The organism is Streptomyces sp. NPDC048636 (assembly GCF_040650655.1).
GTDB lineage: Bacteria > Actinomycetota > Actinomycetes > Streptomycetales > Streptomycetaceae > Streptomyces.
Window position 1 is genome coordinate 57672 of record NZ_JBEZHR010000013.1, and the last position, 57671, is coordinate 115342.

The 57671-nt window shown below is 72.6% G+C and carries 42 protein-coding genes and 2 pseudogenes (2 of these 44 cut by a window edge); 25 read left to right on the top strand and 19 right to left on the bottom strand.

The window, feature by feature from the left end; genetic code table 11:
• From AB0C66_RS28360 to AB0C66_RS28370, 3 genes are all read left to right on the top strand, one after another.
• Positions 1-4846 carry the 3' portion of a type I polyketide synthase gene (locus AB0C66_RS28360; RefSeq protein ID WP_362444549.1) on the top strand. The gene continues 1583 nt to the left of window position 1, outside the view, so only the last 4846 of its 6429 coding nucleotides appear in the window; the start codon falls outside the window, past its left edge; the stop codon is at positions 4844-4846.
• 105 nt (positions 4847-4951) lie between these two features.
• Positions 4952-6055: a Dyp-type peroxidase gene (locus AB0C66_RS28365; RefSeq protein WP_362444552.1), complete on the top strand. Its 1104-nt coding sequence runs from the start codon at positions 4952-4954 to the stop codon at positions 6053-6055.
• Positions 6036-6854: a family 1 encapsulin nanocompartment shell protein gene (locus AB0C66_RS28370; protein ID WP_362444555.1), complete on the top strand. Its 819-nt coding sequence runs from the start codon at positions 6036-6038 to the stop codon at positions 6852-6854. The genes AB0C66_RS28365 and AB0C66_RS28370 overlap by 20 nt, the downstream gene beginning before the upstream one ends.
• Before the next feature lie 6 nt (positions 6855-6860).
• Here the strand turns inward: AB0C66_RS28370 and AB0C66_RS28375 are convergent, their stop codons facing one another.
• Positions 6861-7358: a MarR family transcriptional regulator gene (locus AB0C66_RS28375; RefSeq protein ID WP_362444558.1), complete on the bottom strand. Its 498-nt coding sequence runs from the start codon at positions 7356-7358 to the stop codon at positions 6861-6863.
• A 140-nt stretch (positions 7359-7498) separates the two neighbouring features.
• Here AB0C66_RS28375 and AB0C66_RS28380 point away from each other — a divergent pair, with 140 nt between their 5' ends.
• Together AB0C66_RS28380 and AB0C66_RS28385 are read left to right on the top strand one after the other, a co-directional pair.
• Entirely contained in the window at positions 7499-8380 is an 882-nt protein-coding gene (locus AB0C66_RS28380) for an EamA family transporter (protein ID WP_362444911.1), read from the top strand.
• 214 nt (positions 8381-8594) lie between these two features.
• Positions 8595-8969 (top strand): hypothetical protein, encoded by a 375-nt coding sequence (locus AB0C66_RS28385; protein ID WP_362444560.1) that lies wholly within the window; start codon positions 8595-8597, stop codon positions 8967-8969.
• Between the two features lie 66 nt (positions 8970-9035).
• Here the strand turns inward: AB0C66_RS28385 and AB0C66_RS28390 are convergent, their stop codons facing one another.
• The 3 genes from AB0C66_RS28390 to AB0C66_RS28400 form a co-directional block, all read right to left on the bottom strand.
• A complete protein-coding gene (locus AB0C66_RS28390; protein WP_362444563.1) occupies positions 9036-10154 on the bottom strand; it encodes a PP2C family protein-serine/threonine phosphatase in 1119 nt (372 codons plus the stop codon).
• 193 nt (positions 10155-10347) lie between these two features.
• Positions 10348-11496, bottom strand: a complete 1149-nt coding sequence (locus AB0C66_RS28395) for a Glu/Leu/Phe/Val dehydrogenase dimerization domain-containing protein (RefSeq protein ID WP_362444566.1) — start codon at positions 11494-11496, stop codon at positions 10348-10350.
• Positions 11489-14455 (bottom strand): FAD-binding and (Fe-S)-binding domain-containing protein, encoded by a 2967-nt coding sequence (locus tag AB0C66_RS28400; protein WP_362444569.1) that lies wholly within the window; start codon positions 14453-14455, stop codon positions 11489-11491. The genes AB0C66_RS28395 and AB0C66_RS28400 overlap by 8 nt, the downstream gene beginning before the upstream one ends.
• A 231-nt stretch (positions 14456-14686) precedes the next feature.
• Between AB0C66_RS28400 and AB0C66_RS28405 the strand changes: the two genes are divergently transcribed.
• Positions 14687-15601: a LysR substrate-binding domain-containing protein gene (locus tag AB0C66_RS28405; protein WP_362444572.1), complete on the top strand. Its 915-nt coding sequence runs from the start codon at positions 14687-14689 to the stop codon at positions 15599-15601.
• Between the two features lie 58 nt (positions 15602-15659).
• Here AB0C66_RS28405 and AB0C66_RS28410 read toward each other — a convergent pair whose 3' ends face one another.
• Both AB0C66_RS28410 and AB0C66_RS28415 read right to left on the bottom strand, forming a co-directional pair.
• Positions 15660-17090: an amino acid permease gene (locus AB0C66_RS28410; RefSeq protein WP_362444914.1), complete on the bottom strand. Its 1431-nt coding sequence runs from the start codon at positions 17088-17090 to the stop codon at positions 15660-15662.
• A gap of 315 nt (positions 17091-17405) precedes the next feature.
• Positions 17406-18320, bottom strand: a complete 915-nt coding sequence (locus AB0C66_RS28415) for a LysR family transcriptional regulator (RefSeq protein ID WP_362444575.1) — start codon at positions 18318-18320, stop codon at positions 17406-17408.
• Positions 18321-18498: 178 nt separating this feature from the next.
• Between AB0C66_RS28415 and AB0C66_RS28420 the strand changes: the two genes are divergently transcribed.
• The 4 genes from AB0C66_RS28420 to AB0C66_RS28435 all read left to right on the top strand — a co-directional run bounded on the left by AB0C66_RS28420 (position 18499) and on the right by AB0C66_RS28435 (position 25682).
• Positions 18499-19668, top strand: coding sequence for an FAD-binding oxidoreductase (locus AB0C66_RS28420; RefSeq protein WP_362444578.1), 1170 nt, complete (start codon positions 18499-18501; stop codon positions 19666-19668).
• 71 nt (positions 19669-19739) lie between these two features.
• A complete protein-coding gene (locus tag AB0C66_RS28425) occupies positions 19740-21125 on the top strand; it encodes a VOC family protein (protein WP_362444581.1) in 1386 nt (461 codons plus the stop codon).
• Between the two features lie 76 nt (positions 21126-21201).
• Complete coding sequence (locus tag AB0C66_RS28430) at positions 21202-22731, top strand: aldehyde dehydrogenase family protein (protein ID WP_362444584.1); 1530 nt, start codon at positions 21202-21204, stop codon at positions 22729-22731.
• A 281-nt stretch (positions 22732-23012) separates the two neighbouring features.
• A complete protein-coding gene (locus AB0C66_RS28435) occupies positions 23013-25682 on the top strand; it encodes a SpoIIE family protein phosphatase (RefSeq protein WP_362444587.1) in 2670 nt (889 codons plus the stop codon).
• Positions 25683-25756: 74 nt separating this feature from the next.
• On the opposite strand, the gene AB0C66_RS28440 is transcribed toward AB0C66_RS28435, so the two are convergent.
• The gene (locus AB0C66_RS28440) at positions 25757-26272 is read right to left on the bottom strand and encodes a GNAT family protein (RefSeq protein ID WP_362444917.1); all 516 of its coding nucleotides are present in this window, start codon (positions 26270-26272) and stop codon (positions 25757-25759) included.
• A gap of 33 nt (positions 26273-26305) precedes the next feature.
• Positions 26306-26857: pseudogene (locus AB0C66_RS28445) on the bottom strand (cysteine hydrolase family protein); the annotation flags it as partial.
• A gap of 266 nt (positions 26858-27123) precedes the next feature.
• Between AB0C66_RS28445 and AB0C66_RS28450 the strand changes: the two are divergent.
• Both AB0C66_RS28450 and AB0C66_RS28455 read left to right on the top strand, forming a co-directional pair.
• Entirely contained in the window at positions 27124-27816 is a 693-nt protein-coding gene (locus AB0C66_RS28450; RefSeq protein WP_362444590.1) for a hypothetical protein, read from the top strand.
• Between the two features lie 280 nt (positions 27817-28096).
• The gene (locus AB0C66_RS28455) at positions 28097-29023 is read left to right on the top strand and encodes an aminoglycoside phosphotransferase family protein (protein WP_362444592.1); all 927 of its coding nucleotides are present in this window, start codon (positions 28097-28099) and stop codon (positions 29021-29023) included.
• A 39-nt stretch (positions 29024-29062) separates the two neighbouring features.
• Here AB0C66_RS28455 and AB0C66_RS28460 read toward each other — a convergent pair whose 3' ends face one another.
• Both AB0C66_RS28460 and AB0C66_RS28465 read right to left on the bottom strand, forming a co-directional pair.
• A complete protein-coding gene (locus AB0C66_RS28460) occupies positions 29063-29866 on the bottom strand; it encodes an SGNH/GDSL hydrolase family protein (RefSeq protein ID WP_362444595.1) in 804 nt (267 codons plus the stop codon).
• Entirely contained in the window at positions 29853-30422 is a 570-nt protein-coding gene (locus AB0C66_RS28465) for a PadR family transcriptional regulator (protein ID WP_362444598.1), read from the bottom strand. The genes AB0C66_RS28460 and AB0C66_RS28465 overlap by 14 nt, the downstream gene beginning before the upstream one ends.
• 142 nt (positions 30423-30564) lie before the next feature.
• On the opposite strand from AB0C66_RS28465, the gene AB0C66_RS28470 reads away from it, so the two are divergent.
• A complete protein-coding gene (locus AB0C66_RS28470; RefSeq protein ID WP_362444601.1) occupies positions 30565-31017 on the top strand; it encodes a nuclear transport factor 2 family protein in 453 nt (150 codons plus the stop codon).
• Between the two features lie 92 nt (positions 31018-31109).
• Here the strand turns inward: AB0C66_RS28470 and AB0C66_RS28475 are convergent, their stop codons facing one another.
• Entirely contained in the window at positions 31110-32216 is a 1107-nt protein-coding gene (locus AB0C66_RS28475) for an ABC transporter permease (protein WP_362444604.1), read from the bottom strand.
• Between the two features lie 92 nt (positions 32217-32308).
• Between AB0C66_RS28475 and AB0C66_RS28480 the strand changes: the two genes are divergently transcribed.
• The 3 genes from AB0C66_RS28480 (at position 32309) to AB0C66_RS28490 (ending at position 34582) form a co-directional block, all read left to right on the top strand.
• Positions 32309-32974: a TetR/AcrR family transcriptional regulator gene (locus tag AB0C66_RS28480; RefSeq protein WP_362444607.1), complete on the top strand. Its 666-nt coding sequence runs from the start codon at positions 32309-32311 to the stop codon at positions 32972-32974.
• A gap of 159 nt (positions 32975-33133) precedes the next feature.
• A complete protein-coding gene (locus tag AB0C66_RS28485; RefSeq protein WP_362444610.1) occupies positions 33134-33805 on the top strand; it encodes an enoyl-CoA hydratase-related protein in 672 nt (223 codons plus the stop codon).
• Between the two features lie 135 nt (positions 33806-33940).
• Positions 33941-34582, top strand: coding sequence for a LysE family translocator (locus AB0C66_RS28490; RefSeq protein WP_362444613.1), 642 nt, complete (start codon positions 33941-33943; stop codon positions 34580-34582).
• Positions 34583-34613: 31 nt separating this feature from the next.
• On the opposite strand, the gene AB0C66_RS28495 is transcribed toward AB0C66_RS28490, so the two are convergent.
• Complete coding sequence (locus AB0C66_RS28495) at positions 34614-35054, bottom strand: Lrp/AsnC family transcriptional regulator (protein WP_362444616.1); 441 nt, start codon at positions 35052-35054, stop codon at positions 34614-34616.
• A gap of 166 nt (positions 35055-35220) precedes the next feature.
• On the opposite strand from AB0C66_RS28495, the gene AB0C66_RS28500 reads away from it, so the two are divergent.
• The 3 genes from AB0C66_RS28500 (at position 35221) to AB0C66_RS28510 (ending at position 41063) form a co-directional block, all read left to right on the top strand.
• Positions 35221-38724: an indolepyruvate ferredoxin oxidoreductase family protein gene (locus AB0C66_RS28500; protein ID WP_362444619.1), complete on the top strand. Its 3504-nt coding sequence runs from the start codon at positions 35221-35223 to the stop codon at positions 38722-38724.
• A 28-nt stretch (positions 38725-38752) separates the two neighbouring features.
• On the top strand, positions 38753-39892 hold the full coding sequence (locus AB0C66_RS28505; protein ID WP_362444622.1) for an acyl-CoA dehydrogenase family protein: 1140 nt from the start codon (positions 38753-38755) through the stop codon (positions 39890-39892).
• Positions 39893-39959: 67 nt separating this feature from the next.
• Complete coding sequence (locus tag AB0C66_RS28510; protein ID WP_362444624.1) at positions 39960-41063, top strand: branched-chain amino acid aminotransferase; 1104 nt, start codon at positions 39960-39962, stop codon at positions 41061-41063.
• Positions 41064-41079: 16 nt separating this feature from the next.
• Here the strand turns inward: AB0C66_RS28510 and AB0C66_RS28515 are convergent, their stop codons facing one another.
• Together AB0C66_RS28515 and AB0C66_RS28520 are read right to left on the bottom strand one after the other, a co-directional pair.
• A complete protein-coding gene (locus AB0C66_RS28515; protein WP_362444920.1) occupies positions 41080-41322 on the bottom strand; it encodes a ferredoxin in 243 nt (80 codons plus the stop codon).
• A 5-nt stretch (positions 41323-41327) separates the two neighbouring features.
• On the bottom strand, positions 41328-42560 hold the full coding sequence (locus tag AB0C66_RS28520; RefSeq protein WP_362444627.1) for a cytochrome P450: 1233 nt from the start codon (positions 42558-42560) through the stop codon (positions 41328-41330).
• Positions 42561-43017: 457 nt separating this feature from the next.
• Here AB0C66_RS28520 and AB0C66_RS28525 point away from each other — a divergent pair, with 457 nt between their 5' ends.
• Positions 43018-44931: a beta-N-acetylglucosaminidase domain-containing protein gene (locus AB0C66_RS28525; RefSeq protein WP_362444923.1), complete on the top strand. Its 1914-nt coding sequence runs from the start codon at positions 43018-43020 to the stop codon at positions 44929-44931.
• 53 nt (positions 44932-44984) lie between these two features.
• Here AB0C66_RS28525 and AB0C66_RS28530 read toward each other — a convergent pair whose 3' ends face one another.
• Entirely contained in the window at positions 44985-46544 is a 1560-nt protein-coding gene (locus AB0C66_RS28530; RefSeq protein WP_362444630.1) for an alkaline phosphatase family protein, read from the bottom strand.
• A 161-nt stretch (positions 46545-46705) separates the two neighbouring features.
• On the opposite strand from AB0C66_RS28530, the gene AB0C66_RS28535 reads away from it, so the two are divergent.
• A complete protein-coding gene (locus AB0C66_RS28535; protein ID WP_362444633.1) occupies positions 46706-47155 on the top strand; it encodes a DUF5959 family protein in 450 nt (149 codons plus the stop codon).
• Positions 47156-47257: 102 nt separating this feature from the next.
• Here AB0C66_RS28535 and AB0C66_RS28540 read toward each other — a convergent pair whose 3' ends face one another.
• Positions 47258-47722 carry a lamin tail domain-containing protein gene (locus tag AB0C66_RS28540; RefSeq protein ID WP_362444636.1) on the bottom strand — a complete coding sequence of 155 codons (465 nt, stop codon included), beginning with the start codon at positions 47720-47722 and terminating at the stop codon, positions 47258-47260.
• Positions 47723-48032: 310 nt separating this feature from the next.
• Here AB0C66_RS28540 and AB0C66_RS28545 point away from each other — a divergent pair, with 310 nt between their 5' ends.
• A complete protein-coding gene (locus AB0C66_RS28545; RefSeq protein WP_362444639.1) occupies positions 48033-48917 on the top strand; it encodes an AAC(3) family N-acetyltransferase in 885 nt (294 codons plus the stop codon).
• Positions 48918-48927: 10 nt separating this feature from the next.
• Positions 48928-49686 carry a class I SAM-dependent methyltransferase gene (locus AB0C66_RS28550; RefSeq protein ID WP_362444642.1) on the top strand — a complete coding sequence of 253 codons (759 nt, stop codon included), beginning with the start codon at positions 48928-48930 and terminating at the stop codon, positions 49684-49686.
• A gap of 10 nt (positions 49687-49696) precedes the next feature.
• Here the strand turns inward: AB0C66_RS28550 and AB0C66_RS28555 are convergent.
• Positions 49697-51669: pseudogene (locus AB0C66_RS28555) on the bottom strand (BTAD domain-containing putative transcriptional regulator).
• Positions 51670-51817: 148 nt separating this feature from the next.
• On the opposite strand from AB0C66_RS28555, the gene AB0C66_RS28560 reads away from it, so the two are divergent.
• A complete protein-coding gene (locus AB0C66_RS28560; protein ID WP_362444645.1) occupies positions 51818-52702 on the top strand; it encodes an alpha/beta fold hydrolase in 885 nt (294 codons plus the stop codon).
• A gap of 12 nt (positions 52703-52714) precedes the next feature.
• Here the strand turns inward: AB0C66_RS28560 and AB0C66_RS28565 are convergent, their stop codons facing one another.
• Together AB0C66_RS28565 and AB0C66_RS28570 are read right to left on the bottom strand one after the other, a co-directional pair.
• A complete protein-coding gene (locus AB0C66_RS28565; protein WP_362444648.1) occupies positions 52715-52906 on the bottom strand; it encodes a hypothetical protein in 192 nt (63 codons plus the stop codon).
• A 117-nt stretch (positions 52907-53023) separates the two neighbouring features.
• Entirely contained in the window at positions 53024-55990 is a 2967-nt protein-coding gene (locus AB0C66_RS28570; protein WP_362444651.1) for an AAA family ATPase, read from the bottom strand.
• A gap of 308 nt (positions 55991-56298) precedes the next feature.
• Between AB0C66_RS28570 and AB0C66_RS28575 the strand changes: the two genes are divergently transcribed.
• Positions 56299-57671: the 5' portion of a LuxR C-terminal-related transcriptional regulator gene (locus AB0C66_RS28575; RefSeq protein WP_362444653.1), read on the top strand. Its footprint extends 1366 nt past the window's final position; 1373 of the gene's 2739 nt are visible here — the first part of the coding sequence; it begins with the start codon at positions 56299-56301; its stop codon lies off the right edge, out of view.

Here is a 57671-nt window from a genome sequence, read left to right on the forward strand (position 1 = left end):
GGTGACCGGATCCGTCGGCGCCGCCGTCGTCCGGCGGCCGGTGTGGGTGTTCTCCGGCCAGGGCTCGCAGTGGCCCGGAATGGGACGCGAACTGCTCGAGCGGGACCCGGCCTTCGCCGCCGCCCTCACCGAGGCCGATGAACTCATCGCCGCCGAGGCCGGGTTCTCGGTGCTCGACATCGTCCGCGCGGGCGAACCGGTCACCGGCTGCGCCCGGGTGCAGCCCGTACTGTTCGCCCTCCAGACCGCGCTGGCCGCCACCTGGCGCGCCCACGGTGTCGAACCAGCCGGTGTCATCGGCCACTCCATGGGCGAGGTCGCCGCGGCCGTGGTGGCCGGAGCGCTCTCCCTCGCCGACGGCGCCGCCGTGATCTGCCGCCGCTCCGCGCTGCTCGCCCGGGTGGCCGGACAGGGCGCCATGGCAACCGTGGGCCTGGCCGCCGCCGAGGCGCAGGCCGAACTCGAGGCCGCCGGAGCCGCCGCCACGGTCACCGTGGCGGTGATGGCCGCGCCCGGCTCCACCGTCGTCGCCGGGGACACCGCCGCCGTCGAGCGGCTCGTCGCCGACTGGGAGAGCCGCGGTGTGCCCGCCGCGCTCATCGCCGTCGACGTCGCCTCGCACTCCCCGCAGGTGGACCCGCTCCTGGCCGATCTGCGCACCGCGCTGGCCGATCTCACCCCCCACCGGCCACGGCTGCCCTTCTACACCACCGTCCTCGACGACCCGCACACCGTCCCCGCCTTCGACGCCGACTACTGGTGCGCCAACCTGCGGCGCCCCGTGCGGTTCTCCGCCGCCGTGGCCGCCGCCGCGGCCGACCGCCACCTGGTCTACACCGAGATCTCCCCGCACCCCGTGGTCACCCACCCCGTCACCCGCGCCCTGGCCGGACTCGTCGACGACCCCGTGGTCCTGCCCACCCTGCGCCGTGATACGGACGAGACCGCCACCTTCCGCACCCAGCTCGCCGCCCTGCACTGCGCCGGTGTCCCCGTGGACTGGGCCCGGCTCTACGACGGCGCCGCCCTCGCCGACGTACCCCCCATCACCTTCGACCGCGCCCACCACTGGGCCGACACCACCCTCCCCGACACCCCCGGCGGAGCCGCGGAACTCCGCCCGGCCGGTGCGCTCCCCGGCGTCCACACCGAAGTGCCCGGCCGTCCGCCTCGCCACTCCTGGCGCGCCACCACCGGCACCGCTCCACTGCCCTGGCTCGACGACCACCGGGTGCACGGCACGCCCGTCCTGCCCGGCGCCGCCTACTACGCCATCGCCCTCACCACCGCCTGCGAGGTGTTCGACACCGCGCCCACCGAGGTCGAGGTCAGCGATCTGCGCTTCCATGAACTGCTGCGGCTCGCCGACCGCACCGACCTCGGCACCACCGTGACCATGGCCGCCACCGACCGCGCCGACTGCGAGATCTTCGGACGCGGCGATGACGGCACCTGGGTGTGCCAGGCCACCGCCGTCCTCCGAAGACTCACCGCACCGCCTCGCTCCCGCCCCGCCTCCGTCCAGACCCTGGCGCTGCGCCACCCGGTGGCCGTCGAACCCGACGCCCTCTACCGCAATATGCGCGCCCGCGGTCTGGAACACGGTGCGGCGTTCCGTGGCATCACCGAGGTGCACGCCTCCCGCTACGGCAACAGTTTCTGGGCCCGGGCGGAGCTCCCCGAAGCCTCCCGCACCCCCGGACACGGACTCCGCCTGCACCCCGTCCTGGCCGACCTGTGCGCCCAACTGCTCGTCGCCGGAATGCTCGAGGACGGCGACGAACCCGGCCTGGTGCTGCCCGTACGGATCCAGGGCGCACGGGTCCTCGGCGACCCCGGCACCGCCGTCTACTGCCACGCCCGGATGGCCGAGGCCACCCCGGAGAGCGTCGTCGGACACATCCGGCTGCTCGACGCGGACGGCAGACCCGTGCTCGCCCTCGACGGACTGCGGCTGACCCGCCGCGTCGCCCCCCGGGCCGCCACCGAGGTCGACAAGTGGTTCCTCGAGGTCGGCTGGCGGCGCGCGGACCGGGCCACCGCACCCATCCCGCTGAGGCCCGGACGCTGGCTGGTGGTCGGCGAGGCCGACGGCGGCGCCCGCACCCTCGCCTTCGCCCTGCGCTCCGCCGGAGCCGAGGCCCGGGTCTGGGACCCGCCGCTGAGCGACGAAAGCCTCGACGCCTTCCGCGACGCCCTCACCGGGCGGCTCGTGGGCGACGGGGAGGAGCTGCGGGGCGTGGTGCTGCTGTGCGCCGCGCCACCCCTCGCGAGCGACACCCCCGGCCGCGCCACCGACGGCGCGGTGCCCGGTGCGGACGCCCTGTCCCGCACCCGGCGGCTGCTCGCCGCCGCCCAGACCCTCACCGCCCGTTTCCCCGAACCGCCCCGGCTGTACGCCGTCACCCGGGTCGCCCGCGCCCTGGCCCCGGGCGAACCCGCGGACCCCGCACAGGGCGCCCTGCGCGGACTGGTGCGGGTGCTCGCCTACGAGCACCCCGAGCTGCGCGCCACGCTCATCGACACCGGCCCGGACGGCACCGGTGACCTCGTCGCCGAACTCCTCGCGGACTCCGCCGAGGACGAGATCGCCCTGCGCGACGGCGAACGGCACCTCGCCCGGCTCGGCTACGCCCCGCTCGGCGACGCGGAGCGTACCGAGGCGGCCGCGCGCACCGTACGCTGCGGCACCGACGGCTTCCGGCTGCGGGCCGGACGCCTCGGCGACCTGGACACCCTTGAACTGACCGCCGCCCGGCGCCGCCCGCCGGGCCCGGGAGAGGTCGAACTGCGGGTGCTCGCCGCGGGGCTGAACTTCCGTGACGTCCTCACCGTCATGGGGCTGCTCCCCGGCGACACCGACGACATCCGCTACCGGATCGGCTTCGAATGCGCGGGTGAGATCACCGCCGTCGGCCCCGGAGTGGACCATCTGCGCACCGGCGATCGGGTGGTCGCGGTCGACGTCCGCGGCGGCGCCTTCGGCTCGTTCGCCGTCGTCCCCGCCGACTGCGCGGGACCCATCCCCGAGGGGCTGGACCCGGCCACCGCGGCCGGGCTGCCCATCGCGTTCCTCACCGCCTGGTACGCGCTGCGCCACCTCGGCCGCCTCAGCGCGGGCGAGCGGGTGCTGATCCACTCGGCCACCGGTGGCACCGGACTCGCCGCCATCGCGGTCGCCCGGCTGCTCGGCGCCGAGGTGCTGGCCACCGCGGGCAGTGAGGAGAAGCGGCGCTATCTGCGCGGGATGGGCATCGCCCATGTCATGGACTCCCGGTCGCTGGACTTCCGGGACGAGGTCAAGGAGGCCACCGGCGGTGAGGGTGTGGACCTCGTCCTCAACTCGCTGTCCGGCGCGGCCATCCGGGCCGGACTGGAATGTCTGCGCCCTTTCGGCCGCTTCCTCGAACTGGGCGTCCGCGACATCCTCTCCGACGCCCCGCTCGGACTCGCCCCCCTCCAGCACAACATCACCTTCAGCACGGTGGACCTCAGGGAGCTCCAGACCGCGCGGCCCGCGGTGCTGGCCACCCTGCTGCGTGAGGTGCTGGCGGAGTTCGCCGCCGGCCGGCTCAAGCCGCTGCGCTGCACGGCGACCCCGCTCACCGCGGCCACCGACGCCTTCCGCGAGATGGCGGGCGCCCGCCACATCGGCAAACTGGTGCTGACCGTCCCCCAGGAAGGCGAGATCCGGGCCGTGCTGCCGGACGGTCCGCTGCCGGTCCATGACGACGGCACCTACATCATCACCGGTGGACTGCGCGGTCTCGGCCTCGCCACCGCGAGCTGGCTGGCCGCCCAGGGCGCCCGCCATCTGGTGCTCAACGGCCGTACCGCGCCCACTGCCACCGCCGCGCAGACCCTCGCCGAACTGTCCGCCGCCGGAACGCGGGTGACCGTGATCCTGGGCGACATCGGCCGTCCCGGTACCGCCGGCCGACTGGTGGACGCCGCCACCGCCGACGATCATGCCCCGCTGCGCGGTGTGGTCCACTGCGCCATGGTGCTGGACGACGCGGCCGTCACCACCATCCGCGAGGACCAGCTCGGCCGGGTGTGGACACCGAAGGTCACCGGGGCCTGGCGGCTCCACCACGCCACGGCCGGACACCGTCTCGACTGGTTCGCGGTGTTCTCCTCGATGGCCTCCCTGCTGGGCAACCCCGGCCAGGGCGTCTACGCGTCCGCCAACGCCTGGCTGGACGCCTTCGCCGCCTGGCGGTCGGCCCGCGGCACCCCCACCCTCGCCGTCAACTGGGGCGCGTGGGGCGAGACCGGTGTCGCCACCGGATTCGCCGACCGCGGCTACCGGACCATCCCCACCGACGACGGTCTGCGGGCGCTGAACACCCTGCTGGCCCACCATCGGGTGCAGACCGGTGTGATCCCCGGTGAGCCGGACAGCTGGATCCCCGCCACCGGCCGTCACTCCTCGCTGTTCGCGGGGCTCGCCACCGAGGACGAACGCACCGCGGCCACCGCCGAGTCCGACGACGACATCCACGCCCGGCTCACCGCCCTCCCGGTGGGACTCGCCCGGCGGGCGGCGCTCGAGGCGTATCTGAGCGAGCACATCCGTGCCGTGCTCCGGCTGAGCAGCACCACCCTCGATCCGCAGACCCCGCTGAAGTCCCTGGGGTTCGACTCCCTGCTCGCCATGGAGCTACGGGTCCGGCTGGAGTCGGGGCTGAGTATCAAACTGGCGGGGAACTTCGTCTGGCAGCATCCGACCGTGGCGGCCCTCGCCATCGGGCTCGCCCGGCATATGGGCCTCGATCTGGAGGCCGCGCAGGGAGGGGCCGATCCACTGGCCGACGAGGGCCCGCCACTCGGCGCGACCGGCTGATCCGCGCCCTCCACCACGGCCGTCCGGCCCTCGGATGCGCCACCTCCGGCCCCGGGGGACAATCGAGGGTGGCCGGTGCACCGGAGCGGGAGGAGGTGGAGGGCGATGACCTCTCCCGCCCCGCGGGAGGTGATCCCGCAGCCGGTGCTGTCCCCGCTGACCAGCGCGGCCATCTTCCTGGTGGTGACCGTCGACCCGGGTGGTGAGCCGGGGGCGCGGGAGCTGCTGGCCGATGTCCCCGCGCTCCAGCGGGCGGTCGGCTTCCGGGCGCCCAACGGCGAGCTGAGCTGTGTTGTCGGCATCGGCTCCGCCGTGTGGGACCGGCTCTTCGACGGACCACGCCCGGCCGAACTGCATCCGCTCCGTGAACTGGCCGGTCCGCGCCACCGCGCCGTGTCCACCCCCGGCGATCTGCTGTTCCACATCCGGGCCACCCGGCTCGACCTCTGCTTCGGGCTGGCCACCGAGATCATGGACCGGCTGCGCGGCGCGGTCACGGTCCGCGACGAGACACATGGCTTCAAGTACTTCGACGTACGCGATCTGCTCGGCTTCGTGGACGGCACCGAGAACCCGGTGGGTCCCGTGGCGGGCGCGGCGGTCCTCATCGGTGACGAGGACGCGGAGTTCGCGGGCGGCAGCTATGTGATCGTGCAGAAGTATCTGCACGATCTGCGGGCGTGGAACGCGCTGCCGGTCGAGGCCCAGGAGAAGGTGATCGGCCGGACCAAACTGTCCGACATCGAGCTGGACGACGCGGTCAAGCCGGACGACTCGCATGTGGCCCTGACCACCATCACCGACCCCGATGGCACCGAGCGGAAGATCCTGCGCGACAACATGCCCTTCGGCAGCGCCGGGCAGGCCGAGTTCGGCACCTACTTCATCGGCTACGCCCGTACGCCGTCGGTCACCGAACGGATGCTGGAGAACATGTTCCTGGGCAGCCCGCCGGCCACCCACGACCGGATCCTGGACTTCTCCACGGCCGTGACCGGCACGCTGTTCTTCGTGCCGAGCGCCGACTTCCTGGACGATCTGCCCGATCCGCCCACCGGTGAGTCCGCCGACAGGGACCGTGAGCCGGACACGGTGTCACCGACCCCCGAGGTCCGGTTCATCGCGCCGTCCGGCACACCGGCGCACGACGGTTCCCTGGGCATCGGCGATGTGAAGAGGAGCGCCCCCGATGAAGAACCTGCACCGTGAACTGGCGCCCGTCTCCGACGCGGCATGGGCGGATCTGGAGGAGGAGGCGCGGCGCACCTTCAAGCGCCATGTGGCGGGGCGCCGTATGGTCGACGTCCCCGAACCGGCGGGCCTGGAGCTGGCGTCGGTCGGCACCGGGCATCTGACGGCCGTCGATCCGCCCGCCAAGGGCGTGGTCGCGCACACCCGGCGGTCCGAGCCGGTCGTCGAACTGCGGGTGCCCTTCACGGTCGACCGCCGTCAGGTCGACTCCGTGGAACGCGGTGCCAAGGACGCGGACTGGCAGCCGGTCAAGGACGCCGCACGCAAGATCGCGTTCGCCGAGGACCGGGCGGTGTTCGAGGGCTATCCCGCGGCGGGCATCACCGGTATCCGGCGCGGCGGTTCCCATCCGGAGCTGAAGCTCCCGGCGGAGGTGCGCGACTATCCGGACGCCATCAGCCAGGCGGTGACCATCCTGCGGCTGGCGGGTGTCGAGGGCGCGTACACCCTCGCGCTCAGCGCGGAGGCGTACACCGCCGTCAACGAGACCTCCGATCACGGCTATCCGATCCACAAACACATCGACCGGGTGCTGGACGGCGACATCATCTGGGCGCCCGCCATCGACGGCGCCTTCCTGCTGTCCACCCGGGGCGGCGACTTCGCACTCCACATCGGCCAGGACGTGTCCATCGGCTATCTCTCCCACGACGAGAACCGGGTCCGGCTGTACTTCCAGGAGACGCTGACCTTCCTGATGTACACGAGCGAGGCCGCGGTGGCGCTCGCGCCCGCCCCCGGCAAACGGCGGAAGTGACGGCGGTTATGAGGGTGTGTCGCCGAGGCCGACGAGCAGTTTGCGCAGCAGCCCGGCCAGTTGGTCCTGTTCGCGTCCGCTGAGCGGGGCGAGCAGTTTCTCCTCGTTCGCGACATGGGTCGTGACCGCGACGTCCACCAGGCGCAGCCCCTCGTCGGTAAGGGTGATGAGCACGCTGCGCCGGTTGCCGGGGTCGGTCTCCCGGGTGACCAGGCCGCGCGCCACCAGCCGGTCGATCCGGTTGGTGATGGCGCCGGAGGTGACCATCGACGACTCCACCAAGGCGCCCGCGGTCAGCCGGAAGGGGACCCCGGAGCGGCGGAGCGTGGCGAGGATGTCGAACTCCCAGCGCTGTAGGTCATGAGTGGCGAAGTGGTCGCGCAACCGCAGCGCGAGCAGTCCCTCAGCCCGAGAGATACGGCCCACCACGCCCATGGGGGCGGGGTCGATGTCCGGCCGCTCGGTCTTCCACTGGTCAAGCAGCCGGTCGACGTTGTCCCTCATGAGATTCCTCAACGTTGAAGTGTTTGACGCCAAGGTAACAGTGCGCATAGTTTTCTCAACGTTGAATAGTTCAACATTGAGGAGTCCTTGTGCGTGCCAGCCTGCGTTCCAGTGGTCCGCCCACCGTCGTCCCGGTCCCGGTGTCACCGGACTGGAGGCTCACCGGTCTCGCCGCGCTGGCGCCGGTGTTCTGGGGGACCACCTACCTCGTCACCACCGAACTCCTGCCGCCCGGGCGTCCGTTGCTGTCGGCGGCGATACGCGCCCTCCCGGCGGGCCTGGCCGTCCTCGCCGTCACCCGTACGCTGCCCCGCGGCTCCTGGTGGTGGCGGGCGGCGGTGCTCGGCACCCTCAACATCGGTGCCTTCTTCGCCCTGTTGTTCTTCTCCGCCTACCGGCTTCCCGGCGGGGTCGCCGCCACCCTGGGCGCGGTGCAGCCGCTGCTGGTCGCCGGGCTCGCCCTGGTCCTGCTCCACCAGCGCCCGACCGCCTGGCGGCTCGGCTGGGGCGTGGCCGGGGCGGGCGGGGTCGCCGCGATGGTGCTGCGGGGCGAGGCCGCCTTCGACGCGGTGGGCGTCCTGGCCGGACTCCTCGGAACCCTGGCGATGGCCACCGGGATTGTGCTGACCAAGCGCTGGGGGCGGCCCGTGGGGCTGCTGCCCTTCACCGGCTGGCAGTTGACCGCGGGCGGACTGCTGCTCGCTCCCCTCGCGCTCGTCGTCGAGGGCCCGCCGCCCGCGCTGGACGCCGAGGCCCTGGGCGGATACGCCTGGCTGGCCGTTGTCGGCACCCTGCTGGCCTACGGGCTGTGGTTCCAGGGTGTGGAGCGGCTTCCCGTGGGTGCCCTGTCGTTCCTGCCGATGCTCTCGCCGGTCGTGGCCACCACACTCGGCCGGGCCGTCCTGGACCAGACCCTGACCACGGCTCAGACGCTGGGATTCGCCCTCGCCCTGCTCTCCATCGGGGCGGCGCAGCTGTCACCGGGCGCCGTACGCGCGATGTCGCGCCGCGGACCCCGCTGACCTCAACTGGGCGTCGGTGGTGCCGCGACCGTCGGCTACTGAGCGTGAGCGTGGGCGGGGCACCGCTCCGGGCCTCCCGGATTCCGGGGGAGGGCACCTTGTGCGAGGATGAGATGTGTTTGTCCCGTGATGGGGGCATTCAACGCCGTACGGGTCGCACCGGAACCGTCCGGTCGGCATCGCTCCCGCTCACCTCCCGGGAGGACGATGGGACATGACCGACATCGAGGACGCGCTGCGTGACGTGATGCGTGTCGAGGGTGCGCTGGCGGCCTCGCTCGTGGACTATCTGAGCCGGATCACCCTGGGAGCCGTGCAGCGCGCCCAGGGGCCGGACCTGGAGAAGGTGGCGTACGGCGACACCGATGTGCTGCGCGCCAAGCTCTCCACCCTCGAACTGCTCGGCTACAGCCCGGACCGGCTCGAGGACATCGTGGTCACCCTGGACACCGAGTACCACGTGATCCGGCCGCTCAGCCAGCGCGCCCGCCAGGGCGTGTTCATGTATCTGGTGGCCGACCGCGGCCGGGTCGATCTGGAAGCGGCCCGCGCGACGATGTCCGAGGTGGCGCTGGGTCTCGACGTCTGAACTTCCGGCCGTCCCTCTCCGGCCGCCGCCACCCTCCGGCCGCCACCCGCCGACGCGGAAGCCGGATCACCCCTGTGAGGTGGACGGCGGGGCGGGGAGCGGGGTCAGCGCCAGGATCGCCATATCGTCCTGCCGCTGGCCGCCGGTCCACGCGGTGACCTCCGCGACAACCGTGTCCACCAGGTGCGACGCCCCGTGGAAACCCCGTCCGGACAGCCCGGTGCGCGGTTCGTAGTACGTGCCCTCCTCGTCCCGGGCCTCGGTGACCCCGTCCGTCACCAGCAGCAGATAGTCGCCCCGGCAAAAGGCGTGGCTGTCGGTGCCCGGCGGCACCGCGTCCTCGGGCAGCCCCATCCCCAGCGGCAGCCCCGCCACCGAGGGCTCCAGGGCCCGCACCTGCTCGTCCCGGATCAGATAGGGCGGGGGATGGCCACGGTTGCACACCCGCAGCACACCCTCCTCCACACCGATCTCCACCAGCACGGCGGTGGCGAACCGTTCCAGCGCGTCCGGGCCGTCCTCGGTGTCCTCCGCGAATCTGGCCAGCGCGCGGTCCAGGTGGTCCGCCAGCGCCCGCAGCGACGGCATCCGCCCCGCCGCCTCCCGGAAGGCGCTGGTCACCACCGCCATCGCGGACACCGCGGGCAGCCCCTTGCCGCGGACGTCCCCGATCAGGGCCCGGACCCCGAACGGCGAGGACCGCACCGCGAAGAAGTCGCCGCCGATCTGCGCCTCCGCGTACGCGCACTCATAGCGGGTGGCCACCGACAGCGCCCCCACCCGTGGGGGCGGCGGTGGCAGCACCGCGCGCTGCGCCACTTCGGCGACCGCCCGCATCGCCGCGAACCGCCGCCCCTGGCGGCGTACCACCCACTTCAGCCACAGCGCGATCGCACTGATCACCGCCACATCCAGCAGATCCACCACGAGCGCCAGCACCGGGCGGTGCACCAGCAGATCCGTGGCCACGGACACCGCACACGCGCACAGCGCGGTGATCACGGCACCCCTGAACGGCAGCACCATGCACCCCACCAGCGGGGCGGCGGCCAGCAGCGGCAGCCCGGTGTACGGCACCGGGCCGAACACATCCGCCAGCACCCCGCAGACCAGCAGCAGCCCCGGGAGCAGGGCGAGCGGTCCCGCCCTGCCCGGGTACTCCGCCATGAGGTCCTCGGCGGTCACGGGCCGCTCCGCGGCCTCATGGAGCCGCCGGGACCACCGGTCCCAGGCCGTCACCTCGTGTGCACCGCGCCTCCTGTGTCCGGTGTGCGGCGGGAGCAGGCTCCCGCCCCACGGTCACCGTCCTCTCTCCAGCGTGGCGCAGGGCGGCGCGCACCGCCCCGTGTCACCCCCCCGGCCGGTGGCGCGGTGGCGGTCAGTCGCGGGGCAGCCGCCCCTTGCTGCGCATCGCGGCGCGGACCCGCTCCTCGGCCAGCCCGCGGCCCGCGGTGTGCGGGGTGGCGGACCGGCGGCGCGCCTCCTCCAGGACGGTCACCGCGTTGGCGCGCAGCCGCGCGGACACCGTCTCGAAGATGGCGGCCGTGTCCGGGCGGAACCCCGAGTAGCGGGCGTCCATGGCGAAGGCGGCGGCCACGACACCCCCGGCGTTGGCCACGAAGTCGGGCAGTACGGTGACACCCCGCTCCGCGAGGATGCCCTGCGCCTCCTGCGAGGTGGGCAGGTTCGCCCCCTCCACCACCACCCTGGCCTTGATCTGCCGGGCGGTGTCCCGGCTGATGACGTCCTGGAGCGCGGCCGGGACCAGGACGTCGCAGTCGGCCGTGAGCTCGGCGCCGGGCGGCAGCGCGGTGCCCCGGCGGTGGCGGGTGACGAAGTGGTCGCCGTGCTCCTCGCGGGCCGCCAGTAGCTCCGCCACATCGAGCCCGCTGGGATCATGCACCGCGCCGTGGGCGGTGGACACCGCCACCACACCGGCGCCCAGCTCGGCGAAGCGGCGTGCGGCGGCGCTGCCCACCGCCCCGAATCCCTGGATCGCCACCCGCGCCCCTGCCAGCGGCAGCCCCAGGCTCCCCGCCGCCGCGTCGGTGGCCTCGGCCACCCCGTAGCCGGTGACACCGAGCTTGTCGTAGGCCACGCCGCCGAGGTGTTCCGGGGTGCCGACGGCGGCGCCCCGGTCGCCCAACTCGTCCTGGATGATGGCCGCGTCGCACTCGGTGAGCCCCATGTCCAGGCCCATCACATACTCGCGCGGCACCTCGTTGGAGAGTGCCCGGGCGAAGGCGCGCAGCACGGCCTCCTTGTCGGGGGAGGTGGGGTCGGCCACGATGCCCGCCTTGGCGCCCCCGTAGAAAAGGTCCACGCTCGCCCACTTCCAGGTCATCACCCGGGCCAGGCGCGCCACTTCCTGGACGGTCACCCCGGGGGCCATCCGGGTACCGCCCTTGCCGATGCCCCGGGCAGTGTTGTCGATGACCAGCACGCCCTTCATACCGGTGCGCCGGTGGGAGACGACCACGACCTTCTCGGGGCCCCAGTCGTCGATGAGCGACAGTGCGTCAGTCACGGGTGTCTTCCTGTCCTTCGGAGGTGTGTCGCTGGGCGGTGCGGGTGGTGTCCGCGGTCCGCGCGGCGGGCAGGGCCGCCGCGATGAGCTGGGCCAGATGGACCCCGCGGCGGTCGGTGCGCTGGCCGATCTGGGTACGGCAGCTGAAACCGTCGGCGAGGACGACCGTGTCGAGGGAGGCCGCGCGCACCGCGGGCAGCAGCACCTGTTCCCCGGCCGCCACGGACACCTCGTAGTGGCCGCGTTCGAAGCCGAAGTTGCCCGCGAGACCGCAGCAGCCGGAGTCGAGCGCGGTGTTGTCCACGCCCATCCGGCGCAGCAGCGCGCTGTCCGCGCCGAAGCCCGAAGTGGCGTGCTGATGGCAGTGGGTCTGGCTGATGGCCCGGGCCGCGACCGCCGGGGGTGCCCAGTCCGGGGCGTGCCGGACGAGGAGTTCGGCCAGGGTGACGGTGGCCTCCGCGACCGCCGTCCCGTCCGGATCGCCGTCCAGCAGCTCCGGCAGATCGCCGCGCAGGGCCGCCGTACAGCTCGGTTCCAGACCCACCACCGGCACCCCGGCGCGGGCCGCGGGACCCAGCGCGGCCGCCGTGCGCCCGGCGATCCGGCGGGCCACACCGAGCTGCCCGGTGGTGATCCAGGTCAGCCCGCAGCACTGGGTGCCGTCCGGGACCCGCACCCGGTATCCGGCGCTCTCCAGGACGGCCACCCCCGCGCGCAGTACCTCCGGGGAGAAGTGGTTGTTGAACGAGTCGACCCACAGCACCACCGGGCCGCGCCGTCCGTCGCCTTCCGGTGTCCGGTGGCGGAACCAGTCCAGGAAGGTGCGGTCGGCGAAGCGCGGGATCTCCCGTTGCGGGGCGATTCCGCCGAGCCGTTTGAGCAGCGGGGCGAACCGGGACGCGGTGAGCGCGTTGACCAGCCGTGGCATCCGCGCGGCCACCCGCGACAGCAGCGGCAGCCAGCCCATCGAATAGTGCGACGCCGGACGCAGCCGTCCCCGGTAGTGGTGGTGCAGGAACTCCGCCTTGTAGGTGGCCATGTCCACCCCGACGGGGCAGTCGCTGCTGCACCCCTTGCAGGACAGACACAGATCCAGCGCGTCACGCACTTCGGTGGACCGCCAGCCGTCGGTGATGACCTCGCCCTGCGTCATCTCGTACAGCAGCCGCGCCCGGCCACGGGTGGAGTCCTTCTCGTCCCGTGTCACCCGGTAGCTCGGGCACATCACCTCGCCGTGCCGGGCGGCCGAACGGCACTTCCCGACCCCCACACAGCGGCGGGTGGCCTTGGCGAAGTCACCGCCGTCGGCGTGGAACGGGAAGACGGTGGCCAGTGGCAGCGGGGCGCGGTGGGGGGCGACCCGAAGATCGCCGTCCATCGGCAACGGCCGGGTGATGATGCCCGGGTTGAGCCCGTGGTCCGGGTCCCAGACGTCCTTGAACTCCTCGAAGAGCGCCATGACCTCGGGCCCGTACATCAGGGGAAGCAGCTCGGAACGCGCCTGGCCGTCCCCGTGCTCGCCCGAGAGCGAACCCCCGTGGGCCGCCGTCAGCGCGGCGGCGTCGGTCACGAAGGCGCGGAAGACCGCGGTGCCCCGCTCGGTGCCGAAGTCGAAGTCGATCCGCACATGCAGACAGCCCTCGCCGAAGTGTCCGTACACCGCTCCGCGCAGCCCGTGCCGCTCCAGCAGCGCGGTGAACCCCCGCAGGTACGAGCCCAGCCGCCCGGGCGGTACGGCGGCGTCCTCCCAGCCGGGCCACGCCTCGGAGCCGTCCGGCAGCCGGGTCGCGAGCCCCGCGCCGTCCTCGCGGATCCGCCACAGCCGCCGGGCGCGCGCGGGGTCGGTGATGACCTCGCTGCCGGTGAACCCGGCGGAGTCCGCGGCCGTGGCGCGCAGGGACTCGGCCCGGCTGGCCAACTCCTCGGCGGTGCCGCCGAGTTCGGCGAACAGCCAGGCCCGGGAGTGGGGTGGCAGGGAGTCGACGGCCGCCCGGGTGGCGGGCCGGGTGACGATGTCGGTCAGCGCGTGGTCCAGCCCTTCCAGGGCCAGTGGCCGGTGGTCCAGCAGCGCGGGCACCGCGTCCGCGGCCGCACACGCGTCGCGGAATCCGAGCACCACGAGTGCGCGCGCCGGGGGAGGGGCGATGAGCTGTACGGTGGCCGAGACCACCACGGCCAGGGTGCCCTCGCTGCCCACGAGTGCCCGCGCGAGGTTGAACCGGCGCTCGGGCAGCAGATGTTCCAGTGCGTAGCCCGACACCTGGCGCGGAAACCGGCCCAGTTCGGTGCGGAGCACCTCCAGATTGCGCCGGGTCAGGGTGTCCAGTGCGCCGATCAGCCGCCCGCGGTCGTCATCCACGGCGACCGCCTCGTCGATCTCGGCGCGGGTCATCGGACCGAGCCGGACCACCGTGCCCCGGTAGGTCAGCACCTCCAGCTCGGCCACGTTGTCGGCGGTGCGGCCCCAGGCCACCGAATGCGATCCGCACGCGTTGTTGCCGATCATCCCGCCCAGGGTGCAGCGGCTGTGGGTGGAGGGATCGGCGCCGAACAGCAGCCCGTGTCCGGCGGCCGCCGCCTGGAGCTCGTCCAGCACGATCCCCGGCTGCACGGTGGCGGTGCGGGCCACCGGGTCGAGGGACAGCAGCCGGTTGAAGTGGCGGGAGAAGTCCAGCACCACACCGGATCCGACGGCCTGGCCCGAGGTGCTGGTGCCCGCGCCGCGTACGGTGACCGGCACCCCCAGGCGACGGCAGGCCGCCACCGCGCGCAGCACCTGGTCCCGGTCGCGCGGGAACACCACCGCCAGCGGGATCCGCCGGTAGTTGGAGGCGTCGGCGGAGTACTGCGCACGGCGCCCGGCGTCCGCGGCCACCTCACCGCAGTCCGCCCGATCCAGGGCCTCGGCCACCGCCGCCGCGTCGGGGGTCCGGCCGGGTTTCCGCGCTGACGTCGTCACTGGTTCGCTCCTCGGGAAAGCACTCGGCCGGATGCCGTCCGGCCGGGTCCCGACCACGATCCGTGCCGGATCCCGGCCGCGACAAGGGCCAGCAGCGCGACAGAAATGACGCTCCAGGGCAAGTGGCGCTTATGCTGCACGGAGGGCGCCTATGCTCAGGTCCCCTCGTCACCGAGAGCGCCATCAGGAGCGTCATCAAGAGCCTCATCGGGAGCGCCATCAGGAGCCGGAATGCTCAAGCCTCTGCATCTGATCACCCTGAAGTCCGTCGTCCGCAGCGGATCGTTCGCCATCGCCGCCCGCGACCTCGGCTACACCGCGTCCGCCATCTCGCAGCAGATCTCCGCGCTGGAGAAGGAGACGGGCCTGGTGCTGTTCGAGCGCGAGGCCCACGGCATCCGCGCCACCACCGCCGCCCACCGGCTGGTCGACCTCAGCGCCCGGGTCCTGGCCGCCATGGACGATCTGGAGCACCAGGTGCGGGAGCTGGCCACCGGCACCGTGGGCCGACTGCGGCTGGGCACCTTCCCCACCGCCGGTGTCCGGCTGGTGCCCGCCGCCCTGTCGGCCGCCGTCGCCACCCTGCCCCGGGCACAGATCCAGCTCGAGGAGGGCGAACCGGATGAGCTGATCGCCCGGCTCGCCGAGGGCGATCTGGACATCGCCCTGGTCTATGAGTACGGGCTCAGCCCCCGCCACTGGCCCGACGGGCTCACGCGCCACCCCCTGCTGCGCGAGGACCTGGTCCTGCTGCGCGCCCGTGGCAGCGGGCTGGGTGCGGATCTGCCCCAACTGGCCCGCGCCCGCTGGATCACCAGCCGGGAGGGCACCGCCGGGGCGCTGTCACTGACCCGGCTCTGCGCCGCGGCCGGATTCGACGCCGATGTGGTCTTCCGCAGCAACAACTACGACGTGGTACGGGAGTTGGTGACCAGCGGCCTCGGAGTGGCCGTCGTCCCGGCCCTCGGCCACAAGGACAGCACCCATATCGAAGCCACCCGGCTCACCCGGCGCTCGGCCCACCGCACCGTATTCGCCCTCCACCGCGACGAGAACAGCAACCCGCTGCTCGGCACGGTGCTGGAGGCGCTGCGGCGCGCGGTGCCCCACGACGAGCCGTATCTGCGACCCGGTGGCGCGGCGTAGCACCGGTGGCGCGGAGGGCCCGGGGCGTGGCGCCGCCGTCCGGGCCCTCCGCCCCGCGCTACCGCGCTCCGGCGGGTGCGGTGTCCTTGCCGTCGGCGCCACCGGTGTCATCGGGGCCGTCGGTGTCACTCATCCGCTCCAGCGCGTCCAGGTCCACCGAACCGCCCGGCATCACCTGACGGGTGCGCCGGTAGCCGTACGTGGCGTACAGCACCAGCCCCGCGACGAGCCAGCAGCCCAGCCGCACCCAGGTCTCCCACTGGAGGAAGGACATCAGCCAGACCGAGAACACGATGCCCAGCACCGGCACCACCGGCATCCCCGGACACCGGAAGGTGCGCTTGAGGTGCGGCTTGCGGTAGCGCAGGACCAGCACGGAGGCGGACACCACCACGAAGGCCAGCAGCACCCCGATGTTGGTCAGTTCGGCCACCGCGTTGATGGGCAGCAGTCCGGCCAGCACGGCGGAGACGATGCCGATCAGCCAGGTGGCGCGGTGCGGCACCTTGCGCTTGGGGTGGATCGCGCCGAACCACGCGGGCATCAGCCCGTCCCGGCTGAGCGCATACCACAGCCGGGAAGCGCCCATCATGAACGAGAACGTCACCGTGACGATGCCGATGACCGCGCCGACCGCGATGACATTGGCCAGCCCGCTCATCCCGACGCTCTGGAAGGCGCTGGAGATACCGCTGTTGGGATTGAGCTCGCTGTAGTGCTGCATCCCGGTGAGCACGATGCACACCAGCACATAGAGCACCATCGAGACTGCCAGTGACAGCATCATCGCCTTCGGCAGCTTGCTGCGGGCCTCCACCGACTCCTCCGCCGCCGTGCTCAGCGCGTCATAGCCGAACACCGCGAAGAACACCGTCGCCGCCCCGGTGAACGCCCCGCCGAAGCCGAAGGGGGCGAACGGATGCAGATTGCCGGAGTCCACCTCGGTGAACCCGACCACGATCACCACCAGCACGATGGCGATCTTCACGATGGTCAGCACCGTCTCCACCCGGGCCGAGGTACGGGTGCCACGGGTCAGCAGCCAGGCCACGCCCAGACAGATCGCCATGGCCAGCAGGTCGATCCGGTGCCCCGACCCGGTGCCCGGTGCGCCCAGGGCCCATGTCGGCAGATGGACGCCGACCGCGTCCAGCAGGAACCCCAGATAGCCCGACATCCCGATGGCCACCACCGCGACGATGGCCGTGTACTCCAGCAGCAGATCCCAGCCCACGATCCAGCCCACCACCTCCCCCAGGACCGCGGCGCAGTACGTGTAGGACGAGCCCGCCTTGGGCACCATCCCCGCGAACTCGGCGTAGGCGAACGCCGCGCACAGCGACGCCGCCCCCGCCACCAGGAACGAGATCAGCACCGCGGGACCGGCCACATCGCGGGCCACGGCCGCGGCCAGGCTGAAGATCCCGGCCCCGATGATGGCGCCGATGCCGATCATCGTCAGCTGGGTGAGGCCCAGGGTGCGCACCATGCGTTCCCCCGTGGGCTGTTCGGAGGGGAGGGTGCGCCGGAAGATTCCCCGCGGTCCGCTGCCCAGCAGCGCCGACCGCGGCGGCTTCGGTGTGTTGGCGGAGGACATCGATCGCTCCCTGTCAGGCAACGACGGGCACGACGGCCCGGCGTCGTGGCGTGGGTCACCACTGGCTCGGAACCCTCGCCCACGAGCTGCCACCCGCAAAAGACATGGCAGCGCGACACCTTGCGGCCCTGAGGCCAAGGGGCCCTGATGCACGGGCTCCCGGCCATGGCCCACGGAGCGGTGCGCGCGATACGGGCGCCGATGCCCTCAGACCCGCGTGCCGTCCCGCTCCGCGGCCACCACCCGCAACACGTCGACCAGCGCCGAGACCGTGGGGCGGCGTTCGGCCGAGGAGCGGAACACCACCACGATATGGCGCTCGACCCGCTCCCTCAGCGCCACCACGTCGAAGCGCGAGGCACGCAGCCGGAGCATCAGATCCGTCACCGTGCTCACCCCGATGCCCGCCTCCACCAGGGCCAGCGTGGCCGCGGTGTCCGTCACCACATGGCGCACATCGGGCTCGATCCCCGCCCGGCGGCACGCGGTCCGCACCGCCCGCCCGTAGTAGCTCTCCGCCGACGGCAGGATCCACCCCAGCGCCTGGGTGTCCGCCAGACTCACCACCGTCCGGCCGGGCATCGTCCCGGTGGGCACCGCGAGCGAGAACCGTTCCCGGTACAGCTGGAGCACCCGCAACCCCGGATCGCGGGGGATCGGCACATCCGGATAGTCCAGCCCCAGCGCCAGATCCACCCCGCCGGCCGCGACCGCGTCGTACACCTCGTCCACGTCCATGTCGCGGCTGTGCACCGTCAGCTCCGGATGGCTCAGCCGCGCCCGCCGCAGCGCCAGCGGCAGGATCTCGGCCGCCGCCGTGGCGAACAGACCCACCTCCAGCACTCCGGACACCTCGTTGCGCGACCGCTCCAGCGCCTCGACCGCCTCCGCCTCGGTGGCCAGGATCCGCTCGGCATGGCGGGCCAGCGTCACTCCCGCGTCGGTCAGCTCCACCCGCCGCCCGACCCGGTGCAACAGCTCCATCCCGGTGGCCCGCTCCAGCGCGGCGATCTGCTGGGACACCCCGCCGGGGGTGTATCCCAGCGCCTCCGCGACCGCGGTGATGGTGCCACGCCTGGTCAGCTCCACCAGTGAGCGCAACTGGGCACTCGTCCAATCCATATACCGATCCTAAAAGAAAAGCCGCACTCATCGTTCATGGACGTCAACGGTTGGGGTGGGTCACGATGACGGGCAGACAGCTGATCAGCACTTCTCGCAACCCACCCACAGCCCCTGCCGCACCCCGTACGGACGTCCGTCCCCGGGCACCGGCACCGGCCTTTGGAGGGATCGGCCCTTGTCCATCTCACCCACCCGCGGCACCGTCCCGTCCACCGCCGACGTCGTGATCATCGGTGGTGGTGTCATGGGCGCCTCCGCGGCCTTCCACCTCGCCGAAGCGGGAGTGCGGCGCATCGTCGTCGTCGAACGTGCCGAGCTGGCGAGCGGCAGCTCGGGCAAACCGATCGGCGGGGTGCGCGCCCAGTTCTCCGACCCCCTCAACATCGAACTGGGCAGCCGCAGTCTGCGCGCCTATCACGACTTCCCGCACCGCCCGGGTGCCCAGATCCGGCTCGACACCGTCGGCTATCTCTTCCTGCTCACCGAAGAGCGGCAGGTGGCCGACTTCGAGAACAGCGTCGCTCTCCAGAACGCCCTCGGCGTGCCCAGCCGTATGGTCACCCCCGCCGAGGCCAGACGGCTGTGCCCCTATGTGACCACCGACCGTGTGCTGGCCGCCGTCCACTCACCGGAGGACGGCCACGCCCGCCCCGGTCTGGTCGTCCATGGCTACGCCACGGCGGCCGCCCGCGCGGGTGTCACCTTCGCCACCCGGACCACCGTCACCGGGATGGACACCACCGGCGACCGGGTCACCGCCGTGCACACCGACCGCGGCACCCTCTCCTGCGCCACCGTGGTGTGCGCCGCGGGCGCCTGGTCCGCCGGGATCGGCGACATGATCGGCGTCAGCCTCCCGGTCCGCCCGGTCCGCCGCCAGCTCGCCTTCACCGCCCCGCGCCCCGCCCCCCGCATCCCGTTCACCATCGACTTCTCCTCCTCGGCGTACTTCCACAACAGCGACGACGGTCTGCTTCTCGGCCTCGCCGACCCCGACCAGCCCGACGGCTTCGACACCACCTGGACCCCGGAGTGGCTGGAGCTCTTCCGGGCCCGCGCCCGCCAGTTCGCCCCGGAGCTGGCCGAGATGGAGATCGCCGGGGGATGGGCCGGACTCTACGAGGTCACCCCGGACCACAACGCGCTCATCGGCCGGTCCACCGCCTACGGCAACTTCCTCTACGCCACCGGGTTCTCCGGCCACGGCTTCCTCCAGGCACCCGCCGTGGGCGAGATCGTGCGCGATCTGCACCTGGAGCGGGAACCCTGTGTGGATGTCACCGCCTTCGGCGCCGACCGCTTCACCAGCGGCGCCGAGACCCGCCCGGAGGCCCACGTGGTGTGAACCCCGTGACCCCGTGACCCCGTGCCCGCCCCGACGACCCCGACGACCCCGACCGAAAGGCAGCCCCGCACATGATCAGCCAGTGGCAGCTGCGAGCCGCGTTCGCGAGGCGGCTCTCGGACATGTACGGACGTGAAGTCCCCGCCTACACCACCCTCGTGGACGTCTCCCACGAGGTGAACGAGGACGTCCTGCGCGCCCAGGGCGCGGACGCGGAACGCCTCGGCTCCATCAGCCGCGTCACCGCCGAACGCCACGGCGCCATCCGGGTCGGCACCCCGCGGGAGCTGGAACAGGTCGCCCGGATCTTCGGCGCGCTCGGTATGCACCCCGTCGGCTTCTACGATCTGCGCGAAGCCGCCGCCAGCGCCGTACCCGTGATCTCCACCGCCTTCCGACCCGTCGACGGCGAGGAGCTGGCACGCAACCCCTTCCGGGTCTTCACCTCCCTGCTCACCCCCGCCGACCCCCGGTTCTTCGACGCCGGTCTGCGGGCCCGGCTGGAGACCTTCCTCGCCTCCCGCACGCTCTTCCCGCCGGAGCTGCTCACCCTCGCCGACCGGGCCGTGGCCGACCGCGAGCTGCCCGATGAGGACGCCGAACGCTTCCTCCAACTCGCCGTCCAGTCCTTTGAGTTGTCCCGCGAACCCATCGACCGGAGCTGGTACGAGACCCTGGAGAAGGTGTCCGCCGTCGCCGCCGACATCGGCGGTGTGCGCAGCACCCACATCAACCACCTCACCCCCCGGGTGCTGGACATCGATGAGCTGTACCGGCGGATGACCGACCGGGGGATCGAGATGATCGACACCATCCAGGGACCCCCGCGCTGGAGCGGCCCCGATGTCCTGCTGCGCCAGACCTCCTTCCGCGCCCTGGCCGAACCCCGCGCCCTGCGCCAACCCGACGGCAGCGTCACCAGCGGTGCCCTGCGGGTACGGTTCGGTGAGGTCGAAGCCCGTGGTATCGCCCTCACCCGCGAGGGCCGCGCCCGCTACGACGCCCTGCTGGCCCGGGTCGACGACCAGGTGGCCGAGCAGCCCGGCGCCGACCGCGGTGATCTGGCCCGCGCCCTGTGGACGGAGGGCTTCCCCGGCAGCGAACGCGAAGTGGCCCGGCGCGGCCTGGGCTACTTCACCTACCACGCCGCCGCGGTCCGCCCGTCCGGCACCCCGCCCACCACCCTCGGCGAACTGCTGGACCAGGGCTGGGTGCGCGCCGAACCCCTCGTCTACGAGGACTTCCTGCCCCGCTCCGCGGCCGGGATCTTCCAGTCCAACCTCAGCGGCGAGGGCTCCCGGAACACCGAGCACGAGGGCGCCGCCTACGACAGCGGCTGGCTCTCCGACGCCATCGGCCGCGAGGTCCTGGACCCCTTCACCCTCTACGAGCGACAGCAGAACCACTCCCTCGACCAGGTCGCCCGGGAGCTGGACCTGTTCACGGCGCCCCGCTGACCGCCGACCGCGGTTCGACGCGCACCCGCACACCCCGCGATCTCGTATCCGACCACCGACACCACCTGGGAGCACCATGACCACCCCCGCCCTTCCCACCACCGAGGCCCTGCGCGACCGCGCCCTCGAAAGCCTCCGCCGGGTCGGCGTCACCCTCGCCGAGGGCAGTGACTTCCACGCCCGTACCCCCATCACCGGCGATGACCTCTTCGGCCTCGCCGCCACCACCGAGGCCGGGACGGAAGAGGCGCTCGAGGCCACCCGCCGTGCCTTCCTCACCTGGCGAACCACCCCCGCCCCGCGCCGCGGCGAACTCGTCCGCCGCCTCGGCGAGCTGCTGCGCGACCACAAGAGCGACCTGGCCGACCTCATCACCATCGAAGCGGGCAAGATCCGCTCCGAGGCCCTGGGCGAGGTCCAGGAAATGATCGACATCTGTGACTTCGCGGTCGGGCTGTCCCGCCAGCTCTACGGCCGCACCATCGCCTCCGAGCGCCCCGGGCACCGGCTCGCCGAGACCTGGCACCCGCTCGGCGTAGTCGGTGTGATCTCCGCGTTCAACTTCCCCGCCGCCGTCTGGTCCTGGAACACCGCCGTCGCCCTGGCCTGCGGCGACACCGTGATCTGGAAGCCTTCCGAGCTCACCCCGCTGATCTCGCTGGCCTGCGACCGGCTGCTGGCACAGGCCGCCGAGGACACCGGCGCTCCGCGCGATGTGCACCGGCTGCTGCTCGGTGACCGCGCCGTCGGCGAGCGGCTGGTCGACGATCCGCGGGTGGCTCTCGTCAGCGCCACCGGCTCGACCCGGATGGGCCGTGAGGTCGGCCCCCGGGTGGCCGCCCGCTTCGGCCGCACCCTGCTGGAGCTGGGCGGCAACAACGCGGCCGTCGTCGCGCCGTCGGCCGACCTCGACCTCGCCGTCCAGGGCATCGTCTTCGCCGCCGCGGGCACCGCCGGACAGCGCTGCACCACCCTGCGGCGGCTCATCGTCCACCGCGACATCGCCGACGGCCTCGTCGACCGGCTGACCGCCGCCTACCGCAAGCTCCCCATCGGCGACCCCTTCGACGAGGGCACCCTCGTCGGCCCGCTGGTCTCCACCCAGGCGCTCGACACCATGCGGGACGCCCTCGACCGGGCCCGGGCCGAAGGCGGCACCCTCCTCGTCGGCGGCGACCGGCGGCTGGCGGACGCCGCGCCCCAGGCCGGATACGCCGAGCCCGCGATCGTCCGCGTCGACGCGCAGACCCCCGTCGTCCGCGAGGAGACCTTCGCGCCGATCCTCTACGTCCTGACCTACGACACCCTCGAGGAGGCCATCGCGCTCCACAACGACGTCCCCCAGGGCCTGTCCTCCAGCATCTTCACCCGCGACCAGCAGGAGGCCGAGTACTTCCTGTCCGCGGAGGGCTCCGACTGCGGAATCGCCAACGTCAACATCGGCACCTCGGGAGCCGAGATCGGCGGCGCCTTCGGCGGCGAGAAGGAAACCGGTGGCGGCCGCGAGTCCGGCTCCGACGCCTGGCGCGCCTATATGCGCCCGGCCACCAACACCATCAACTACTCCAGCCGACTGGCACTCGCCCAGAACGTCAGCTTCCTCTGACGGCTCCCCGGGCGGCTCCTCCGACGGCGCCGCGTCATCACCGGAACACCCAGCGCCACCGGGCCGCGGCCGCGGCCCGGTGGGCGCACACCCACCGCACGGAGGCGACCGCACCGTGTGAAAGGATCGTCTCGCTGAACCGGACCCCCGCGATCCGACTCCCCGAACCCCTCACCTCGCGCTGGCGGAAGTGTTAGGAATAGGGGGTGATCGGATTTTTCGGTCGATCGAGGCGGTCCGGGCACGTCCCCTCCCGGCGGCGCCTCCGCTCTCTGCTGGGCATGCGCAGCATCGCCGGGCAGGTTTTCGCCGTACAGGTGGTGCTCGTCGTCGTGCTCATCGTCGTCGCGACGGTGGCGCTGGTCCTCCAGGCGCGTAACGACAGCGAGCAGGAAGCCATCAACCGGTCCACCGCCGTCGCCCAGACCTTCGCCACCTCACCCGGCACCGCGGTGGCCATGACCTCCAGCAATCCCAGCGCGGTGCTCCAGCCCCGGGCCGAGATGGCGCGCAAACGGGCCGGCCTGGACTTCGTCGTGGCCGCGAACACCAAGGGCATCCGCTACACCCACCCGCTGCCGCAGTACATCGGCAGGGAGGTCGTCGCCGACTGGCAGCCCGCCGTCCGGGGCAAGGTGGTCACCGAGACCGTGGACGGCCCCCTCGGCCGGGAGGTTCAGGCCACCGTGCCGATCCGCGCGGCCGACGGACACGTGGTCGGCGTGGTCTGCGCGGGGATGACCGCCAAGGACGTCAGCGGCCGGGTCAAGCACCAGCTGCCCCTGGTCTTCGGCACCGCCGCGGGAGCGCTCGCCCTCGCCACCGGAGGCACCGCACTGGTCGGCGGGCGGCTGCGGCGCCAGACCCGCGGCCTGGGCCCGGCCCAGATGATGCGGATGTACGAGCACCACGACGCGGTGCTCCACTCCGTCCGCGAGGGTGTGCTCATCGTCGACGACCAGAGCTGTCTGGTGCTCGCCAACGACGAGGCCCGGCGGCTGCTCGACCTCCCCCCGGACGCCGAGGGCCGGCATGTCTCCGAACTGGGCCTGGATCCGCGCACCGAGGAGCTGCTCACCTCCGGTCGGCTGGCCACCGACGAGGTGCATCTGGCCGGGGACCGGCTGCTGGCCGTCAACCAGCGGCCCACCGGCTGGGACGGCGGACAGCCCGGCAGCGTCGCCACCGTGCGCGACACCACCGAACTGCGCGATCTCTCCGGAAAGGCCGAGGTGGCCGAGAAGCGGCTGCGGCTGCTCTACGACTCCGGCGCGAAGATCGGCAGCACCCTGGACATCGTCCGGACCGCCGAGGAGCTCACCGAGTTCGCGGTCCCGTGGTTCGCCGACTACGCCACCGTCGACCTGGTCGAACCGGTCATGCGCGGCAATGAACCCGCGGGCAGCGCCATGCGCCGCACCGCCACCACCGGTATCCGCCCCGACCACCCGCTGTGGCGCATCGGCAAGCTGATCACCTACGTCAGCGCCGCGCCCCAGGCGTTCGGCTTCGGCGCCGGGCGGCCGGTGCTCGAGGCGGATCTGCGCGCCTTCGGGGGCTGGCAGGTGCAGGACCCGGAGCAGGCCGAGCGGATCGTCAACCACGGTATCCACTCCATGATCACCGTCCCGCTGCGGGCCCGGGACGTCACCCTGGGGCTGGCCACCTTCTGGCGCTCCGAGAAGCCCGAGCCCTTCGACGAGGAGGACGTGGCCCTCACCGAGGAGCTCGTCGCCCGCGCCGCCGTGGCCATCGACAACGCCCGCCGCTACACCCGCGAGCACGCCATGGCCGTCACCCTCCAGCGCAGCATGCTGCCCCAGGGCCTGCCCGAGCAGGACGCCCTGGAGGTGGCCCACCGCTATCTGCCCGCCCAGGCCGGAGTGGGGGGCGACTGGTTCGATGTGATCCCGCTGCCCGGCGCCCGGGTCGCCCTTGTCGTCGGCGATGTGGTCGGACACGGACTGCACGCCGCCGCCACCATGGGACGGCTGCGCACCGCCGTCCACAACTTCTCCGCGCTCGACCTGCCGCCCGACGAACTGCTCGGCCACCTCGACGAGCTGGTGACCCGCTTCGACCAGGACCAGGCGGCCGAGGACAACGACGCCCCGGCCATCACCGGCGCCACCTGTCTGTACGCCATCTACGACCCGGTCACCGGAGAGTGCACCATGGCCAGGGCGGGCCACCCGGGCCCGGCCGTGGCCCACCCCGACGGCACGGTCACCTTCCCCGAGGTCCCCCTCGCCCCGCCGCTCGGCCTGGGCGGAGAGCCCGTGGAGACCGCCCAGCTGCGGCTGCCCGAGGCCACCCGGCTGGTGCTCTACACCGACGGTCTCATCGAGGACCGTGGCCGGGACGTCGACGCCGGGCTCGACATGCTGAAGGCCACCCTGGCCGGACACCCCGAGCGCAGCCCCGAGCGGACCTGCCGGGCGGTCTTCGAGACCATGGCCTCCCCGCACCCCAGCGATGACATCGCCCTGCTGGTCGCCCGCACCCGGCTGCTGGAGCCCGAAGCGGTGGCGGAATGGGACATCCCCTCCGACCCCGCCGCGGTCGCCCGTATGCGCACCGAGGCCGACCGGCGGCTGGCCGGATGGGGGCTGGAGGAGGTCGGCTTCACCACCGAGCTCATCCTCAGCGAACTGGTCACCAACGCCATCCGCTACGGTTCCGAACCCATCCGGGTCCGGCTGCTGCGCGGCCGCAGCCTCATCATCGAGGTGTCCGACAGCAGCAGCACCTCGCCCCATCTGCGCCGCGCCGCCACCACCGACGAGGGCGGCCGCGGTCTGTTCCTGGTGGCGCAGTTCGCCCAGCGCTGGGGCACCCGCTACACCCCCAACGGCAAGATCATCTGGGCCGAGCTGCCGGTGACCGGGGTGGCCTCCCCCCTGCTGGGCGACGAGGATCTGCTCGACCAGTGGGACGACGTCCCGAGCTGACCCGGCCGACCGGCGCCCGGCCCCGCCCGCGACCGGTGCTCCGGCCGGTCCTGCGCGCCCGTCCCTCCGCGTGATCAGGAGCGGTCCGGTGCCACCAGTTCACCGGCGAGCAGATCCATCAGCAGCCCGTCGCGCAGCGTGCCGTCCGGGCGCCGCTCGTACTGCCGCATGATGCCCACCGGACGGAAACCGAGCCGCCGGTAGAGCCGGATCGCCCCCTCGTTGTCCACCGCCGGATCGATGGTCAGCCGGTGGTGTCCGGCCACCTCGATCAGATGGCGGGCGAGGGTGTGGAGGGCGTCGCCACCGATGCCCCGGCCATGCCACTCCGCGTGCACCGCGATATCCAGACCCGCGCTGCGGTACTCGGGCGTGGTCTCCTCACAGGACTGGAGGAGACCGACGACCGCGCCCGCGTACTCGATGGCATAGCTATGGACGTCCTCCGGCGGATCACACGCCTCCACCGCCTCCTGGTCCGCCTCCCCCCACCACCGGGCCACCTCCGGATGGCCGAGGAGCTCCCGGAACCGCTCCGCGTCCGCGCGCACCGCACGGCGCAGCCGGACGCGGCTCCCCTCGATCACCATGTCCGCCGCCCTTCCGGGAGCGGGGCCGAACGGGACGTCAGCGGCCCGCGCCACGATCTCGACCTCATCGCCCAGCGCCCATTCGGCGGCCCGCGACGCCATCGCGGCCGGGACCGCCTCGCTGATGCCCTCCGCCGCCGGGACGTCGTACGTGGCGTGCGCGTCGTGCGGGAGGACCACCCGGTAGCCCAGCTCCAGCGCGGTACGGGCCGTCGCGCTCACACACATCTCGGACATCACCCCGCACACCGCGAGCGCCCGCACCCCCGCCCCGGTCAGCAGTCCCGCCAGCGCGGTGCCGTGGAAACCGTCGTCCTCCGACTTGCGGATCACCACCTCCCGCGGCCCCGGCACCACCGGCGGGAACAGTTCCCACCCCGGTGTCCCCGGCTCGTCCGGCTCGCCCTCCGCTCCGTCGTTCTGCACACGCACCACCAGCGCCCCCGCCGAACGCGCCCGGTCCACCAGGTCCTTGGTGTGCTCGAGCACCCTCGGGGCGTCGGGTACGGCGTGGGGACCGGAGATGAAGGCCGTCTGCATATCGACGACGAGCAGGGCGTGCACGGGGGAGGGGCGATCACTCATGGCGCTGATTATGGTGCCCCTCCGGCGCATCCTCCTGCCCTTTTCGCAGGGCCCGCGGAAGGGAGTTGTGCGCGGAACGAACGCCATGAGTGCGCCGGAAGTGCGCTCCACGTTATGCTCGCGGCGATCGCCGCGAGCACCGCGCAGGAGGTACCCATGTCCGAGCTGTTCGACGCGGTCGACGCCCTGATCGCCGGGCAGTCACCCCTGCCGCCCCCGCCGAACGGGCCCGGTTGCGCAAGGCACACGGACTGAGCCAGGAACAGGTGGCCAGCGCGCTGAAGGTACGGCGCGCCACGATCGTGAGCTGGGAGAGCGGCAGGACCGAACCGCGGCCGCCGCAGCGCGAGGCGTACGCCCGTATGCTGAGCCGCCTCGCCGAGCTCTACCCCACCCCGCCCGCCCAACCGTCCCCCGCCGAGCGGCCGTCGGAGCCCCGGCCCGAGGCGGCCCGCGCGACGGAAGCGCCGCCCGCCCCCGCCGGGGAGACCACCGGACCGCCCCCGCCGCGCACCGCACCCCCGCGCGGCCCGGCGACGCGGCGGCCCGACGCGGCGAAGACCCCGGCGCCCGCCGCAAAGACCACCGCGCCCGCCGCGAAGCCCCCGGCGCCCCCGGCGAGGACCACCGCGCCGCGCGCCGCGCAGACGGCCACCGACTCCCCTTTCGTCAACGGCCCGTTGGCCGTCGTGGACGGCGACGGATCCGCCTACTGTGTCGGCGGTCTGGTGCTGGACTGCCCGCTGAAGGACATCGCCTCGCTCGTCGACTGGGCCCTGGACGAGGCGGGACTCGGCGCACCCCGGCTGCACCGCAATGGCAGCGACGCCGACCCGCTGCTCGTCCTCACCGCGGCGGCCTGCGAACGGCTCGGACTCCCCCCGGCCCTGGAGGACCGGCGAGGGCTGCGGTTGCCCGAGGACCACACCGTGGTCAAGCGGCTCACCCGGGCGAAGTGACGGCTCACCCGCCGTGGTTTCGGCCCCTGGGCCAGGATCTACCGTCCGGTCCAGGGTGGCCGCCGCCAGTGTGTCCAGCTCGCCGTCCTCCCGTGGGACGCCCTCGACACCCGCGCCTGCCGCCCGCGGACCGACCGTCCGGAGGCGGGCGCGAGTAGAGTGGGGAGATGCTTTGACGTCCGCCCGCGCCACGGGCACCCCCGCACACTCCTTCGTCCGTCGTATCCCGACTCCGGCGACCCGGACCCGGGCTCCGGAACCCACGAAGGAGACCTTTCGCATGACCACGTCGACACGCTTCGACGTCCCCGACAGCTTCCTCGCGTCCTATGGTGCCCACGGCCCCGAGGAGCGCGCGTGGCTGGCCCGACTGCCCCGTACCGGGGCCGACTTCCTGGACCGCTGGGCGCTGCGGCCGGACGGCCCGTCCGCGCACGGTATGGCCTCGCTGGTGCTGCCCGTCCGCCGGGCCGACGGCGCACCCGCCGTCCTCAAGCTCCAGCGGCCCCGGGAGGAGACCGCCGGTGTCGCCGCCGGACTGCGCGCCTGGCGCGGCCGCGGTGTGGTGCGGCTGCTCGACCACGACGAGGAGAGCGGCAGCCAGCTGCTCGAGCGGCTGGACGCCGACCGACCGCTGTCCTCGGTGCCCGACGACCACGAGGCCCTGCGGATCCTGGCCGAACTGCTGGCCCGGCTGGTGGCCGTACCCGCCCCGGCCGGGCTGCGCGGGCTCTCCGACATCGCCACCGCCATGCTCGACCAGACGCCTTCGGCGATCCCGTCCCTGCGCGACCCCGTCGAACGGCGGCTGGCACGCACATGCGCGGCCGCCGTGGCCGAGCTGATCGACGAACCCGGCGACCGGCTGCTGCACTGGGATCTGCACTACGACAATGTGCTGGCGGGGGAGCGGGAACCCTGGCTGGTCATCGACCCCGAACCGCTGGCCGGGGACCCCGGGTTCGAGCTGCTGCCCGCCCTGCACAACCGGTGGGACGAGGTGGTGGCCACCGGTGAGGTGCCACGTGCGGTGCTCCGCCGCTTCGACCTGCTGACCGAGGCCGTCGGCGTGGACCGGCGGCGGGCGGTCGGCTGGACACTCGGCCGGGTGCTCCAGAACGCCCTATGGGACATCGAGGACGGCAGAACCGCCCTCGAACCCAGTCAAGTGGCCATCGCCACGGCCCTGTTGAGGCGTGCGGGATAACGCCCGCGGCATAAGGCGTTCGGCATGACGCGTTCGGTCTCACGGTGACGACGGGTCCCGGGGGCCCGCCACCGGAAGCAGTTCCGGACGCTTGGCCACGCGGTTGTCACCGGAGGAGCGGCCCCGCAGCCGTCTGCCGAACCAGGGGCCGAGGAACGATCCGGCCCAGCGCAGTTCGGTGCCGAGCGCACGCCACCCGACCGGAAGCGGCGTGTCCGGCGGGGGCAGTGGCAGCGCCCAGGTGGCGTCGCTGCCCGGGAGCCGGAGGGCGTCGGCCACGGCCGCGGCGATCCGGTCGTGGCCGAGCGGCGCGGCGTGCAGCCGGTCCGGACTCCACAGCCGCTGATCGGTGACGACCCGGTGGTGCGCGGTCTCGGCGAGCGCGACGCCATGGCGCTCGGCCGCGGCGCGGATCCGCCGGTTGAGGGCCTCGACCCGGGGGCTCAGCGGGCGGGCGAGCGGGGTGATCCGCGCGATATCGGGAAAGGTGACCGTGGCCACGCGGGCGCCCGCGGCGGTGAGTTCGGCGAACATCGCCTCCAGATGGCCCGCCGTCTCGTCCGCGTCGAACCGGGGCCGCAGCAGGTCGTTCATCCCGGCGACGACGGTGGCCAGATCGGGGCGGAGAGCGAGCGCCGGGCGGAGCTGCTGGGTGTGTACGTCGGCCGCGAGACGGCCCCGTACCGCCAGGTTGGCGTAGCACAGCCCGGGGTGGTGGACCGCGATCCGCTCCGCCAGCCGGTCGGCCCAGCCGCGCAGCCCGGTGGTGTCGTCGCCGTCGCCGAGCCCCTCGGTCTGGCTGTCGCCGAGGGCGACGTAGCGCAGGTACTCACCGCCGGGCACGGGCCGCCTGCCTCTCCTCGAGGACCGCCGCGCCGCGCAGACACCACTCACGGTTGCCCTCCTCGAAGGCCAGCCCGCGCAGACAGGTCAGATACGGCCCGATCCGGTCGCCGTGGCGCAGGAACTCCTCCTCGTCCCGGCCACCGCGCAGGGTCCGCAGCAGAGAGCCGAACAGCTCGATCTTGGCCTCGGCGAAGGCGGCCCGCTCCCGCAGCTGCGCGATCACCGCGTCGGCGCTCACCTGGTCCACCGCCTGGACCTTGACCAGCAGGTCGTCCCGGACGAAGGACGGTTTGGCGGTGGCCTCCGCGAACCGTTCGAGTTCGGTGAGACCGGCGTCGGTGACCGTGAACAACCGCTTGTTGGGGCGGGTGTCCTGCACCACCTCACGGCCGGTGACCAGTCCCTCCGTCTCCAGCCTGGTCAGCTCGGCGTACAGCTGCTGCGGCAGGGCGTGCCAGAAGTTCGCCACCCCGGTGTCGAATGCCTTGGCCAGCTGATAGCCGCTCAGCTCCTCATGCAGCAGCGCCGCCAGTACGGCATGACGCAAAGCCATCGTCGGGTCTCCTTCCGTGCCGTTCCCGCTCTGTTCGCCGGGCCGCTCGCCATGATACTCAAGAAAATGACTAATCACCTTCATGAGTAGCCGCGCGGTCACGCGCCACCGCGGTGGCCTCATGATGAGCAGGAGGTACGCCATGACGACCGCAGACCGCTTCCGTGCCGCCGTGGAGAACGGTGACCGGGCCGCCTTCGACGACCTGTTCACCGAGGACATCCGCTTCTACAGCCCGGTGAAGTTCACCCCGTTCGAGGGCAAGCACATGGTGATGGGGCTCTTCGGGGTCCTGCTGCGCACCTTCGAGGACTTCCGCTACCTCGGACACTTCGACGGCACGGCGGAGACCAGTTCCGACGGGGCCGTGGTCCCGTCGGCCGTACTGCCCTTCCGGGCCACGGTGAACGGCAAGGAGATCCATGGCATCGACCTCCTCCAGTTCGACGAGGAGGGCAGGATCCGGGAGTTCACCGTGATGGTCCGCCCGCAGTCGGCGGTGCAGACGATGGGCGCGGCGGTGTACGCGGGGCTGGTGGCCGACGGCCTCGTCCCCGCGCCGGAGGCGGAGGAGCGGTCCGGGACACCGGCCTGATCCGACCGGCCCGACCCGACCGGAGCGGCCGCGCGCGAGGCCCGGGCCGGTACCGGGGGAGCGGTACGGGCCCGGGCCCCGGCGGTCGGTGGTCAGCCGCGGGCGCCCGCCGGGTCCAGCTCGGGCGACATCCGCCGGTGCGTCAGCGTGGCGGCGGCGAGGGTGGCCAGCACCCCGCCGAGCGCGTAGGCGACGAGCACCGCCAGGTTCACGGCGATGCCGTGGCCGGAGAAGTACACGAGGTGGCGTACGGCGTGGGTGGCCGCGCCGTTGGGCAGCGCGGGGCCGATCGCGCGCCAGAACGGGGGCAGCAGATCGGTGCCGTACGCTCCGCCCGCGCTGGGGTTGCCCAGCACCACGAACAGCAGCACCGTCACCCCGATCCCCAATACGCCGAAGAGGACCTGGAAGGCGATCGTGACGGCCGCCGCGCCGAAGACCACCAGTGCGCCCACTGCCGACAGGGCGAGGAAGTGGTCGTCGAGGGCGCCGAGCACCGGGCCCACGATCGCCGCCCCGCCCAGACCGGAGAGCACCGCGTACGGCACCGCCGCCAGCAGCCGCGCCCCGGCGCGCCGGACCGAGGAGGGGCGGGCGCCCTTGGACACGCCCAGCAGCGCGGCGAAGAGATAGCCGCCCACCGTCCAGCCCACCACGAGGTAGAAACTGCTCAGCCCCCGGGCGTCGCCCGGCTGGGCGGGGACCGCGTCGGTCACCGTGACCGTGCGCTGCTGGCTCCGCTCGGCCTGGGTGACCACCGATTCCACCGCGCTCGCGGTGGACGCGCCGCCGGCACCGGCCACCAGCAGCCGGTCGTTCCGCGACTGGGGACTCACGATCAGCGCGCCGCTGGTCCCACCGTCGCGCAGCAGCGCACGGGCCGCCTTCTCATCGGCGGCGGCGGTCGCCTTCAAGGGCTGATCCGGTATCGCGTTGATCTTCTGCACCACCTGCCGGGCCGACTGCTGCGGCGCCACGACCGTGATCGGAACCCGGTGCGGCTCGGGGTGGTGGAAGGCGCCCACGTAGGACAGCACGAAGCCCAGCTGCAACAGCAGCGCGCCCGCGATCATCGCGGCCATCCGCGGGGTGACCGCGGCGCGCAGCTCGGCCCAGAGCCCGTCCGGCGCCGTGGCGCGCTCTTCCTGGTCCCCGGATTTGCGCTCCTCGCGGTCCGTGTCCGCCTCCGCCTGACTCACTCGACTGCACTTCCTCACTGCGTTCGAAGGGTCCCCGTTTCGATACATGAGTGTATCGGATGCATTCATGTATCGAACGCTAGGATGGGCGCATGGCTGACGTCAGTAACAGCGCGCGGGGCCGACGGGCGCTGCGCACCGGCCTCCGGGCGGACGGCACACCCGCGCGCGTCACCCGGCGGCGCGCCGAAACCCGTGAGCGCCTGCTGGCCGCCGCGCTCCCGGTCTTCGCCGAGCGCGGCTTCGGCCGCGCGGGGATCGAGGAGATCTGTGAGGCGGCCGGCTACACCCGGGGCGCCTTCTACTCCAACTTCGACAGCCTCGACGAACTGTTCTTCGCCCTCTATGAGCGGCAGGCGGCGCACACCATGACCCAGGTGCACACCGCGCTGGCCGGGGCCACCCCCGATGAGGGGCTGCCGTCCCTGCTGGACCGGATCATCGGCGCCCTGCTCATCGACCGGACCTGGGTCCTGGTGCGTACGGACTTCCTGCTGCACGCCGCCCGCAACCCGGAGACGGCGGCCGAGCTCACCCGGCATCGCGAAGCCATCCGCGAGACGCTGCAACCGGTGGTCGTGGATGCGGTGGAGCTGGCCGCCATGCCGCCCACCCTGCGTGATCCCGAGGCCCTGACCAGTGCGGTCCTCACCCTCCATGACGCGGCGGCGACCAGGCTGCTGCTCGATCCGGACCTCGCCACGCTGCGGCCCTGGCTGCGGGACATGCTCACCGCTCTGCTCAGCCCCCGCGCCTAGCCGGGGATCCCCCGGGCCGGGGAAGGAAACCGCCGATCCCTCTTCCCTGGGCGGTGCCGGCGCGTATAGTTACCGGCGAGTAGGGTCGCCCCGCCGCCACTCCCGCCCGTCCTTCCCTGTCCTGTTGGACCTGTTCGCCGTATGCCCGAAGGAGCCGCCATGCCCACGCTGGAGCGCCACGACGAGGTGTTCGTCCTCGACCTCGGGGACACCGAGAACCGCTTCCACCCCGACTGGCTCACCTCGGTCGGCGCGCTGCTGGACGAGGTGGAGAAGGCGGAGGGGCCGCGGGCCCTGGTGACCGCCGCCACCGGCAAGTTCTTCTCCAACGGCCTGGATCTGGAATGGCTGTTGGCCCACTCCGATCAGACGGGCGACTACCTCGGCGGCGCCCAGGAACTCCTGGCGCGGACCCTCACCCTGCCGGTGGTCACCGTGGCCGCCCTGCAAGGACACACCTTCGCGGCCGGGGCCATGCTCTCGCTGGCCCATGACTTCCGGGTGATGCGCGGCGACCGCGGCTGGTGGTGTCTGCCGGAGGTCGACATCAACATGCCCTTCACCGACGGCATGGCGGCGCTCATCCAGGCCCGGCTGACTCCCCAGGTGGCCCACGAGGCCATGACCACCGGCCGCCGCTACGGTGGCCATGACGCGCTGGCCGCCGCCATCGCCGACCGCACGGCGGACGCGGACGGCGTCCGCGAGGCCGCCATCGAGATCGCGCGCCCCCTCGCCGCCAAGGCCGGACCCACCCTCGGCCAGATCAAGGCCCGGATGTACGGCCCGGCCGTCGAGGCGCTGCGGCAGCGGGACATCCCGCTCGGCTGACGCGGGCGGCAGGGCTGGGAGGACCGCTCGCTCCCGGCCGCCACCGGTATGATCCTTCACCCAGGAGGCGTCACGCGCTGAAGACCGCGCGCGGGACACGTGGCGCGTTCCACGGAGTGGAGGTGAGGAGCCGATATGGTGACCGACCGGTTGCTCGAGTTCGCGGCGATGTCGCTGCTGGTGATCGTGATCCCGGGGCCCAGTGTGCTCTTCATGATCGGCAGGGCGCTGGCCCATGGCCGCCGCGTGGTCCTGGCGACCGTCCTGGGGAATGTGCTCGGCTCCTACGTCCTGGTCGTCGCCGTCGCGTTCGGCCTCGGTTCGCTGGTCGAACGGTCCGCGGCGGTCTTCCTGGCCGTGAAGCTGGCGGGCGCGGCCTATCTGATCTACCTCGGGGTGCAGGCGTTCCGGCACCGCAAGGACATGAAGCTGGTCACCGCCGACGCGTCCGCGCGGCCCGCCCGCGGTGATCTGCGCACGATCGCCGACGGCTTCATGGTGGGCCTCACCAACCCCAAGGGCCTTGTCTTCTTCGCCGCCACCCTCCCGCAGTTCGTCGACCACGCGGCCGGTGGGCTGCCCGCCCAGATGATGATCCTCGGCCTGGTGCCGATCTGTATCGGCATGGTCACCGACACCCTCTGGGGGCTGGGTGCCTCGGCCGCCCGCAGCTGGTTCGGCCGCTCCGAGCGCCGTCTGTCGATGATCGGGGGAGCGGGTGGCTTCGCGATGGTCGGCCTCGGTATGACGGTGGCGGCCACCGGACGCCCGGACTGAGCCCCGTCGCCCCGTCGAGGCGCCCGCCGGGTCAGGCGTTGCGCGTCCAGGAGCCCAGCACCATCAGCGTCTTGGTGCCGGTGACCTGCCCGGCCCGGCGCAGCCCGTCGATGATCTGCTGAAGGTGCTCGATGTCCCGGACGCGCACATGCACCAGCGCGTCCGGGTCACCGGCGATGGTGAACACCGCCTGCACCTCGGGCACCTCGTACGCGGTGCGGACGATCTCCCCGACCGGGGTGGTGCCGGTGTACGACAGCTCCACGAACGCCTCGATGCCCCAGCCCAGCTTGGTGTGGTCGATCTGCACAGTGAACCCGGTGATCACCCCGCTCTCCCGCAGCCGGTCCACCCGGCGCTTGACCGCGGCCACCGACAGCCCCACCTCGGGGGCCATTTCGGAGAACGTACGGCGGCCGTCCTCCCGGAGCATGCGCAGCAGTTGGCGGTCCACCTGGTCAATCTCGGTCATCGGTACACCCTCCCCGGGCCCTGTCAGATGCAATTAATTTTACTCGGCAGGTCCATATCGAGGAATCCTTTGCGTCTCCGAACCAATCTCTCGCAACTTACTTGTGCCTTTAGGCCAGGTGTTGCTGTCCTGAACGCTCGAACCCCACGACGACGAGGAGGCTCGAGTGAGCACCGAACCTGCCGCGGTATCACTGCACGACAAGTACACGGCCCGCGGCGGACGGGTGCTGATCTCGGGCATCCAGGCACTGGTCCGGCTGACCCTGGAACAGCGCCGCCTCGATGAGGAGCGCGGACTGAACACCCGCGCGTTCGTCAGCGGCTACCAGGGTTCGCCACTCGGTGGCGTCGACCTGGAGATGGGCCGCGCCCACCGCTTCCTCGACCCCGCCGGTGTGGTGTTCCAGGCCGGTCTGAACGAGGAACTGGCCGCGACGGCGGTGGCGGGCACCCAGCTGCTGGACCAGGTCCCCGGCAGCCGTCACGACGGCGTCACCGGATTCTGGTACGGCAAGAACCCCGGTCTGGACCGGGCGGCCGACGCCATCCGGCACGCCACGCTGGCCGGTACGGCCCCGCTCGGCGGCGCCGTGGCCTGGATCGGCGACGACCCGGCCAGCAAGTCGTCCACCGTGCCCAGCTCCTGCGAGCCGATGTGCCAGAGCCTGGCGATGCCGCTGCTCGCCCCCGGCTCCATCGCCGAGATCATCGAGTTCGGGCTGCACGCCGTGGCCCTGTCCCGCGCCACCGGGCTGTGGACCGGGCTGAAGATCGTCGCCGATATCGCCGACGCCTCGGCCACCGTCGACCTGGACGGGGTCGTCCCGGACCTCCCCGCCCCGCGCCGGACCACCCGCGGCACCCTCCCCACCCTCGTCGGCCCCGCGTCCCTGGACGCCGAGCACGACATGCTCACCCGCCGCCTCGACCTCGCCCGCGCCTACGCCCGTGACGCCGGGCTGAACCGGATCACCTTCAGCGCTTCGCGCGCCACCCTCGGCGTGGTGGCCTCCGGCACCTCCTACGCCGTGGTCCAGCGCGCCCTGGCCGACCTCGGCATCGACGAAGCCGCCATGGAGACGCTCGGACTCCGGCTGATCCGGCTGGCGATGCCGTACCCGCTGTACGCCGAGGACCTCGTCGCCATGACCGGCGACCTCGACGAGGTCCTCGTCGTCGAGGACAAGGTGCCCTTCCTCGAAGGACACCTCAAGGAAGCCCTCTACGGCACCAAGGACGCCCCGATCGTGGTCGGCCGCCACCGCGAGGACGGCCGCCCGCTGCTCACCGCGCGCGGCACCCTGGAGGCCGAACACATCGCACAGGCCCTGGCCGACCGCATCGGTACGGAGCGGCTGCCGCACACCGCCACCGCCCATCTGACCTCCCTCGTGCCGAAGGCCCCCGCCCGAATCGCCCTGCCGACCGTCGCGGACCGCACCCCGTACTTCTGCTCCGGGTGTCCGCACTCCGCCTCGACCCGCACCGACAGCGACACCCTCGTCGGCGTGGGCATCGGCTGCCATGTGATGATCGCCCTCGACGGCGCGGGCCGTGGCCACCAGATCGGGCTGACCCAGATGGGCGGCGAGGGCGCCCAGTGGATCGGTCTCGCCCCGTTCACCGACGACCGCCACTTCGTGCAGAACCTCGGCGACGGCACCTTCCACCACTCCGGATCGCTCGCCGTCCGGGCCGCGGTGGCGGCGGGCGTCACCATGACCTACAAGCTGCTGTACAACGACGCCGTGGCGATGACCGGAGGCCAGCGCGCCGAAGGCCGCCTGGACGTACCCGCCCTCACCCGCTGGCTCGCCCTCGAAGGGGTGCGCAAGGTCGTCGTGACCACCGCACAGCCCGAGGACTACCGCGGCATCCGGCTGGACCCGATCGCCACCGTCCGCCACCGCGACGACCTGGCCGAGGCCGAGAAGGCCCTCGCCGCCACCGAGGGCGTCACCGTCCTCATCCACGACGACCGGTGCGCAGCCGAGGAACGCCGACTGCGCAAGCGTGGTCAACTGCCCACCCCGGCCGAGAAGGTGGTCATCAACGAACGGGTCTGCGAGGGCTGCGGGGACTGCGGCGATGTGTCCACCTGTCTGTCGGTGCACCCCGTCGAGACCGAGTTCGGCCGCAAGACCCGTATCCACCAGCCGTCCTGCAACTCCGACTTCAGCTGCCTCAAGGGCGACTGCCCGTCCTTCCTCCTGGTCGAGCCCAGGGCCGGGGCCAAGGAGACGGCCGCCGAGCGGCGGCGCGCCGTCCCACCGCTGCCGGTGGAGCTGACCGACCCCGTCCCCGCGGTCACCGGGGACAGCACCCTGGTGCGGATGCCGGGTATCGGCGGCACCGGCGTGGTGACCGTCTCCCAGATCCTCCAGATGGCCGCCCACCTCGACGGCCGCTACGCCGCGGGGCTCGACCAGACCGGACTGGCCCAGAAGGGCGGCCCCGTCGTCAGCGACGTACGGATCTCCACGTCACCGGTGACCGGCGCGGTGCGCGCCTCCCGCGCCACAGCCGATGTCCTGCTCGGCTTCGACCTGCTCGGCGCCGCCGCCGACGGCAACCTTCGGGTCGCCCGCCCCGGACACACCATCGCGATCGTCAACACCGCCATCGTGCCCACCGCCGCCATGGTGACCAACCGGGTCGTCCTGCCCGGCTCCCCGGACGACTCGCTCGAGCGCATCGCCGCCGCGACCCGTCCCGAGGCCAATGTCCACCTCGACGCCCAGGGCCTGGCCGAAGCGGTCTTCGGGGACCATATGCCGACCAACACCCTGCTCATCGGAGCCGCCTTCCAGAGCGGCTGTCTGCCGCTCTCGGCGCGCGCCATCGAGGACGCCATCCGGCTCAACGGCGCCGCCGTGGACACCAACCTGGCGGCCTTCGCATGGGGACGCGCCGCCGTCATCGACCCCGAGGCCGTACGCCGCGCCACCGCCGCCCCCGAGCGGCCCGTCGTGCACATCACCCCGGTGGCGCGCACCCTCGCCACCGCCGTCGGCGCGGGCGAACGGCTCCAGGAGGCGGTGGCGCTGCGCGGCACCGACCTGATGGCCTATCAGGACGAGGCGTACGCCCGGCAGTACACCGACGAGGTGCGGCAGGTGGCCGCCACCGCCCGGGAGCGGGCGGGCGAGGAGAACGGCGAGCGCATCGCGCTGGCCTACGCCCAGGGCCTGCACAAGCTCATGGCCTACAAGGACGAGTACGACGTGGCAAGGCTCCATCTGGACACCGTCGAACGCGCCAAGGTCACCGAGGAGTTCGGCCCCGGGGCCTCGGTCTCCGTCATGCTGCACCCGCCCCTCCTGCGCGCCATGGGCATGAAGCGCAAGCTGCGGCTGCGGCGCTCCGCCCCCGCCGTCTTCCGCACCCTGTACGCCCTGCGGCGGGTGCGCGGCACCCGGCTGGACCTCTTCGGCTACGCACGGCTCCGCCGCGAGGAGCGCGCCCTGATCGAGGAGTACCGGAACCTGGTCCGGACCGCCCTGACCCATCTGACCCCGGACAACACCGACGGCGTCGAGGAGTTGGTGCGGCTCGCCGAGGGCATCCGTGGCTACGAGGACATCAAGCTGGCCCGTATCGCGGAGTTCCGCGACCGCGCCCGCGGCGCCCTCGCCGAACTGACCGCCCCCACGGCCGTTTCCGCCTGATCCGCCAGCCCCAGCCCCAGGAGCCGCCATGCCCGTCGACCGTCTGCTGCCCACCGGGGAAGCCGAGGATCTGATCGACCTCGTCCGGGACATCGCCGACAAGGAGCTCGCCCCGCGCGTCGAGGAACACGAACGCGCCGAACGCTACCCCGAGGGGCTGTTCCGGCTGCTCGGCGAGGCCGGACTGCTCAGCCTGCCCTGCCCGGAGGGATACGGCGGAGGCGACCAGCCCTACGAGGTCTACCTCCAGGTGCTGGAGGAGCTTGCCGCGCGCTGGGCGGCCGTGGCCGTCGCCGTCAGCGTCCACACCCTCGCCTCCTTCCCGCTGCTCACCTTCGGCACCGACGCACAGCGCGCCACCTGGGCGGAAGATGTGCTGGCGGGCCGTCTCGTCGGCGGCTACAGCCTCTCCGAACCGCAGGCCGGATCCGATGCGGCGGCCCTGACCTGCCGCGCCGACAAGGACCCGGACGGATACCGGATCCATGGCGCCAAGGCGTGGATCACCCACGGCGGCAAGGCCGACTTCTACACCCTCTTCGCCCGCACCGGCCCCGGCAGCGACGGCATCTCCTGCTTCTTCGCCCCCGGACAGAGCGACGGCCTCACCTTCGGCCGCCCCGAGGAGAAGATGGGGCTGCACGCCATCCCCACCACCGCCGCCTTCTGGGACGGCGCCCTCCTCGGGCCCGAGCGGCTCATCGGCGACGAGGGCCAGGGACTGCATATCGCGCTGAGCGCGCTGGACTCCGGCCGTCTGGGCATCGCCGCGTGCGCCACCGGTCTGGCCCAGGCCGCCCTGGACGCGGCGGTCGACTACGCCCATGAACGCACCACCTTCGGCCGCAAGATCATCGACCATCAGGGGCTCGGCTTCCTGCTGGCCGACATGGCCGCGGCCGTCGACTCCGCACGCGCCGCCTACCTCGACGCCGCCCGCCGCCGCGACCGGGGACGTCCGTACGGCCGCCAGGCCAGTGTGGCCAAACTCATCGCCACCGACGCCGCGATGAAGGTGACCACCGACGCGGTCCAGGTCTTCGGCGGCTACGGCTACACCCGTGACTACCCCGTCGAGCGCTTCATGCGCGAGGCGAAGATCATGCAGATCTTCGAGGGGACCAACCAGATCCAGCGGCTGGTCATCAGCCGCCACCTCGCCCGCTGAACCCACCGACCGTGCCCCACTCCCCACCCCGCCTGACCACAGGCCCGAGCGCTTACGAGGACGCGGCGTGACACCCTCTCACCTCACCTTCGAGCGGCACCCCCACCCCTCGCCCCGGCCCGCCCCGGAGCGGGACGCCATCCTGGCCGCGCCCGGTTTCGGCCGCCACTTCACCGACCACATGGTGACCATCGCCTGGACCGCCGACCGCGGCTGGCACAACGCGCGGCTGGAACCGTACGCACCGATCCCCATGGATCCCTCGAACATGACCCTGCACTACGGGCAGGCCATCTTCGAAGGGCTCAAGGCGTACGCCCAGCCGGACAAGACCACGGCCCTGTTCCGCCCGGAGTCCAACGCCCGCCGCTTCCAGCTCAGCGCCCGTCGGCTGGCCATGCCCGAACTGCCGGTGGAGACCTTCGTCGAAGCCTGTGAACTTCTGGTCCGCGAGGACGCGGGGTGGGTTCCCCAGGAGCCCGAACACACCCTGTACCTGCGGCCGTTCATGATCGCCTCGGAGAACTCCCTGGGCGTCCGGCCCGCCGCCAGTTATCTCTTCGCGGTCATCGCCACCCCCGCCGGTGCCTACTTCCCCGGCGGGGTCGAGCCCGTGTCGGTGTGGGTGTCCCAGCAGTACGTACGCGCCGCTCCCGGTGGCACCGGCGCCGCCAAATGCGCCGGGAACTACGCCGCTTCGCTCATCGCCCAGGCCGAGGCGGCAGAGCAGGGCTGCGACCAGGTGGTCTGGCTCGACGCGCTGGAGCGCCGGTGGATCGAGGAGGTGGGGGTGATGAACCTGTGCTTCGTGTACGGGACCGGCCAGGACGCCACCATCGTCACACCGCGGCTGACCGACACCCTGCTGGCCGGTGTCACCCGTGACTCACTGCTGACCCTCGCCGAGGAACTGGGCTACGCCACCCGCGAGACACGGATCAGCGTCGAGGACTGGCGGACCGGCTGCGCCGACGGCACCATCAGCGAGGTCTTCGCCTGTGGCACCGCGGCCGTCATCACCCCGGTCGGCCAGGCGAAGACCGCGGACACCTCATGGACCATCGCCGACGGACGGCCCGGTCCGGTCGCCATGCGGCTGCGCGAGGCGCTGCTGCGGCGGCAGACCGGCGCGGACGCCGATCCGCACGGCTGGCTGCGCCCCTGCGCCTGACCGGGCGGGGCACCGGTCACCGCCCGGTGCCCAGCTCGTCGGCGTCCTCCGCGGCGTCCTCGGCGTCGTCAACCGTGGTGATCACACCGTTCGGGCAGAGCCGTTCGGCGAGGCGGGCCTTGTCATGGAGGGCGGGCGGCGGCCGTTCGTCGGCCAGCACGACCAGACCGTCGTCCTCGGACTGGTCGAACAGCTCCGGTGCGGACAGGGCGCACCGACCGGCCCCGCGGCAGCGGTCGCGGTCCACCCGGACACGCATCGCGCTCACGGCTCCCAATCGACCGGGAGCCGGTGCACCCCGTAGACGAGCATGTCGTCCCGCAGCGGCACCTGGTCGGGCGGTACCGCGAGACGCAGCGTGGGGAAGCGCCGGAGCAGGGCCGGAAACGCCGTTGTCATCTCCATCCGGGCCAGGTGCTGGCCCAGACACTGGTGGATCCCATGGCCGAAGGCCAGATGCTGCCCGGCGTCCCGGGTGACGTCCAGGTCGTCGGGGACGGGGAAGGGCGCGGGGTCGCGGTTGGCCGCGGCGAGCGACGCGACCACCGTCTCACCGGCGCGCACCCGCACCCCGGCGATCTCGACATCCTCCCGGGCGATCCGGATGGTGCCGAACTGGGCGATGGTCAGGTACCGCAGCAGCTCCTCGACCGCGTGGTCGGCGAGCTCCGGCCGCTCGCGTACCAGCGCGGCCTGTGCGGGGTGGCTCAGCAGGGCGTAGGTGCCGAGGCCCAGCATGTTCGCCGTGGTCTCATGTCCCGCGACGAGCAGCAGCAGGCCCACACCGGTCAGTTCGGCGTCGGTCAGCGGGCCGTGCCCGTCGGCGGCGGAGTCCGCGCCGTGCGCCAGCCCGGACAGCAGCCCGTCGTCCGGCTGCCGCCTTTTGACCGCCACCAGATCCCGCATGTACTCCCACAGCGCGTCCCGGGCGGCGAGGAGTTCCGCCTCCTCCCGGTCGATTCCGAACAGGGTGAACGTCCACCGCTGGAAGTCGGCCCGGTCCTCGTACGGCACCCCCAGCAGCTGGCAGATCACCAGTGAGGGGATCGGGCGGGCGAACGCCGCCACCAGATCGGTGGGCGGCCCGGTGCGCTCCATCGCGTCCAGCCGACTGGTGACGATCTCCTCGATGTCCGGCAGCAGGCCGCGCATCCGCCGGACCGTGAACCACCGGGCGAGCAGCCGACGGTAGCGGGTGTGCTCGGGCGGATCCATGCCGATGAACGAGCCCGCCCGCCGGGAGTCGTCCTCGGGGAGGGGGAGCGCACGGACGGGGGAGGAGGCCCGTCGGCGGTCCGCGCTGAACCGGTCGTCCGCGAGCAGGACGTGGACGTCCTCGTAACGGGTGAACAGCCAGCCGACCTTGCCGTCGGGGAAGGCCAGTCTGCTGGGCCCGCCCTCCTCGCGCAGACCCGCGTACCCCTCGGGGGGATCGAACGGGCAGCCGCGATCCCGGGGCAGGGAGACCGGAGACGATCTGGACGAGGTGACCGACACGGGAGTGCCTCCCTCCGGGCGACCGGATCTTCCCTTTCGAGCGTAGTGCGGGTCTCCGGGCACCGCTTCCGATACCCGTTCCGAGCTGCGCCAAGGTAAAATAGTGTGCCAAGCGGCGCAGGGAGTGTGGTGGCGCGGCGCGGGTGTCCGGGGGCCGGGGTGGGCGGAGGCCAACCGGCTGGTAACGCAAAGTACTTGGAAAACTCGTCCGGCCTTCGCCGTTGACCGGCCTTCCGGCTGCTGTAACACTCTCGAGGCAGTCCAGTGGTTTAGACCACTGGGGGTTCTGTGTGTCCCGCCCTGTCCCGCCCTGCCATCGCCCCGCCATCGCCCCGGCCCCGGCCTCGTACGGCCCCTGCCGGACCCTCCCAGCGTGAGCATTGGAGATCCCGTGAGAAGACGCCTGATCGGGCTCGGCGCCCCGCTCGCCGCCTTCGCCACCATCGCCGTCACCGGGCTGAGCGCCCCGCCGCCGTCCGCCCCGTCCCGGCCCGCCGCCGCGGCGCTGCCCGTCGTGACGCCCACCCCTCAGTCCCTCGTCCGCGGCGGAGCCGACGTCCCCGTACCGCGCCGGGTCGTCCTGGTCGCCGATCGGGACACGGACACCGCGGCCAAGGACCGGCTCATCGCACTCCTCAAGGCCCACGGCGCGGACCGGGTCGAGATCACCGGCCCGGACGGCCGGGCCCCGGCCTCCGGACGCGATCTCACCGTGCTGCTCGGCCCCGCCTCCCGGCCGGACATCGCCGAGGCGCTGGGCGACACCTCCGCTCCCCGGCGTGCGGAGGGCTACGCACTCCGTGTCGACCGCCACCGCCGCGCGCCCTCCGTGGTGGCGCTCGGCGGCCATGACACCGCCGGGCAGTTCTACGCCGTCCAGACCCTGCGCCAGCTCTTCCGTGCCACCGGCGGCCACCGCTGGGCGGTGTACGGCGTCCGCGTCAGCGACCACCCCTCGATGGCCCTGCGCGGCACGATCGAGGGCTTCTACGGTCAGCCGTGGACCCATCAGGAACGCCTGGACCAGATGGACTTCTACGGCGATGTGAAGGCCAACACCTATATCTACGCGCCCAAGGACGACCCCTACCACCGCGGAAAGTGGCGAGACCCCTACCCGGCCGACAAGCTCGCGGAACTGGGTGAGCTCGTCCGCCGCGCGACCGCCAACCACGTCCGCTTCACCTTCGCGGTCTCGCCCGGCGAGTCCATCTGCTACTCCGACCCCGCCGACCGCCGCGCGCTGAAGGCCAAGCTCCAGGCCCTGTACGACCAGGGCACCCGGGCCTTCTCCATCCCGCTGGACGACATCAGCTACACCAAGTGGAACTGCGACGGCGACCGCACGGCCTACGGCGACCCCGGACGGGCCGCGGCGGCCACCGCCCAGGTCGATCTGCTCAATGACATCCAGAAGGACTTCATCGCCACCCATGAGGGCGCCCGGCCACTCCAGATGGTGCCCACCGAGTACGGAGATCTGACCGACACCGCGTACAAGCAGAAGCTCCGCGGCTCACTCGACCCGGCGGTCGAGGTGATGTGGACGGGCACGGACGTCGTCCCGCCCAGCATCACCAACGCCCAGGCCGACGCGGCCTCCGAGCTCTTCGGGCGCAAGGTGTTCGTCTGGGACAACTATCCGGTCAACGACTACGGCAACACCAGCGGCCGACTGCTGCTCGCCCCGTACGACAAGCGTGAGGCCGGTCTGTCCGAGCATCTGAGCGGGCTGGTGGCCAACCCGATGAACCAGCCCTACGCCAGCGAGGTCGCGGTGTTCGGCGCCGCCGACTTCGCCTGGAACGACCGCGGCTACCGCGCCGGGACGAACGGGCGGCGCGCCATGTCCTATCTGGCCGGTGGCGACCGCCGCGCCACCGACGCCCTGCTGGTCTTCGGCGACCTCGAGCATCTGGCCCCCACCTTCGGGGACACCCCCTGGCAGAGCCAGGCCCCGGTCCTGACCGGCCGGATCGCCGCGTTCTGGACCGCCTGGGACCGTGACGACGGTGACCGTGACAAGGCGCTCCGGGAGCTGCGGACGTATCTGCGGAGCATCCGGGAGGCACCGGGCACCATCCGCGGCGGCGCGGTGCGGAAGGGCTTCACCACGGACGCCGCCGCCTGGCTGGACGCCACCGAACTGTGGGGCGCGGCGGCCGTGAAGTCGGCCGACGCGCTCGGCGCCTGGCACCACGGCGACAAGGACCGGGCCCGTCAACTGGTCGCGGACGCCCGCGCCCTCCGGACCCGGGCCGAGGCGGTGCGCACCGTGCCCGCGCGCAACACCTGGGGTGAGGTGCGGCCCAAGGTGGGCGACGGGGTGCTGGACACCTTCCTGACCCGGGCCGCCGCCCGCGTCGACTAGTCGCGGTCGGCGGCGGGGTCCGGGGCGGATGGCCCCGGACCCCGCCGTACCGGTCAGTGCGAGGACGGCTGGGCGGGGGCGGGCTGCCGCACCGCGACCCGGTCGACCGTCCAGAAGGCGCTGTTGTCGCCGGTGTAGCGGAACCGCAGCTGGAGCGACCGGGCGCCCGGGGGCGGGGTGAGCCTCAGGTGCTCGACGGCGTTGGTGTCGGAGCGGTAGCTCCTGACGCGCACCGGCTCGCCGCCGTCCCACACCGCGTAGACGTCCCCGGTCTGCGGCCCGTCGATCTGGTAGTGGTTGGCATAGGAGACGGTCACGGCGCCGGATCCGCGGAGCGGGTAGGCCGGGCTGACCAGGGTCGAGTCGAACCGGCCGTCATCGTGGGGCTTGTCGTCCCATTCGTCGGAGTCGGCCACGGCGAACACGTCGCGGGCGCGTACGTTGGCCTCACGGCCCTGGCCGAGGTCGGTATTGGTCCAGAACTCGTCGGTGGCGAAGGACCAGCCGCGCCATTCGGTGACACCTCCCGCGGGCATCCGGGAGTTGTCGATCGTCCAGCCGCGGGGCGGGGTGGTGGTCCAGCCCTTGACGTCCGCTCCGGGTTCGGTCTCGTCGGCCCGGGTGCGCAGCGCGCCGCGTACGGTGTCGAAGTCATCGGGGGCCACGGTGGGGATGGCGGCGCCGTCCAGCCCCCAAGCCGGATCGGTGGCGACGCCCTCATGGGCGAGGACCGTGGGCGCGATGTCGGTGAGCTTGATGTCGTTGCGCTGTGAACCGGGGCGCATCCCGGCTCCCTTGGCGATGACGAAGGTCTTGCGCTCCGCGGGGCTGTCGTCGCCGTGTCCGCCGTCCGCGGTGTGTCCGTGGTCGGCGGTGACCACGATGAGCCAGTCCTCCAAGGCGCGGCCCGGCCGGGCGGCGACGGCGTCGAGCAGCTGTCCGATCCGCTGGTCCGTCGTGGTGAGGGCGTCGGTGTAGTCGCGGCTGGCGGTGCCGGAGGAGTGTCCCGCTTCGTCGACGTCGTTGAGGTGGACGAAGGTGGAGTCCGGGTCGCCGTGGGCCAGGTAGTCGGCGGCGGTCCGCGTGGTGTCGGTGTCGTCCTCGCCCTCGATGCGTCGATCGGTCTTCTCGCCGAAGATCTCGTCGGTGATGGGCTCCCAGGTGCCCACCGTCAGGGTGGAGATGGCGGGGTCGGCGGTCTCCAGCCGGGTGGCGTAGTCGGGGTATTCCTCGAAGTTCGTGTCCCAGAAGAAATTGCTCGTCACCTCGTGCTTGTCCGGCCACACCCCGGTGGCGACGGAGGCCCAGCCGGGTGCCGAGAGGGTGGGCGCGAACGGGTCGGCGTAGAGGTTGCTGGTGGCCGTCATCCCCTGCGCCATCAGCGCCTTGAGCCGGGGCATCGGGGTCTTGGCCAGGACGTCGTAGGTGGCGCCGTCCACGCCGATGACCAGCGTCTTGGTCTTCTTGCTCCCATGAGGGAGGCCCTGGTAGGCGGCGGTGTCGGCTGACGTCCCGCCGGCCGCCGTGGCGTGGACGGCGCCGGACAGCGGAAGCACGGTGGCGGCCACGACGGCGGTCGCGAGGGCGATCCGGTCGCGGGTTTTCAGAATCACGTGGTGGTCTCCGAAGGTGTGGGGGCGGGACCCCGCGGCGCTGACGCACCGTGGGGTCCCGTTGTCGACCCACCAGGACTAGGCCCCGGAGCCGTGGATGACCAGAGCAAATATCCCTCAAACGCGGCCCGTTCCCGGGCGGTGACCTACAGTCGCGTCCCATGGGAACGGAGATCGAGGGTGCCGAGGGGCCCGGCCCGGCCGTGGAGCTCGTTCGGCTTGCCGACGCCGAGGGCAATCGCGTCAGCGTCAGCGTTCTGGGGCGCCACCCCGCCGTGCGGAACGGCCTGGCCGCCGAGCTTGTCCTCGACACCCCGTTCGTGCGTGGCCGACTCGAGCTCTCCCTGTGGCGATCGCGGCTGGAAGCGTGGGGCCGCGCGCTCGACCGGCTCGAAGCGGGTCACGACATCACATGGATGGGGGTGGAGCGGGGGCCGTCCCTCTCCGTCCGGCTGGTGGGGGAGCGGGGTTGCCCCGAGGTCATCGTGGTGGACGACCTGGTCTCGATGGTCACCGTCAGGGTGCCGGTGGACCTTCCGGACGACTGGATCGTCGCCCATCGCGGGCGGCTGCGGGCGCTGATGGCCGGGTGGGGCATGTCGGGTCCCTGACGCCACGCCGGGTCGGGGGAAGCGTGGGGACGGCCCCGGTGCGCCGCGTCCTCGGACGCGGCGCACCGGGGCCGCCGTGGGTGCTGGTCGGCTCCGCAGGGCTCAGCGGTTGTGGTGCCAGTGGCCCTGGCGTCCCCAGGACTTGGCGTCCACGACACGGCCGCGGTCGTTGCGCAGGATCGCGGTGTCCCCGTCGTTGTTCCAGATGTAGGTGCGTGAGTTCTGGTAGACGTCGCGCATGGTGTCGTCGCCGCGGCCGGTGCGGACCCGCACGGACTCGTTGCCGCGCAGCGTCAGGTCCTCGAAGCGGTAGACGTGGCGGGCGGTGTCGGAGAGGGTCCAGCCGCTGAGGTCGACGCGCTGGCGGCTGTTGTTGGTGATGGTGACCCACTCCGCGCGGAGGCTCCGGCGCGAGTAGTCGTCGCTACCCGGGCTGTTGTACTGGACGTCCCCGATCACCACGCGTGCGTGGTGCTTCATGGGGTGGGCGTCGGCCGGGAGTGCGGCGGCGCCGAGCAGGGCGGTGGCGGCGAGGCTGCCGGCGGCGAGGCGGGTGAGTCGAGTCATGGTGACCCCTAGGTGTGCGGGGACGGCTGTGTGCCGTCCCGTTGATCGGGTCCCGGCGGTGGCCGGGGAGATCACTGTGCCGCCCCGCCTGCCACGGAGACACCACGAAACACCGCGTGTTACACAATACGGACAAATTTTGCCTTGCTATAGCAAGGACGGACTTTACGACGGTGTGCTGGACAGCCCGGCAGCCCGGCAGCCCGGCAGCCCGGCAGCCCGGCAGCCCGGCCGGTCCGGCTCAGGCCGCCGAGGCGGGCCGTCCAAATCCAGTGGTGCGCATCGCGGTGGACCCCGCACACTCCCTCCTATGTCGACGACACCGCTCACCGGTCCGCTCTGCACCCGCGGTTCACTCGCCGCCGAGCTGCGGGAGCTCGGTCTGCGTCCGGGGGAGACCCTCCTGGTCCACTCCTCCCTCAGCGCACTCGGCTGGGTCTGCGGTGGCGCGGGCACCGTCGTTCAGGCGTTGCTGGATGTCCTCGGCACGCAGGGAACGCTCGTGGTGCCGACGCACTCCGGCGACAACTCGGACCCGGCCGGCTGGTGCGCTCCACCGGTGCCCGAGACCTGGTGGGCCGAGATCCGTGCCGCGATGCCCGGCTATGACCCGCGCACCACACCCACCCGTGGTGTCGGCCGGATCCCCGAGACGCTGCGCACCTGGCCCGGCGCCCTGCGCAGCGCCCATCCACAGACCTCCTTCGCGGCCGTCGGGGCAGATGCCCGAGCGATCGTGGACGGCCATGCCCTGGACTGCCGGCTGGGTGAACGCAGCCCGCTGGCCCGGCTGGAGGAGGCGGCGGCACGGATCCTGTTGCTGGGCGCGGGCTTCGGCTCCTGCACTGCCTTCCACCTCGCCGAATACCGGATTCCCGCACCGGTCGTCGACAACTCCTTCGCCGTCATCACCCCGCGTGGCCGCCGCTGGCGGACCGTGCGCGACACCTCCATCAGCGAGGAGCGGTTCGAGGAGCTGGGCGCGGACTTCGCGAGGGAACGCCCGGTGCTACGCGGCCGGGTGGGCGCGGCGGAAGCGCGGCTGTTCGCCCTGGCCGACGCCGTCGGCTACGCCGAAACCTGGCTGGCCGCACACCGCCCACGGCGGGGTCCGTCCGCGGGGACGGGCCCCGATTCCACAACCGCACGGGAGAGTACGGCGGTTCACCGCCCCGGGCGCACGGTCGAGGGATGAGGATGGGGATATGACCACCGCATCAAGGGCACATTCGTTCAACCGGGCCGCCGCCCAGTACGCCGCGAGCCGTCCCTCCTATCCGTCCGCCCTCTTCGGCACCGTCGAGGAACTCATGGGACGTTCCCTCGCCGGGGCCCGGGTCGCCGACGTCGGGGCGGGGACCGGGATCGCCACCGCTCTGCTGCGCGAGCGCGGCGCCGATGTGATAGGAGTCGAGCCCGGCGACGGTATGGCGGCCCAGTTCCGCACCGCCCTTCCCGGGGTGCCGATCGTCCGGGGCGATGGCAACGCGCTGCCGTTCGCACATGGCTCCCTCGACCTGATCACCTATGCCCAGGCGTGGCATTGGACGGACACCGCCCGCTCCGTTCCCGAAGCGCTGCGTGTGCTGCGTCCGGATGGCGCGCTCGCGCTGTGGTGGAACATCGCCGCGACCGATGTGCCGTGGATCGCCGCGCAGAACGAGCGCATCGCACACCACTGCGGAGTGACACCGCCCCCGGCGGCGCGCCCCGACGACCGCCGGGCCGTCCGGCTCGCGGGGCTCGAAGGGCTGCGCGTGGCACGGCGCCAGGTGCGCTGGAGCCGTACGGTCTCCCTCGATCTGCACCTTTCCAACGTCAGCAGCCACTCGGCGTTCCTCGTCCTCGGCGAGGCCGGCACCGAGGCGTTCCTCGCCGAGGAGCGCGCAGTGCTGCGGGAGGTCTTCCCGGACGAGAGGGTGGAGGAGGCCTACGAGGTGGACCTGTTGGTGGTCCGGGGCTGACGCGGTCCGTTCACCGCGGGCGTCCGAGGGCAGCGGTGAGACGGTCCAGCTGGCGGGAGACCGGCCCCAGGGTCAGCACACCACTGCCCGCCCCGGCCAACTCGGCTGCTGCCGGGGAGAGTTCGCGGTGTGCCCGTGCCATCGTGTCGTGGTCGCCGAGGTCGGCGGCCGCGTGGCCGAGAAGACACCACAGGGCCTCGAACAGCAGGTCGTTCGGTGGGTCCGGGGCCTCGCGCAGCGCCACGGCGGCCGCTTCGCGGCGGTCCCGGGCGAGCAGCACCAGCGGGCGGGTCCACGGTGCGTAGGGGCCCCAGTCGATGTGCTCGTCGACCGGTGCGGGGGATCCCCGGCGCAGCCGTACGGACAGCAGCGCGAGCGGTAGCAGACCGCCTTGCACACCGGGCATGCCCGCGCCGTCCAGCCGGGCGGCCGCGGCCCGGTAGGCCGACTCGACCTCCTCGTCCGGCGCACCGCCGGTCGCGGCGAGCCGCAGTGCCCGGTACCACTGGGTGAACACGCCGACCAGCGGCAGTTCATGGCGTTCGGCCAGCCGGTCGGCGGCGAGGGCGTGGCCGTCGGCCGCGGGGAAGTCGCCGAGCGCGCAGCGCGCCTGGAGCCGGATGAGGTGGCCGAGCACCTCGAAGGTGGTCAGCGCGTGCCGGGCGGACAGGGCGACCAGTTCGGCGCCGATCCCGTCCCGCCGGGGCGCCCGGCCCCCGCGGTGACAGCTCTGTATGAAGGCGCCGTTGAGGGCGAACGCCAGCACGGCGGGGTCGTCCAGTGCGCGGGCGATGCGCTCCGCCTGCCCGGCCGCCCGGCGGCCACGTGCCGACCGGGTGCCCCGCGACTCCAGGGCGATGGTGGCCAGCAACCGGGCGCGCGCGGAAGCGGGCCCGTCGGACGGCAGGGCGGTCAGTGTGCGCTCGGCCGCCGCGACCACCCACGCGGCCTGACGCGGATCGTCCGAGCGGGTCCAGATCGCCGGGACGTCGTACCCGCCGATCACACGGGCGGTCAGCTCCGGATCACCCCGATCCTCGGCGGCCGCGATGGCCGCCACCCGGTGTTCACGGGCGGCTTCCAGGCCCCCGCCCCCGGTCACGGCGAGATGGCGCAGCAGACCGACCGTCGACTCCAGCCGGGTCCGGGCACCGGAGGCCACGGTGCGGTCGTACGCGGCGCTGGCCCGGGCCCACACCCGCTCGGCCGCCGCGCCCTGGGGTGCCGTCTCGAGATGGTCGGCGTGATCGAGGATGTCCGCCTCCAGACGGCGCAGCCCCGGTCCCGGATCCACCCCCAACTGCTCGACCAGCAGCGTCCGCGCCCGCCGCAGCACTGCCAGCGCGTCGCCCTGCCGGCCGGTGCGGTACAGCGCGAGGGCCAGCAGCCGCCACGCGTCCTCACGCCACGGATGCTCCCCGGCGTGCGCGTCCAGATCCGGCACCACCTCCCCGGCGCGCCCCAGTGCCAGCCGGGCCTCGGCCCGGCGTTCGACGGCGTGCAGCCGCAGCTCGGCGCGGCGTGAGCGCTCCGCTCGGGCCCAGAGCTCATCGGCGAACTCCGCGTACGCGGGTCCGCGCCACCGCCCCAGCCGGAATCCAGCCGGGCGAGCGCGTCCCCGGGCGGAAGTGTCGCGGCGGCGGCCACCTCGTCCTCGAAACACCAGGCGTCGACCGTGTCCGGCGCGGCGCGCAGGGCGTACCCCGGGCCCTCGGTCACCAGCAGCCTGGCCGGGGCGCGGGGCACGCGCCGCGGTTCCAGCGCGCGGCGCAGCGCGGCCACGAACGTGCGCACCGCGCCCACCGCACCCGCGGGCGGGTCCGGCCAGAGCTCCTCCACCAGGCGGCTCACCGGTACGACGCGTCCGCGGGCCACGATCAGCCGGGCCAGCACGGCGCGGTGCCGCGGCCCCTTCAGCGCGATCGGGTGTCCGGCGCCGTCCCAGGCCGTCACCGGCCCCAGCACCCCGAAGACGACCCGCACCCGCGGACACCTCCTTCCGGCGTCACCTCACCCCGGGACACTCCGGGTCACCGGTGGCTTCGCCCACGCCAGCCTGCTCATCGCCTGCTCATCCGGGCCCGGCAGGCTGGGGACTCCTGGCCGGCTCCCGGAAAGAGAACACACCACCATGACGTCCGCCACCGGCATCGCCGGATTCGACTACCGGCGTGTCCCCGTCGCCGACGGGGTGTCCCTCAACGTGGCCGTCGCGGGCTCCGGCTCCGCGGTCGTGCTGCTGCACGGCTTACCCCAGACCCATGTGATGTGGCGGCATATCGCCGACGGCCTGGCGGCCGACCACACCGTGATCTGCCCCGACCTGCGCGGATATGGGGCAAGCGATAAACCGGAGGCCATCGACGAGGCCACCTACGCCAAGCGGACGATGGCCGCCGATATCGTCGCGGTGGCCCGCGCCCTGGGACATGAGCGCTTCGCCCTGGCCGGTCATGACCGCGGTGCGCTCGTGGCCTTCCGCGCCGGGCTCGACCACCCGGCGGCCATCAGCCACCTGGCCTGTCTCGATGTGCTGCCGACGCTGGACATGTGGGAGGTGATGCACGGGAGAACCGCCGCGGTCGGCTTCCACCTGTATCTGATGGCGCAGCCTCCGGGGCTGCCGGAGCGGATGATCGGCGCCTGCCCGGACGCCTTCTTCGGCCATTTCCTCGACAGCTGGACCAGCGACCCCGGGGCCGTCCCGGCCGAGGTACGCGCCGCCTACCTGGACGCGTGCCGGGCGGCGGTGCCCTCGATCGTCGCCGACTACCGCGCGTCCGCGGGCATCGATGTCGAGCACGACCGGGCGGACCGGGACGCCGGTCACCGCTTGCGGATGCCGGTGACCGTACTCCAGCAGGACTGGGGCGCCGCGCTCGGCTTCGACGCGGCAGCACGGTGGCGTGCCTGGGCACCCGAGCTGTGCCACACCACCGTCACCGGCGGTCACTTCATGGCCGAGGAGACACCCGCCGACGTCACCCAGGCGCTCAGGGATCTGCTGGCCCGCTGAACCACACCGTGGCTACACCACGTAACGGACCAGCCACTCGTCGTCGTTGTACGCGTTCCTCGCCGGGTCCGGTGCCACGGCCGGGCGCTCCTCCACCATCTCCTCGGGGCGGACCCGCTCCGGCAGCGCGCCGAAGCGCGCACGACGCCGCTCCTCGGCGGCGGCATCCAGGGCCTTGTTCCGATCGTTCTCCGCGTGGGTCATCGTCGCCTCCCTCGTGGACGGAACGCCGGGGGTGGGGGAGTTGTTCCCCGGCCCCGGCGGCCCCGCCCCGCCCGGCTCCGCCCGAGCAAAGTCCGGTGCCGACCGCGCGTGATGGGGTCAATGGCGTCCGGGCTGGAGCAGATCGCGGAGGTGGCGCCGGTCGTGGACGTTGTGCTTGGCGTAGATGTTGCTCAGGTGGTACTCGATCGTCTTGGTGCTGAGATACAGCTCGGCGGCGATCTCACGGTTGGTCCAGCCACGCGCCACCAGTCCGGCGATGTCCTTCTCCCGGTCGGTGAGCGAGCCCCAGAACTCCCGGGACACCGTGCGCCCCCGCGCGCTCTCGACCTCGCCGAGCAGCGCACGGCAGCTGCTCGCGTACGGCCTCGCCCCCAGCCTCTCGAACGTCCGCCCGGCGCGGTGCAATTGCTCCCGCGCCCGTTCGGCGTCGCCGCCCTTCATCAGCAGGGCACCCAGGTCATGCCGGATGATGGCCTTGTGCAGTACCGGGTCGCCGCCGTGGGCCGGCACGGCGAGTCCGGCCTCGAACTCCCGCGCCGCGGCGACGGTCTCTCCGACGGCGGTGGCGATGGCGCCCTTCACCCACTGGATGGACACCGGGAGCAGGGCGCCGTGCGAGGGGGCGGACTCCAGTTCGCCCAGCACCCTCCGGGCCCGTTCGAGGTCGCCGGTGCGGGCGCAGGCCACGGCGAGAACGGGCAGGTGGCGGATGGCGTAGAGCCGTGACCGGGTGAGGTTGGCGGGTTCCTCATGGGCGCGGGCCAGCAGGCTGACCGTCTTGTCGAGCTCTCCTCGGGAGAACTCCACCACCGCCTGGGCGGTGGCCAGATGGAATCCCGGCCCGGCGTAGTCCGCGGACGCCGCCAGCTCCAGCGCCTCCTGGAGGTCCGCCTGGGCCTCGGGCTCCCGGCCGGTGACGGCGTAGAGCAGGGCGCTGAGGCAGTGCAGTGAGAAGAAATCGACCGAACGGCCCGTGGTCTGGGCGACATCGAAGGCCAGCGAGAGGTTGCGCCGCGCCTCCTGCCACTCGCCGAGGAAGAAGTGGCACCAGGCGCTGTTGAACAGCGCCGAGACCGTGCTGATCCTCGAAACCCCCAGACTGCGCCGCCGGGCGGCGACCGACAGGTCCGACAGCGCGCCGGCGAGGTCCCCGGCCAGTCCGCGGAACATGCCGCGATAGGTGAGTGTGTCGGTGTCGGGGACGGCCACCTGGTCCGGATCCTCGCTGAGGCCGTCCATATGGCGCAGTCCCTCGGCGGGGCCGCTGAGCAGCGCGTGGCCGTAGGCGAGGTTGGCGCGCACCATTCCGCGTACCGCCTCGCCGCGCGCGTGCCGCAGTGCGAAGGCGGACGAGGCCAGCGACTCCCGGCCGAGCCCGAGGGAGTTTTCCGCGACACCGAGTTCGGCGGCCGCGGTGGCGGCGTCCGCCAGCGCCCCTGCCTCGGTGAACTCGTCCTGGGCCCGGCGCAGATAGCCGCTCGCCCTGGTGTCCTGGCCGTCGGCGAAGCTCAGCAGCCCCAGCGCCTCCTGGCGCTGGGGTCCGGACGGTGCCCGCAGCACCTGGTCGTAGTGGTGCAGCGCCGCCCGGTACTGGGTGCTGACGACCAGCAGGCGCACCGCCCTCAGCAGCGCGTCCTGCCGCCGGGCGGCGTCGGGATCGCACTGCGCGGAGGCGAGGATGTACTCGGCGGCCAGCGATACGTGTCCGGCGTCCAGTTCGCGCTGTGCCGCGTGGGTCAGGTCCTCGGCCAGCGGCGCGTCGTAGGCGTGGGCGGCCGCGATCTGGTGGCGCCACCGGGCGGGCGGTTCGAGCGCCTCGGCGATGGCGCGGTGCGCCCGTGTCTTCTCCGGCTGGGGAATGGCGGCGTAGAGCGCCTCCCGCTGTCCGGTGTGCATCAGGCGGAGATGGGGTACGCCGCCGGTCTGCGTCCACTGAGCGGCGTGCTGCTGCACCAGGGGCTCGGCGTCGGCCACCACGGAGTCCGAGGCGAGCAGCCGGCCGAGGAGGGGGACGGGCGCGGGCGCGTCGAGGACGGCGAGCGTGTCGAGGATCCGGCGGCTGGCGGAAGGGAACGAGCGGGCCCACTCGCCGACCGCCTCGCTCAGCGAGGTGGGGATGTGGAACGTTCCCGGGTCGTCGGGGAAGGCTCCGGCGTGTGCGCCCAGGACGGCCTGGAGGTACAGCGGGTTGCCCCGGCTCCAGCCGACGAGGTTGCGCAGCCGGGATTCGGAGGGCGCCCGGCCGTTCTGCGCCTGAAGGAAACGCCGGGTCTCGGGGACGGTGAAGCCACCGAGCACGATGTGCTGTACCGCGCCGCCCAGCCCGTTCAGCCCCATGTCCCGGGCGGCGCGGGCGGCGCGCTCGGTGGCCACGACGGTGAGGACGCGGTCGGCCCGCAGCCGCAGCAGTGCGAAGCCCAGGGTCTGGAGCGAGTTGAGGTCGATGTCATGGGCGTCGTCCAGCCAGAGGAGCACGGGTGCGGTGTGCTGTGCGGTGTCGAGCGCGCTGAGCACCGCCCCTCCGACGGCCAGCACGGAAGGCTGCCGTCCGGAATAGTCGTGGGCGGCATTTCTGCCGTATGCGGTATTGACGTCGTCCAGCAGTCGGAGCACGCCCGCAAAAGGGATATCGATTTCCGCTCGGGTGCCTTCTGTCTTAAGGATTCTGAAGGTGTCCCCAAGGCTATCTGTGAAATGCTTGACCAGTGTCGTCTTGCCGATTCCGGTCGGGCCGGAAAGAAGGACGACTTTAGGGCTGCCATGGGTTGCGGCGCGGGCCTTGTGATGCAGTTGGGTCAATTCGTCGAGACGCCCGATGAATGAATCGGTGCCGTGTTCCGCCATGTTCACCCCCGCGGTCGCATTACTCCGGTGAGGTAACACTGTGTAATCAAGTCTACTCTGCTTCGCCCCGGGGTGACGGGGCGGCGAGGGCCGGGCAGGCGGGGGTTGCCGGTGTCGTCGGAGGTGGCTATGGAGTTTTGTCGGAGGGTGGTTTGTCGGGGTTGTGGTGGGGTGTGGTCGGTGATTGTCCCTAGTACGGCGCTGGGGTGGTTTTGTCATGGGTGTGGCTTAGGGTGTGGTGGTGTTAACGGGTGTCGTGGATTTTTTTCCGGGCACTGTGGGTTTGTGGCTGCGGGAAGGGTTGTGTCGTCATCGACAGGGCGGATATCTCGGGGGGTTCTGGGTGGTTGTCGGATTCCGGCTCGGCGGACGGTTTTGTGGGCCGGGAGATGGAGCTCCGCCGACTGGGTGTGGTGGCACGGGGTGTTCGGTTGGGTGTGCCGGGACTCGTTGTCGTGCAGGGAATGCCGGGTGCCGGTAAATCGGCTCTGATTCGGCGTTTCGTCGCGGGGCTCGATGACTTTCTGGTGCTGGGGGCGCGGGGGGCCGGGGACGGTGTGGGCGTGCCGTACGGCTGTGTGGGGGAGTTGGTGTCCGGTGCCACCGGGGCTTCGGGCAATGGTGTGGTGCCGGTGGGCGGCGGAAGTGTGATGGCGCCCGGCGTCGTGGGGCGCAGACTGCTCGGCTGGGTGGGGGAGTTGCAGGGGGCGTCACCGGTGGCGCTGGTGGTGGACTCCGCGGAGGGGGTGGACGCCGCCTCGCTCCAGGCGCTGGCGTCCATGATGCGGCGGTTGGGGCGCGGCCGGGTGCTGGTGGTGCTGGGGGTGCGGTGGCCACCGTCGTGGGACGGTCCGACCCGGATGGCCGTCGAGGGGGTGGAGCCGGTGGTGCGCGTGGGGTTGTCGGGGCTCTCGGTGGGCGAAGTCGGCGAGCTGGTGCGGCTGGCGGGCGGGGACGGGGCGGGCACCGAGGTGGTGCGGCGGCTGCACCGCTACACCGGTGGCCATCCGTCGTATGTGGCGAATCTGCTGGCGTTGGGGTGGCGGGAGGCGTTGGACGTGGTGTCGGGCGAGGGGGCCGTGCCCTCGCGGGTGGCGGAGGTGGTGAGCCGGCAGATCGTGGGGTTGCCGGTGGACAGCGGCCAGGTGCTGGAGGCGCTGGCCGTACTGGGGGACGCGGTGCCCGTCGCGGTGCTGAGCCGGGTGCTGGGCTACCGCGACTGCACCGCGGCGCTGGACGCGCCGGTGCAGGCCGGGCTGGTGGAGTGGTCGGTGGAGGGGGACCTGCCCGCGGTGGGATTCCGCCACCCGGTACAGCGTGAGGCCGTCTACGGCGCCATGTCGCCCACCCGCCGGAGGGAGTTGCACCGCGCGGCGGGCGCGGCCGTCAGCAGGCGCGGCGCGCTGGTGCACAAAGTGGCGTCGGCGCAGGCGCCGGACCCCGCGCTGGCGGGGGAGCTGGAGACGTTCGCGGGCCTGGAGCTGCGCGAGGGCAGGCTGGACTCGGCCGCCCGTTATCTGTGGTGGGCCTCCGGACTGGTGGCGGCGGAGGAGGAGGACCGCAGTGACCGCCTGCTGTTCGGTGCGATCCGGCTGTGGTTCTGGGCGGGCGCGGACGGCGAGGTGTCCCGCCGTGGCCAGGCGGTGTGCGCACGTCGTCCGTCGGTACTGCGGGACGAGGCGCTGGGGCTGCTGGAGTTCGCAGCCGGACGGCTGATCGCCGCGCGGACCCTGCTGCGGCGTGCCAGCCGTACGGTGGCCACCGCCGAACGCGATCCTCAAGCAGCCGTGCTCTTCGCCGAGTTGGCCACGGTGTGCGCGGTGCTCGGCGAAGGCGAGGAGGTCGAACGGGCCGCGACGGCGGCCCTCGCCGCCCTCGGCTTCCGCGAGGACGGGCGTGA

What these genes read in the sequence shown, in the direction of transcription:
- AB0C66_RS28365 (WP_362444552.1), top strand. Translation starts at nt 4,952, where the DNA reads ATGACCTCTCCCGCCCCGCGGGAGGTGATCCCGCAGCCGGTGCTGTCC.
- AB0C66_RS28370 (WP_362444555.1), top strand. Translation starts at nt 6,036, where the DNA reads ATGAAGAACCTGCACCGTGAACTGGCGCCCGTCTCCGACGCGGCATGG.
- AB0C66_RS28375 (WP_362444558.1), bottom strand. Translation starts at nt 7,358, where the DNA reads ATGAGGGACAACGTCGACCGGCTGCTTGACCAGTGGAAGACCGAGCGG.
- AB0C66_RS28385 (WP_362444560.1), top strand. Translation starts at nt 8,595, where the DNA reads ATGACCGACATCGAGGACGCGCTGCGTGACGTGATGCGTGTCGAGGGT.
- AB0C66_RS28405 (WP_362444572.1), top strand. Translation starts at nt 14,687, where the DNA reads ATGCTCAAGCCTCTGCATCTGATCACCCTGAAGTCCGTCGTCCGCAGC.
- AB0C66_RS28410 (WP_362444914.1), bottom strand. Translation starts at nt 17,090, where the DNA reads ATGGTGCGCACCCTGGGCCTCACCCAGCTGACGATGATCGGCATCGGC.
- AB0C66_RS28415 (WP_362444575.1), bottom strand. Translation starts at nt 18,320, where the DNA reads ATGGATTGGACGAGTGCCCAGTTGCGCTCACTGGTGGAGCTGACCAGG.
- AB0C66_RS28425 (WP_362444581.1), top strand. Translation starts at nt 19,740, where the DNA reads ATGATCAGCCAGTGGCAGCTGCGAGCCGCGTTCGCGAGGCGGCTCTCG.
- AB0C66_RS28430 (WP_362444584.1), top strand. Translation starts at nt 21,202, where the DNA reads ATGACCACCCCCGCCCTTCCCACCACCGAGGCCCTGCGCGACCGCGCC.
- AB0C66_RS28435 (WP_362444587.1), top strand. Translation starts at nt 23,013, where the DNA reads ATGCGCAGCATCGCCGGGCAGGTTTTCGCCGTACAGGTGGTGCTCGTC.
- AB0C66_RS28440 (WP_362444917.1), bottom strand. Translation starts at nt 26,272, where the DNA reads ATGGTGATCGAGGGGAGCCGCGTCCGGCTGCGCCGTGCGGTGCGCGCG.
- AB0C66_RS28455 (WP_362444592.1), top strand. Translation starts at nt 28,097, where the DNA reads ATGACCACGTCGACACGCTTCGACGTCCCCGACAGCTTCCTCGCGTCC.
- AB0C66_RS28465 (WP_362444598.1), bottom strand. Translation starts at nt 30,422, where the DNA reads ATGGCTTTGCGTCATGCCGTACTGGCGGCGCTGCTGCATGAGGAGCTG.
- AB0C66_RS28470 (WP_362444601.1), top strand. Translation starts at nt 30,565, where the DNA reads ATGACGACCGCAGACCGCTTCCGTGCCGCCGTGGAGAACGGTGACCGG.
- AB0C66_RS28480 (WP_362444607.1), top strand. Translation starts at nt 32,309, where the DNA reads ATGGCTGACGTCAGTAACAGCGCGCGGGGCCGACGGGCGCTGCGCACC.
- AB0C66_RS28485 (WP_362444610.1), top strand. Translation starts at nt 33,134, where the DNA reads ATGCCCACGCTGGAGCGCCACGACGAGGTGTTCGTCCTCGACCTCGGG.
- AB0C66_RS28490 (WP_362444613.1), top strand. Translation starts at nt 33,941, where the DNA reads ATGGTGACCGACCGGTTGCTCGAGTTCGCGGCGATGTCGCTGCTGGTG.
- AB0C66_RS28495 (WP_362444616.1), bottom strand. Translation starts at nt 35,054, where the DNA reads ATGACCGAGATTGACCAGGTGGACCGCCAACTGCTGCGCATGCTCCGG.
- AB0C66_RS28505 (WP_362444622.1), top strand. Translation starts at nt 38,753, where the DNA reads ATGCCCGTCGACCGTCTGCTGCCCACCGGGGAAGCCGAGGATCTGATC.
- AB0C66_RS28515 (WP_362444920.1), bottom strand. Translation starts at nt 41,322, where the DNA reads ATGCGTGTCCGGGTGGACCGCGACCGCTGCCGCGGGGCCGGTCGGTGC.
- AB0C66_RS28535 (WP_362444633.1), top strand. Translation starts at nt 46,706, where the DNA reads ATGGGAACGGAGATCGAGGGTGCCGAGGGGCCCGGCCCGGCCGTGGAG.
- AB0C66_RS28540 (WP_362444636.1), bottom strand. Translation starts at nt 47,722, where the DNA reads ATGACTCGACTCACCCGCCTCGCCGCCGGCAGCCTCGCCGCCACCGCC.
- AB0C66_RS28545 (WP_362444639.1), top strand. Translation starts at nt 48,033, where the DNA reads ATGTCGACGACACCGCTCACCGGTCCGCTCTGCACCCGCGGTTCACTC.
- AB0C66_RS28550 (WP_362444642.1), top strand. Translation starts at nt 48,928, where the DNA reads ATGACCACCGCATCAAGGGCACATTCGTTCAACCGGGCCGCCGCCCAG.
- AB0C66_RS28560 (WP_362444645.1), top strand. Translation starts at nt 51,818, where the DNA reads ATGACGTCCGCCACCGGCATCGCCGGATTCGACTACCGGCGTGTCCCC.
- AB0C66_RS28565 (WP_362444648.1), bottom strand. Translation starts at nt 52,906, where the DNA reads ATGACCCACGCGGAGAACGATCGGAACAAGGCCCTGGATGCCGCCGCC.
- AB0C66_RS28570 (WP_362444651.1), bottom strand. Translation starts at nt 55,990, where the DNA reads ATGACAAAACCACCCCAGCGCCGTACTAGGGACAATCACCGACCACAC.